This is a genomic window from Pseudoalteromonas sp. SW0106-04, from assembly GCF_001293805.1.
GTDB classification, from domain to species: Bacteria; Pseudomonadota; Gammaproteobacteria; order Enterobacterales; family Alteromonadaceae; genus Pseudoalteromonas; species Pseudoalteromonas ruthenica.
This window is the reverse complement of sequence record NZ_BCAI01000006.1, coordinates 1-57671: the sequence shown is the minus strand read 5'-3', so window position 1 is coordinate 57671 and position 57671 is coordinate 1. Positions and strand designations below refer to the sequence as shown.

Genomic DNA, 57671 nt, shown 5'->3' with positions numbered 1-57671 from the left:
CCTGTTGGTATTGTGCTTGGCATACATCGCGTTCGACACCAAAGTCGGTGCAATCATCTACATCGGTAAATAATAGTGCTGGTTCTTCAGGGTCGGTGCAGCCACTGAGTCCGGCACTGGCACCGAGCATAAGTGTCAGTTTAAGTTTGTTAGTACGTTTCATTGCCGCCTCCTTAGTAGGTGATACAGGCAGCGTTGAGAATACCGGTGGCCAATGAAGCAACCCCTAAAAATGCCCCTGCGCTCATATGGCCCTGGGCAATTTTTTCAGACAGCTTGGGCATGTATAAGCGCACTAAGAAAAAGGTCACTAATTGCATGATGCCAGCGATAGCGCCCCAGATGGCAAAGTCTAGCAGCGAGACCGAATTCACCGCTGCACTGGCAACCGGAAGGGTGAAGCCAATGAACGCGCCACTAAACGCGGTGGCAGCGGCGGCATTGTTTTCCTTCATCAATGTCCATTCGCAATGCGGGGTGATAAGGGTGTAGATGAATAGAAAGGCTAGGATAAGTAGGTAGCCTAAACCAAAGTACATGATAAAAGGGACAAAGCCCTGGATGGATTCCATGATCATTATTGTGCTCTCACTGCAATCGTTATTATTGTTCGGGCGCAGCAAGCTGCGCTAACTCCCTGTGCAGTAGCTTATCATCACCCACGTTAAGTTCAATAAGGCGTTTTAAATGAGTGGCACTGTCAATATCCATTTTTACACAATGTAAGCCAATGTGTTGCGGCTCAATGTGAGCTACTTCAGCAAGCATATCAATATCAACATCACTGCCAGATAGGTGGAAAATAAGCTCTACGCTTTGACCTAACTGTGGGTTGAAGTCATCAGGATGGCTTACCAAAGCGCCATTTAAGGAAAGATCAAGTAAATGACAGCCATGGTGCTGGTTATTAAATACCACTAGGGTGGGGCGTTGAAAAATAACACGAGTGAAGTTTCTGCGGTTTTCCATAACAGTTCCTGTATTGGCGCGTCTCCCTCCAGTGTAGTAGCCAGCCTTGAGGTTGTCCTTGGCTGTGAGTGACTTTTTTCGCTATTTCAATAAGCTAAAATATCACCGTGGTCATCAAGTAGTGGCGTGTTAGCGCAATCACAGTGCCATACATAAGTGGATGCCAAAGGCACAAAAAAGCCCCATCGAGATGGGGCCTTTTTATGTGGTTAATTAACCAATCTTTTTATACTTAATGCGCTTCGGTTGTGCAGCCTCGGCACCTAAGGTTTTCTTCAACCACTGTTCGTATTCGGTGTAGTTACCATCGAAGAAGTTAATTTGGCCTTCGTCGCGATAATCAAGAATATGAGTGGCGATACGGTCTAAGAACCAGCGGTCGTGCGAGATCACCATGACACAGCCGGGGAACTCGAGAATTGCATTCTCTAACGCCCGCAAGGTTTCAACGTCTAAGTCGTTGGTTGGCTCATCGAGAAGCAATACGTTGCCGCCCGCTTTTAGTAGTTTGGCTAAGTGCAAACGGTTGCGCTCACCGCCGGAAAGGTCTTTGACGTATTTTTGCTGATCATTACCTTTAAAGTTAAAGCGCCCCACATAAGCACGGCTTGGGAACTCGAAGTTGCCCACTTTCAACACATCTTGACCGTCTGCGATTTCATCAAATACGGTTTTGCTCTCGTCCATGTTGCCACGGAATTGGTCAACGGTGGCGAGTTCAACGGTTTCACCTAGGGTGATTTCACCACTATCAGGCTTTTCCTCGCCGCTGAGCATTTTGAATAAGGTCGATTTACCAGCACCGTTGGCACCAATAATGCCGACAATCGCTCCCTTGGGAACGCTAAAATCAAGGTTGTCAATAAGCACACGGTCGCCAAAGCTCTTGTTTAAGCCCTGCACATCAATCACCTGATCACCTAAGCGCGGGCCAGGTGGAATAAACAGCTCATTGGTTTCGTTACGCTTTTGATAATCGCCTTGTTGTAGTTCAGCAAATTGCGCCATACGCGCTTTTGATTTTGCTTGGCGACCTTTCGGGTTTGAACGTACCCACTCAAGCTCTTGAGCGATGGATTTTTGTCTTGCTTTCTCTGCTTTTTGCTCCTGTTGCAGACGTGCGTCTTTTTGCTCAAGCCAAGAAGAGTAATTGCCTTCCCACGGAATACCTTCGCCACGGTCCAATTCGAGGATCCAGCCGGCCACGTTATCAAGGAAATAACGGTCGTGGGTTACCGCCACTACAGTGCCTTCATAATCATGTAGGAAGCGCTCTAACCAAGCGACAGATTCAGCATCTAAGTGGTTGGTAGGCTCATCGAGAATAAGCATATCTGGCTTTTCAAGCAATAATCGGCAGATTGCTACACGGCGACGCTCACCCCCTGATAAATGCTCAATCTTGGCATCCCAAGCTGGCAGTCGTAATGCATCTGCGGCGCGCTCTAGGGCGTTATCAAGGTTGTGGCCATCGTGGGCTTGAATAATGGCTTCAAGTTCGCCTTGCTCTTTGGCAAGCGCATCGAAATCGGCATCTTCCATGGCATACTCAGCGTATACTTGGTCAAGGCGATCAAGAGCATTTTTAACTTCACTGACCGCTTCTTCTACAACTTCACGCACCGTTTTGCTTTCATCAAGCTCAGGCTCCTGAGGAAGATAACCAATTTTAATGCCAGGCTGAGGATGTGCCTCACCCTCAAAATCTTTATCCACGCCGGCCATAATGCGTAGCAAGGTCGATTTACCTGCGCCATTTAGGCCAAGTACACCAATTTTAGCGCCAGGGAAAAAGTGCAGAGAGATGTCTTTTAAGATGGTGCGTTTAGGTGGCACCACCTTTGACACGCGACTCATCGAGAAAATAAACTTATCAGGTAAAACCATGAAAGGAGCCTTTACAATGTGACTAATTTAAACTGCCGTTATTGTAGAGTCTCTATGGTGAAAGCGTCAACGAATGGCCCGTTAATTTGCCAATAATATAGCCACTCCAGCCAGCGCCAATAAACCGCCCACTATCATACGCCAAGTCACCGGCTCGCGTTTAAAAAAGCCAATCGTCATGACCATCAGCGGGGCGGTGGCAAAAATAGTTTGTGCGATAGCCGGGTCGGTATGCTGCACCGCCGCCAGTTGCAGCCACAAGCCAACGAAGGTGCCGAAAAAAACAGCTACGAGCAGCCAGCGTTTGTTATCAATACCGTGCAGTCGAATGGCTTGGTATAGGTCGCTGCGTTTTATAATCATTACCAGTAAAGCCACGCTCAATGTGCCGGCAAGGAGGCGAATAAGGGCGGCCCATAGGCTACTCATCGACTCAGTATTCATAGCCCCTTTTGACATCACCATGCCACTGGCTTGGCACAAAGCCGCAAGTAATGCGAAAGCCACGCCTTGAAAGTAAAACTTCTTATCAACTGGGGGCAAGTGGCGTTGAGGTAATACCGCGAGGATAACCCCCACCGAAGTGATGGCGATGCCCAACCAAGCCAGTAGCGGTAAGTACACACCCAACAGCACAATATTAAGTATGCCAGTTAAGGCTGGAGCGAGAGACTCGATTATTAAGGTTCGTGCTGGGCCAATACTGCGCAGGGCGCCAAAGTAGGCGCTATCGCCAATGGCAATACCGATAACCCCACCGGCGATAAGCCAGCCCCATGAGGTGAGCTGCACTGGCATGGCGACATCGCCAAGTAGCGCCATGGCAATTACCATCATTAAAGAAGCGAGTAAGCCTTTACTTACATTTAGTTGCAGCGGTGAAAGGTGATGACTGAAGCCTTTGTACAATAAGGTAGAAAAAGCCCAAACCACGGCTGCACTGATTGCTGCAATTTCACCTATACCCATCATCGACTCTTAGTTAATTAATCGCGGGCATTATTGCAGCTAACTCATTCACTGCAACTTTGTTTTGGACGTCTAAACATCTAGAGGTTGAAATTTCCAGTGTGGCGTTCATAATAGCCTCTTATCTTTCAATTCGGAGTACCGCCATGCCCATTACGGTTCAAGACGCTTTGCCAGCGATTATGGAGCTGCGCCAAGAAAATGTATTCGTGATGCCAAAAAGCCGCGCTCGGACTCAAGAAATCCGGCCCATGCGCTTGGCTATTTTGAACCTGATGCCGAATAAGGTGGAAACCGAAGTGCAATTTATTCGTCTGCTGGCGAATACGCCATTGCAGGTCAATGTTGACTTACTGCGTTTAGATACGCACCGCTCTAGCGCCAACTCAGAGCAGCATCTGGATATGTTTTATCAGTATTTCTCAGATGTTAAAGACAATAATTACGATGCCTTGATTGTTACCGGCGCGCCCTTGGCTCACTTAGAATATGATGAAGTAGGGTATTGGTCGGAGCTACAAGCGTTCTTTGATTGGGCGGAGCACCATGTGACCTCGACGCTATTTAGTTGTTGGGCGGCGCACGCTGGGCTTTTCCATCACCATGGACTTAAGCGTCAATTGCAGAAAAATAAGTTGTGCGGAGTGTTTGAGCATCAGTGTTATTTTGACCACGCGGCGTTAACCCGAGGCTTTGACGATCGCTTCTTAGTCCCGCATTCGCGTTATGGCCATATTGATATTGCTGCGATAAACGCCTGTAAAGAATTAGTCGTGGTAGCAGGCTCGCCCAAGGTAGGTGCTTACTTACTTAAAAACCAGAGTGGTTCGCAGGTGTATATCACCGGACACCCTGAGTATGATGCCGATACCCTGAAAAAAGAGTATTTACGTGACTGCGATAAAGGCGCTGACGCACCGATGCCAGAAAACTACTTCCCTAATGGCGACCCAGCGCAAGAGCCCTCGAAAACCTGGCAAAGCCATGCCTTTTTGCTATTTTCGAATTGGCTTAATTACTACGTTTACCAAACCACTCCCTATGATATTAATCTGGTTAGCCAGGATGTAAGGACTAACAACTATGCCGAATAAACGTGATGCATTAACACTGGCCCTCAACGAGCGCATTTTAATTTTAGATGGCGCCATGGGTACGATGATCCAACAGCATAAGCTCGAAGAGCATGATTATCGTGGTGAGCGGTTTCAAGATTGGCCTGTGTTGGTCAAGGGGAATAACGATTTATTGAGCCTCACTCAACCGCAGTTAATAGCACAAATTCACCGTGAATATTTGGCAGCGGGCGCCGATATTATTGAGACCAATACCTTTAACGCCACGACCATTTCCATGGAAGATTATGACATGGCGAGCCTAAGCCGTGAGATTAACCTCGAATCGGCCCGGCTGGCACGCGCGGTGGCCGATGAGTTTACCGCTCGCGAGCCACACAAACCGCGCTACGTGGCCGGCGTACTGGGGCCAACATCAAAAACCTGCTCGATTTCGCCGGATGTTAATGATCCGGGCTATCGCAACATCACCTTCGATAAGCTGGTGGCCGCGTATATCGAATCGACCCTGGCGCTGATAGAAGGTGGAGCCGAACTGATTTTAATTGAAACCATTTTCGATACCCTCAATGCCAAAGCCGCTTCCTTTGCGGTAGAAGAAGCGTTCGAACAGGCTGGAGTGACTCTGCCGGTGATGATCTCCGGCACCATCACCGATGCTTCGGGTCGAACCTTGTCAGGGCAAACCACCGAGGCGTTTTATAATTCCATTCGTCATATTAAACCGCTCTCCATTGGCTTGAACTGTGCGTTAGGGCCAGACTTGCTGCGTCAGTATGTGGAAGAGTTGGCCAGTATTTGTGAAACCTACACCTCGGTGCATCCCAATGCTGGGCTGCCGAATGAATTTGGCGAATATGATTTAGAAGCCGAGGAAATGGCACAAGAAATCATCGACTGGGGGGAGCAAGGGTTTATCAATATTGTTGGTGGCTGTTGTGGAACCACGCCCGAGCACATTAAAGCCTTTAGTGATGGGCTAAAAAACACCGCTCCACGTGCTTTGCCTGAGCTGCCGGTGCGCATGCGTTTAAGTGGCCTTGAAGCCTGTAATCTCAATTAAGGGGCCAATAACATGAATAATACTGCAACTTTTACCAATGTCGGCGAGCGCACCAATGTGACCGGCTCGGCGCGCTTTAAACGGCTGATCCTCGAGGAAGATTACGAAACCGCGTTAGAGGTGGCACGTGAGCAAGTTGAAAATGGCGCGCAGATTATCGATATCAACATGGATGAAGCCATGTTGGACTCCAAAGCGGCCATGGTCACCTTCTTGAACCTTATCGCCTCAGAGCCCGATATTTCGAAAGTGCCCATTATGGTGGACTCGTCGAAATGGGAAGTGATCGAGGCGGGACTAAAATGCATCCAAGGCAAGGCGATAGTGAACTCTATTTCCCTCAAGGAGGGGGAGCAGCCGTTTCGTCACCAGGCCAAGGTACTAAAGCGCTTCGGCGCCGCCGTGGTGGTGATGGCCTTTGATGAAAGTGGCCAAGCAGAAACCGCCGAGCGGAAGTTTGCTATTTGCGCGCGCTCTTATCGCATCTTGGTCGATGAATTGGGCTTCCCGCCAGAAGATATTATTTTTGACCCCAATATCTTTGCCGTGGCCACCGGCATAGAAGAGCATGACAACTATGCCGTGGAGTTTATCGAAGGAACTCGCCGCATCAAGGAGAACCTTCCGCACTGCAAGGTATCCGGTGGTGTGTCTAATGTCTCTTTTTCGTTTCGAGGCAACAATCCGGTGCGCGAGGCTATTCACTCTGTGTTCTTGTATCACGCCATTCAAGCCGGAATGGATATGGGCATCGTCAATGCCGGTCAATTAGCGGTGTATGACGATATTCCCTCTGAGCTGAGAGACGCCGTTGAGGACGTGATTTTAAATAAAGATGCCGGCGCCGGAGAGCGGTTGGTGGAATTAGCGCCTAAGTATTCGGGCATGGCGCAAGCGGAGAAAGTTGAGGATTTACAGTGGCGCAGTTGGCCGGTGGCAAAGCGCTTGGAACATGCCCTGGTTAAAGGCATTACAGATTACATTGATGAGGACACCGAGCAGTGCCGACAGCAGTTTGCTAAACCCATCGAGGTCATTGAAGGGCCGTTGATGGATGGCATGAATGTGGTGGGTGATCTGTTTGGGGCCGGGAAAATGTTTTTGCCGCAGGTGGTGAAATCCGCGCGGGTGATGAAGCGCGCGGTGGCCTATTTAGACCCTTATATCGAAGCCGAGAAACAAGAGGGTGAAACCAACGGTAAAATTGTCATGGCCACAGTAAAAGGCGATGTTCATGATATTGGTAAGAATATTGTTGGCGTGGTGTTACAGTGTAATAATTACGAGGTGATTGATTTAGGGGTGATGGTGCCCGCTGAAAAAATCTTACAAACCGCGATAGACGAAAACGCCGATATTATAGGCTTGTCGGGGCTTATCACTCCCTCGTTAGATGAAATGGTGCATGTCGCCAAAGAAATGAAACGCCGCGATTTTACCATTCCATTGCTGATCGGTGGTGCGACGACGTCAAAGGCGCATACCGCCGTAAAAATTGAGCCCCAATATGACAACGGTGTGGTTTATGTTAATAACGCCAGCCGTGCGGTGGGCGTGGCGTCTAGTTTGCTAAGTAAAACCGCGAAAAGTGAGTTTTTGAGTAAAACTAAAGCAGAGTACGAGCGTGTGCGAGAGCAACAAGCACGCAAGAAACCCCGCTCTAAGCCCATAGGTTTGCAACAAGCTCGCGCCAATCATGCCCAGCTTGATTGGCAAAACTACACTCCGCCTGTACCTAAACAGCTAGGAGTCCAAGAGTTTCACTCGGTGCCAGTGAGCACCTTACGGCAATATATCGACTGGACGCCATTTTTTATGACCTGGTCTTTGGCCGGCAAATACCCGCGTATCATGAATGACGAGGTGGTGGGTGAGCAAGCGCGCTCATTGTTTGCCGATGCAAATGCAATGTTGGATGAGTTTGCGCGCCAAGGCAGCATTCAACCAAAAGGGGTGATTGGCTTATTCCCAGCAAACCGCGTGGGCGATGACATAGAAATATACCGCGACGAGCAGCGTGACGAAGTGATTTTACGTTCGTGTCAGTTACGCCAGCAAACGCACAAAAAAGGCTTTGCCAACTATTGTTTAGCCGACTATATCGCGCCTAAAGGAGTAGCTGACTACTTTGGCGCCTTTGCCGTGACCGGCGGGTTAGAAGAAGATGACTTAGCCCAGGCCTTTGATGATCAAGGTGATGATTATAATAAAATCATGGTCAAAGCGGTGGCTGACCGCCTTGCAGAGGCCTTCGCTGAATACCTGCATGAGCAAGTGCGTAAAGTGTACTGGGGCTATGCCGCAGACGAAGCGTTAAACAATGATCAGCTCATTCGTGAGAACTATCAGGGTATTCGCCCTGCGCCGGGCTATCCAGCGTGCCCCGAGCACACTGAAAAGGCTAAGATTTGGCAGTTACTGAGCGTTGAAGAGCGCATCGGCATGAAACTGACGAGCTCCTATGCGATGTGGCCAGGTGCCGCCGTCTCGGGTTGGTACTTCTCACACCCTGATTCAAAATACTTTGCCGTGGCTGGGATTCAACAAGACCAAGTTGAGGACTACGCTAACCGCCAAGGAATGACGCTAGAGCAAGCTGAAAAGTGGCTGGGCCCGAATTTGGGGTATGAAAGTGGAACATAAATAGAATGCATTGACTTATTCAGCCTGTATAACTTTGTATTACTATTTAGTTTTGTATGCAGGGTTCTATAAACCGGGTCCTTTTTTAGGTATTTAATGGTTTTATTTTTTTTTTTTGTAAGTTAGGCTTGAGCAAAGGATTTTAAAGTGAGGTCAAGGAATGAGCTATCAACCTTCAAGAGAAGTACTTAGTAAACCTAAATCTGTCAACGCCCAACTAGCAGAGTTTGTGCGAAAATCGCCTACCTGTGAGTATCCAGCAATATCGTATTTGTCAACCGAAAAATATGCGGGTTTGATTTCAGAAAGGGTCAGAAACCCTTGGAAAATAAACCAAAAAGAAACATATTTATGTGGCCCCAACGCTTATCTTTTTTGCTTGGCGACAAGCCACAAAGAATATTATGTGAAATATATGCTGGATTTGTGGACTTTTGGCGAAGCAAGTATTGCGGGCCTATATGTCAAGCCTTCTAATAGCTGCCTGAACTTTAATGTCCAACTAGCTAGTGAATCAGGAGATATCTCTGCTGAAGACTGGGTTGCACTTGCCAGCTTACGAGATTCTAGCAATGCATTTTTTAGTTATGATGCTATCAAAGATGGTATAGCAGGAATTTCTTACCCTAGTGATATGCTTGAGTGGTTTAGAGGATCAGTATATAAGAGCTCTTCCAATCATGCGAGTATAAGTCGTAGAGGGGATGTACAAGATTTGATAAGAGCTCAGCGAGCTCAGCGCAGTAATGCATTCGTGTGCATGTTAATCAGTGCGAAAGTAGTGCAACCTAAAGCCGCGAAAGTGAATGCACTAGCAAACCATTGGGCGATTTTGAGCTCGGACATAACGGTCGCGGGAAAATCTATCGACCTAGTTGACATGGCTTATGATGAATTATTGGAAGAAGAGCTGCAATTCACTCTAGCTACGTGGGGATATAGGGAAGGGAAGCTACCTGTGCATCAGCTCTATCCTCGAGGAATGGGGGCAGGTAATAAACTTACAGTAAAAGACTTTCTGAATTATTTTTATGGTTACATCTCTGCAAAATAATGCGTATTGTATATTTATTAATAGCTTTTTTAATTCAAAGCGAAGTTAATGCCAGCGTAAGCTTGCTTTCTCAATATGAGCTCGATGGAAATCATTATGAGTCTGTTGAGTATCATCCTTCAGGGGAGCAACTGGTATTTACTTTGTCAGCGGATATTACCTTTCTTCTAAACACAAAAACAGGCGATATAGATAGCTTAAGTTTTTCCCATCAGGTTAGTCAACTAGCCGAAGATGGAGAGAACCTGTATGCGATAGTCGACGAAAAAGTTGTAAAAATCGATGCAAAAAATGAAGTGTCTGAAGTTGCATCGGGCTATGAGCTTAGCTTCCTAGGGGATAAGTTATTGGTTAATGATCATTATCTGATGGCTGGCACTTATTATAAAGAGAAACGGAAGCCCTCACTTAAGATGAAAGAGTTGCCTGCGCCTTTTAGTATCAGAAAAGATAATAGCTTAGGCGAAAAAACAGCAGCAACAGTTGCTTATAAGCAAGGGATGTTTTTTGACAGTTCAGAGCTGCAATTATGGGATTTACCTAGTGGCAAATCAATTGCTAAAAAGGAGTTCAGTGGACGTATTTTTGCCCCTCACTTTGTTGATGAGAAAAACGCTTTGTTATTAGTGAATAATATAGACTCGCTCTTTTTATGGGACTTTAAAGAAGATGAAATTTTAGATAAGCAGAGCGATTATAAAGGTCATCGACTTTACCAGATGAAAAATACTTTACTTGAGGTGAGTTCAGATAAAGTTAGTGAAATTCGCGTCAGCGATAAAAAAATAACTCGTGGTTTTGAGTGCCCACTAGCTGATGAAAATATTTATGTGAATTCAGTATACGCAAATGCAGATTTATTGGTGCTAGAGGTTTTTCAATCGAATACTTCATACGCAAGAATATTCAAAATTATTGAAGGCCAGTGTGAGCAGGTTGCGATATTAGATGAGCCTACTGAAATTAGGGTAAACCCTATTCGCAACGAAATTGTTGCATTGTTTACTCATCCCGATAGTTATGAAAAATCGGTATTAAAAGTGTTTGCGGTGCATTAACGCTTGGAGTCTGCTTCAAGTAACTCTGCCAACTTCTGCTTTACTTGTTGCGCGCTGGTATCAGATGGTTGCTGAGATAGCCAATCAACGAGTTCGTTGCGTACGGGGAAACCTTCTTTTATACAATGACTTTCATTTGCCACCCAGATATCGGCTGAGCCAATTGTGCCCCGGCCGTAAGCACTGCATAGGGTGTAACCCTGCTCACTAATATGTTGTTCAATGAGATAGGTATAGGTTGGCGTGGCAATTAACATCAATACCAAGGTCACGCCGCACAGCTTAAACCAACCGCTGAGTAGCCTATCACTTACTTGGGTATGAGTTGCTCGTAACCACAGTAAGTAAGTTAATACGGCAAAAACAGGGGTGGCCAATACCAAAGAAGGAGAAAAACTGCGCTCTCGAAAAGCCAGAACATGCTCCACTAGGGCTGTACTTACTTGGCTCACTTCACTGAACATTGCATAAGGGAGCAACAAAGTAAGTACACAGAATAAAGCAAAAAAGCAGAATAGCTTTACTCTGTCCATCGTTGTACTTTGCACGTCTTCCATTGTGCTATCTATATCCGCCAGAGTAAGGAAGCCCAAATAAACGGTGCATAAACCCGATGGGGTCTTGTTCGTACCAACGCTGCGCCCGGTCTATCTCTCTACGTGCTTGCTGAAAGCTTTGTTTTAAATCGTTTTCAACCGCTCTTAGACTAGCCGCTATTTTTTCTGCTATCGCATCAGTATCAATGAATGTATAGGCCAAACCAGCCAGAGCTGCGCCAACCACAACAACGGCAATCATGGGGCCAACGGCGACGGTTGCAGCCGTTCCCACAACGGCAGTCACCGCTCCCCAGGCAATGCCTGATGATGCTGCTGCGATGGCAACATCAATAGATAAACCACCAATAAAGTCGTGCCATGTTTTGCTATCATCAATCAGTTGCTCCAAGGCATGAAACCCTGCAGAGATAAGAATCGTTAACACAAACCCTTGCTTAATAGAGCTTTGCGCTCCCAGCTTACCGATACCGAAAGACACTAGCTTAGGATTGTTGGCTAAGTATCGGGTTCCCGTCAGGTGTCTTCTCAGGCCTGAGTAGCCTTTGAAAATAATGTAGTTTTTCCCAGAATATGACTTCACTTTGAATTTATCAAAGACTGAACCGCTACGCTGCATCTCTAGTGCAATCGCTGTTAAGGCGGCCACATCCAGCCCTAACGGGACGAGCCCTGAACCATTTTTAACCCAATTGCGATGCGCTTGCCAAAGCTCAGGTACAATATTGGCGCGTTCCATAATTGATTCGAACCAGGCGGCTATTTGCTCATTAGAATGACCTTGGGTGCGTTTTACGTTCACAGCGTAATCAAAAAATTCCCTGTCATTAAGATGGATAAAGTTATGCTGGTTGGACTTTAATAGATGAGCGAGTTGCTGATCTCGCTGCTTATTTCTTAATTCTTCTCTTGCATTGATGAGCATTGAGGCCTCCATGCTATGTTCCTTTTATCGCTATTCTCATACAAGGCTGCAGAACAGTCAATCGCCAAGCTCATGTCTTATATGAAATTTTATTGAATTGTCAGCTTGTTGCAAAACCTTTATTAGCAGAGCACAGTGTAATGCGCTGTAATGACACACCAAGAGGGGATTTGCTAACAATAGTGCATGTTTCCCTTTAAGTCTGACTTATGACCCTGATGCAGTTACAACAGCTAGTCGCAACTATTGTTGCAGCGCCAGTGGACGCTGGTGTTGTTAAGCAACCTATTCATGCTTTGGTTAATGCGTTAGAGCAAGAAAGTGGTGTTTCGTCGCGAGCGGATATGAATACATCGCACGGAACATATACCGAGCATGGCGTTGCGATTTCTCCGGTACAAGCTGCACGCTGTTCCTTGGAGCCCCTGCGCACCCAAGTATTTATGCAAGGGGTTGCGGCGGCTATTAACGATAAAGTCCACGGTGATAAAGTCGTCCACATCCTCTATGCGGGCACCGGCCCTTTTGCCACCTTATTATTGCCCTACCTCGCATGCTACCCCGAATTACCGGTGCGGGTAACATTGTTGGATATTCACCAGGAGAATATTGAGGCGGTCAAAAAATTGGTTGCACGCTGGCATATTGGGCACTTAATCAGCGAATATGTGGTTGCTGATGCGACCTGCTGGCAACCTGACGCGCAACGTCGATTCGATATCATTATTTCTGAAACGATGACAGCACTGCTTCGTCGTGAGCCCCAGGTATGGATATTTAAAAACCTCGTGCGTTATCTGCAAGCACAGGGAGTGTTAATTCCTCAAGTGGTTTCTTTGCGAGCTTGGCTAGAGCGCGCTAAAGAGCGAGTGTTGATTGATGAGTACTTTCGCCTCGATAAAATCACGGCACTGCGCTTAGCACGCGATGATATTACCGATATACGTGGTGAGCTTGTTATCCCAGCGCAGCATCAAAGTGACGACCACTTTACGCTAACCACGGATATCCAAGTTTATAATCACTGCGTTTTAAGCGAAGGGCAATCAAGCTTAACCGTGCCATTTTCAGTACCGCCGCAGGCAACTTGCCTTTTTGCGGGCGCACATGTTCCTTTTCACTATGCTAACCCCAGACAGGCCGATTTCATATTCGAGTTTCCGCATGATAAACGCCTATCAGCACTCACCTTACCCAGCATTAATGACTGTGCCGACCTCGGGCTCATTTATATAAAGCGGGCGTTTGCGCAGTGTTTATGGGCAAAGCAAAACCAGCAACCTAGATCACTTTCACCGCGCGATTGGCAGGGTGAGCTGTTTTTAACGCAGGCATTAGGTATCCCCTTAGAAATATGGTTCGCACATTTATTTAATGCCCCTGATCTGGCTAGCTTTGAATCTCGGCTACTACAGTGCTGCCCCGCATTACTATGCCCACAGCAAGTTATGGAAATGAACCGACAGTTGCTTGCTAAGCTGCACAGGCAAAATGAATAACGTACAATAGCGGCAAAGAGTATGAATACCTTGGGATTATGGCCTTACCAATAGAGCAAAGTTACCCGCAACTTGTTGAGCAATTACATCGTGTGCCTATGTGCCTACTGCAAGCACCACCTGGCGCAGGGAAGTCAACGTGGTTGCCCTTGCAGTTGCTTCGTGAAGGCCATTTTCGCCGTATTATCATGCTTGAGCCCCGGCGCTTAGCTGCGCGCAACATAGCGCGCTTTTTGGCTGCTCAGCAACAAGAAGTGGTAGGACAAAGCGTGGGCTTAAGATTGCGCCAAGAGACTAAGGTAAGCGCTGAGACGCGCCTAGAAATTGTCACCGAAGGGGTATTAACGCGCATGTTGCAGCAAGACCCCGAGCTCAGTGGTGTCGACTTAGTTATTTTTGATGAATTTCATGAACGCTCGATGGCGGCTGATACGGCATTAGCTTTTGCGTTAGAAAGCCAGATGTTGCGTGATGATTTAAAGATCTTATTGATGTCCGCCACCCTCGATGGCGAGCGCTATCAACGCTTTTTTGATTGCCCACTGATTAGTTCAGCAGGTCGCAGCTACCCAATAGAGGAAATCTACCGCCCGTTAGCGCAGCCAACGCAGTGGCTTGAGGCGATTGCGCCCACCGTAATCACTGCACTGCAAGAGCAAAGTGGCAGCGCCTTGGTGTTTTTGCCAGGACAAAAAGAAATAAACTATGTCGCCGCGCAGCTCAGCGGGCTGCCCAGCGATATTGAAGTCCACACCTTATATGGCGAGCAAGACAAAGCCGCCCAGCAACGAGCGATAGCACCCGCAGCGCAAGGTCAGCGCAAGGTGGTATTAACCACCAATGTGGCCGAGACCAGCCTGACTATTGAGGGCATTCGCATTGTTATCGACAGCGGTAAACGCCGCGCCGCGCAGTTCAATCTAAAAACCGGTGTGAGTGAGCTGAAAACCGTGAATATCTCACGCTCCTCGGCGCTGCAACGGGCTGGGCGAGCGGGGCGTGTAGAGCCTGGATTGGTCTATCGTTTAGGCAGTAAAGAGCAATTAGAGCGACGGGCGCACCATGATGCACCGGAAATATTAACCAGTGATATTAGTCCTTTAATGCTAGAGGCGAAGCTGTGGGGGGCCGATATCGAGCAATTACAGCTGCTTGACCCGCCTTCAGCGGCGCAGCAGCACCAAGCCTGCGAACTGTTACAGATGTTAGAGCTGATTGCCGATGGCAAGCTCACCGCAAAGGCAAAAGAAATACATGCTATGGGCAGCGATTTACGTTTTGCCCATTTGCTGTATCAAGCTCAGCAACGTGAATCTCAGCATCCTGGTTTTGTGCACTTGGCGGTGCATTTTGTCGCCTTGATGGAGGCACGGGTGCGCATTGATGCCGAGCTTGCTACCGCTATCAGTGTGCAACAGCATCGTCCTCACCCAGCATTTACGCAACAACTGAAGTACTGGCGCCAGCGTTTATCCTTGCCGGCGAACAAAGACTTACCAATGCACTTGCTGCCTGTGGTTGTGGCGTTGGCCTACCCTGACCGCCTAGCCAAACGGCGTGGCTCGGGTATGTTGCTCAGTAATGGCGCGGGGGTGAGTGCGCATCCGCAGTTGTGGTTGGATGAGCAGTATGTGGCCATTGCCGATGTTGGTGGTAAAGATGGACAACATATTTTTAGCGCCACCGCATTTTCCCCGGCCATGCTGCAAACCCATTTGCCACATTTGTTTAGTGAGCGTCAGGTGTGCGAATTTGATATTAAATCAGGGCGTTTTATTAATGAGCAGCGCCAGCAACTGGGTGCAATTGTTATTGCCACCAAACCCAGTGGCAGAAAGATTGATACCCAAATGAAAGTGCAGGCGTGGTTGGAGTTAATAAAACAGCGGGGCTGGGAGCTGTTTCAGCATCCACAGTCGCAGCAACTACGAGTGCGTATGTTGCTGGCTAGTCAATTGCTTGGTGGCGAGTTCACCCTTGCCGATGAGGCGCAGCTATTGCGCCAAGCAGAGCAATGGTTGGCGCCGTTTTTAGACCATGTGGGGTCATTATCGCAATTACAGCAGTTTGACTACCGTAGCGCTTTGCTCAGCCTATTAGATTATGCGAGCCAACAGCGCCTGGAGCAGCTCTTACCAAAGACAATGACTCTGCCCTCGGGTGCTAGTCATCGCATTCATTATCAACTCGATGGTCCGGCCAAACTCAGCGTCCGTATGCAAGAAGTCTATGGTTGGCAGTCGAGCCCGGAGTTGGCGCAAGGCAAGCTGCCGCTGCAACTCGAATTACTCTCGCCGGCGCGGCGGCCGTTGCAAATAACCCAAGATCTTGCGCATTTCTGGCAAAGTAGTTACCGCGAAGTGCAAAAAGAGATGAAGGGTCGCTATCCAAAACATTTTTGGCCCGATGATCCGAGTACCGCGCAGGCCACCAATAAAGTGAAAAGTAGAATGTAACGCGGTTTGTTGTCTATGTGCGTTTAGTTGCCCTAGTAGGTTGTGCGTACTATCACGCCATGTTGCCATGGCTTCACAGACGTCTGGATAGACAAAATTTACTTTGCGCGATAATGCTTTCATAATAGCTCTTTTCTGACCTAGCTAAGTGAGTACCGTGTTGCACCGCCCGTTATTACAGGTTCAAAATTTATCGCACCAGCTTGGCGAACATCGGGTACTTGAACGCCTTCGTTTCTCGCTTGAGCAAGGTGAGTTTGTGGGCCTGTTGGGACCTAACGGGGCTGGGAAATCCTCACTGCTGCGCTGCATTTATCGTTATTACCGCACTTCGGCTGAGACTATTGCCCTTAATGGCCAGTGTTTACAGACACTGTCACAACGCACACTAGCACAAAATGTAGCTGTGGTGCTGCAACAGCCAGAAAGCGATATGTCACTCACTGTTTATGAGGTAGTGACTCTTGGCTTATTGCCCCAAGGGGGTATGTGGCGAGCATTAACGCAGGAGCAAAAGCAGCGAGTCTATCAGGCTTTGATGGATGTGGGATTGTGTAACTTGCAGAACAAGCCCCTAGCACAGTTATCGGGAGGAGAGCAGCAGCGCGCCCATATTGCTCGGGCCTTAGTGCAACAACCGCAGTTACTGATCATGGATGAGCCCACCAGTCATTTAGATATTAAATATCAAATAGAATTGATGGAGTTGGTGCGGTCGTTAAAGTTGACGGTGTTGGCGTCATTTCATGACCTTAACTTGGCTTGTGCGTTGTGTGACCGATTGTTGATTCTTAAACACGGCCAACTGGTTGCAGATGGTGCCCCGAAAAAGGTAGTAACGGAGCAACTGCTCAGTGATGTTTTTGGCGTTTGTGCAAAAGTCAGTGATCATCCGCAGCAGCCTGATAAATGGCCGCTGGTGCAGTACTTTTACGGCTATCAAAGGCATCAGCATGACAGTTAAATATACTTTATCCCTGATTGCAGTACTTTTGGTTTTTGTGCTTAGTGGATTATTTGCACTTAAGCAAGGCGCCGTGAGCCTAAGTTGGCCGCAACTGTTGGCTGTACTCAGTGGCGAGGACAGTGATTCGCTGTGGCAGCAAATTATTTGGCAATTGCGCAGCCCTCGTGTAGGCATTGCCTTTCTAGCGGGTGGTGGATTGGCGTTAGCGGGGGGGATTTTACAAACGGTCACACGTAACCCGTTAGCGGATCCTTACTTGTTTGGTATTTCCTCGGGGGCAGCTCTGGGCGTGGTCGTGACCATGGTGCTTTTTGGGGTTAGCGCCCCGGTGCTGCTGAGCCTCAGTGCCTTTGCAGGTGCCATGCTGGCCGTGGTGTTGTTGCTGATTGTGGCCTACAGTGTTCGCTATATGCAGAACTCCATTTTGGTGTTGGCAGGGGTGGCCTTATCTTTTGGTTTCAGTGCGATGACTAGCTTGTTACTGTATTTTGGCGAGCCCCAGGCTGTGAGCGCGGTAGTTTTTTGGACTTTGGGCAGCTTTTCTGGTGCTTCCATGGCTATGCTGCTACCAGTGAGTGTGCTTATGGGCGTCAGCCTCGCAATCGTGTGGCTGTTACGGGCGCCATTAAATGCCTTGCTGCTTGGGGATGAGAGTGCCCATACTCTGGGTATTCATGTGCCGCGACTGCGCTTAGCTATGCTGCTATTAAGTGCACTGATCACTGCCGTTCTTGTGAGTGTGTGCGGTGGTATAGGTTTTGTCGGGCTGATGATCCCCCATTTGGTGCGAATAATCGCTCCCCGTGTAGGTAGTTATTTATATCCCGCGAGCTTTTTTAGCGGCGGCCTATTTATGGTGTGGGTAGATTTGGCCGCACGCACAGTGTTAGATAATCAAGAACTGCCAGTTGGGGTGATCACGTCGGCTATCGGAAGCATATTCTTTTTACTGTTATTATTTTCCCGTTATCGCACACAATAAAAAAGCCCCGCTCTGCGAGGCTTTTATTCATTAACTTAATGACGTTGCGGTTATTTCAGTCGCTTGGCTTGTCGGCGAATAGCCACTAACGCAAGTAACATAACTAGCCATGCTAGAGTTCCGCTACTTTGCTTACGCTTTGGCGGCTGTGAGTTGTCTACTTCAGCAGCAACCTCGATATTAAGCTCGCCTTGTGCGGTGGCTCCGAGTTCATCGCTTAAGGTATAGCGTACTAACGCATTACCGCTAAAGCCATCGGCGGCGCTAAAGCGTAATGAGAAGTCACTGTTAATTACTACCTCCCCATGTTCACTGCTCGCTTGGGTCACTGTTAACACTTGTCCCTCTGGGTCGCTATCATTGGCGAGTACATCCACTGTAACCGTACCTTGGTAGGCCACTGATGCGCTATCAGCAACTGCAACCGGCGCTTGGTTAGCGACAATGTTAATACTTACCTCGGCACTGTGGCTATTGCCTGCAGCGTCGCGAATGCTGTAGATCAAACGGTCGTTACCAATGAACTGGCTAGGTGTTTGGTATAGGATTTTATTATCAACAATACTGGCATCACCCAGCTCCGCCTCCACGCCAGTAAGCATGATTTCATCACTCTCGGCATCAGTATCATTACTTAGCACATCGAGCATCGGCATAGCGTTCTCTGCTACCGTGTACACATCATCGTTTGCAACCGGTGGCTGGTTGGCATCAAGAGCTATAGCCACCACACCAGGGTCAACAATGCTGCCATTGATGATGCCATCAGCATCGTTGGCGCCGCCATCTGTCAAAGTTAATTGTACACACCAGTGACCGGCTGTCAGCCCGGGTTGCCAAAGCTCACTGCCTGGTGCTGGGCAGTAACCTTTACTACCTAACGCTGAAGCAACAGCGTCATCGCCTTGGGTATCCAAATCTTGCCATTGGTCATTGATATACTTGCGATAGAGTGCATTTTGCGGCAACGGCTGACGCTGCGGAAGTACAAAATCAACGGCAGCACCAGGCACCGGTAGGGCACTGACTACCACACCGTAAAGTGTGCCAACATGACGTGTGTCTTCATCACTTGCGACCTGCTCTGGCATCAGCTCAGCCCCTGCATTCGCAGCATCAGCAAATATGCTGGTTTGCAGACAGTTGCCATATTCAGTCTCGACGATAAAGTTGTCTTCTTGCGCTGGTGTCGCTGCAAGTAAGTGACATACGCCGATGGCGTCCAAATAATCAGCAACGCCGTCACCGTCACTATCACGGTAACCTTCACTATCATCAGGGATCAGATCGCCGTCACTATCATTATCACTCAAAGGGGGTAGCGTACTGCGTACATCTAACTGCAGTTTGACACTTTGACTGGCCGCTGGAGTGCCGCTATCAGTGACTTCGAGACTGACATTATAGATACCCGGAGTTAGATCATTGGCCTCAATAATAGCGCGTTCACTACTCGATTGGTTCAAAGGTAGTGTCGGGTTTATTTGCCACTGATAAGTATGAGAGTCATTGATATTCGCATCGCTTACTTGGGCTATAAGCTCAATATCCTGGTCGGCAACAAATAACGTCATCGCTTGCGCGTTTTGCTGTGCTGTTACCTTCACTTGTGGGGCAAGGTTACGCTGTGTAATCGTTACCTGGTGCTGCCACGTTGGGCCTCTATTGATACTTTCGTCCAGTGTTATGGTGATGGTTTCATCCTCTTCATCAAGGGCATCAGCGAATACATCAAAGTCGATGGTTGCTTGCTCAGAGGTGAAGCGTAGTTCTGCATTGGTAAGTGAATGGTCATCACTGCTGCTACTGCCACTGACGGTAAAAGGCACTATAAGTGGGTAGCTTGGCGCAGGACCGTTTAAGTAAGCGGTAATGCTATGACTACGCCCCTCAGTGATAATACTTTGTGCACTCAAGCTTACCTGTGGGTTGACCTCCACACGCTGTGATTGCAAGGCACTGCGACCTTGATCATCTGTAGCTTGCCAGTAAATTTTATGCACGCCTGGTTTGAAATACACCGGATTGTCTAGGATTCTAACCGCAATGGCTTTACCCGTTGCATCGACAGCAGTGGCAACACCAAGATTTACTTTAGTGTACAAGCCTGTGGCATCAACACTGACATCCGCAGGCAGTGAGAGTACCGGGGTATCGTCGGCCATAGGGCCATCAAGGGAGAACCTGACCGTTGCTATATCCGCTAAACCTTGCTCGTCGGCGATGCGATAGCGCAATGTCGTGGTTTCATTAAGACCACCCGGAGGCGTATATAGCAGCGCGCCATTGTCGATAGTGACATTACCTAATTCTGCGCTAGCTGTTGTTATGCGTAAGGTATCACCTTGATCTGGATCGCTGTCATTGCTAAGTACCTCAAGAATATATGTGCCGCTATCATTGCGTGTAAGGCTCAAAGTATCATCATTGGCTATTGGTTTGTCATTGGCTCCGGTGACAGTAATTTCAATAGCGACAGGTTCACTTTGTAAGTCACCGTCACTTGCTATCAAAGTTGCACTATCAGTGCCTTGGAAGTCAGTATTGGGCGTGTAAGTAAGGCTCAAGCCATTGACGAGTAGCTCACCCTGCACAGGCGCTGAAACGACAGTAATAGTGACTTGCTCGGCTTGTTCATCGTCTACTTCTAGGGTCACCGTTTTTGACGTATCTTCTTCAACACTCATGGTGCGAGTGATAATACGTGGAGCCTGATTAGCCGCAGTGACTTCGATAGCAAACGCCGGGAGTTGTGCACTCAAGTCACCATCACTGACGGTGATTTGAATATTGCTAACGGTGCCAACATCGCTCTCAGTGGGTGTACCTTGCAGTTGCCCAGTTGCGGTATCGAAGGCTGCCCAGGTGGGCTGGTTAGTGATGCTGAACGTTAACTCATCACCTTCTGGGTCTGATGCTGTGGGAGCAAAGGTATACACTTGCTGCACGGTAGCAGCTGTAGGAGGTGTACCAGAAATAACGGGCGCTTGATTAGCAGCACTGACTTCGATAGCAAACGCAGGAAGTTGTGCACTCAAATCACCATCACTGACGGTGATTTGAATATTGCTAACGGTGCCAACATCGCTCTCACTGGGTGTACCCTGTAGTTGCCCAGTTGCGGTATCGAAGGTTGCCCAGGTAGGTTTATTAGTGATGCTGAATGTTAACGGATCATTGTCGTCATCACTAGCTGTAGGTGTAAATGAGTAACTATCCCCCACCGTCGCCACCGTATTTGGGGATCCAGATATGAGAGGGGCTGTATTGGGCTCGTTTCTTGTAATAGTGGCCACATCAATGTATGCGGAGATATTGCCCGCAGCATCAAGTGCAGCGACCACAAAGTTATTATCGCCCAGTGTCAGCGGTGCCGACAGCGACCACGCATTCCCAGATACTGCAGATGAAGCCAGTACACTGGTTGAATCAGCAGTACCATCATCATTAGCATCAGCGTAAAGCGCGATATTGACACCGTTCTCGCTATGCGTACCAGCTACTGCTAATTGAGTGCTGGTGGTGCTCTCAGGTGCGCTTGGGGTGGTTACAGTTGGGCTTACTGGAGCTGTGGTATCTATCACCAACGCTTTATTAGCGCCCAAGCTGCCCGCTGCGCCTGGAGTTGCTAAGGTTAAGCTCGCATTATTTCCAGCGCTATCACTCACCTGAGCCCCGTTAAGTGCCAACGCTGAAGTCGTTGTGTAATCAAGGTCGGCACTGGTATCGCTAGCTTGCACTGTATAGGTGAACATTAAGGTAGTTGTGCCAGAGCCAGAACTATAAGCAACTGTTCTATCTGTGGCACCGGTTTCCAATGTTAGGCTAGGTACTCCGCCAGTGACATTAATGGCTTCGCTAAAGGTGACTCCGACATTAATTACGTCGCCAGCACCGTAAGCGCCATCACTTGTTGTTGCACTGACTGAGGTAACGCTCGGGGCTATGCTATCTACCAATACCCCAGATAAAGCGCCAACGTTATTCAAGGTCACATCTAAGGCATTACCTGCATTATCATTGATGGTTCCCCCTGCGAGGGTAAGTGCACTTAAACCAATACCATTAGTATCTTCAAGGCCGGCTGCTAGAGCGGCAGTTCTAAAGTTCAACGCAGCTGTTCCTGAGCCGGACAGGTAATTTGCAGTGACAGCAGAACCACCAATATCGATAGTTAAACCTGGCGTTCCGCCAGCTGTATTGACGGTTAAGTTTTCATTACTATTTAGAGTGAAGTCTAAAGTATCACCTGTTTTATATGTGCCATCAGCAGGAACAGATATGCTAGAGATTTGTGGTGCAACTACATCTACATTATGTGTTTCGCCGGAGTTAAACGCAGGCACATAGCCATTGTTATTATTGCCGTTGCCAGAGTCATCAACGATGTCGGTATTAGCATTTAAATCTAGGCGGATGCTGCCGGTACCAGCGATGTTGTTGACGGTGATATTGACGCTTGAGCCACTGGATGCAGACACTGAAGCTATGTCACCACTTGCGGTCCCAGACACCGTAGTGAGTGTGAAATCATCGGTGCTGATATTATTGGCATTTTTACTGAAAGTGATGGTATAGGTGATACTGCTATCATTTGCAGCGGGGGTTCCCGCAAGGGCAATACTTGTCACACTTGGAGGAACATTATCTGCAGCGGTCAACTGAGCACTGTCGGCTGCGGTCAATGCGCCAGATGACGCTCGCAAGTTGAACGATTCAGCAGAGGCACCGGAAAGGGTATAATTTAGGGCTAAATTGGTAAAGGTTGCCATGCCTGAAGAGGGGGTAACTGTCACGGTCGCACCATTGCCATCGTTGTCACCTGTGGCCGTCATGGTGACGCTACCAGCGCCATTAACCTCAGCTAATAGTATATCTGTGCTGTAGCCAGTATCGACAACGCCTGCAGCATCCACTGCTGATACTTGTGGCACGGTCGTGAAGCTAGTGTTTTGTCCTGCTGGAATGGCGGTTGGCGCTGGCTCTGTATCAAAGCGTAAGCGTGTAGCAACCACATCAGAAGTAATGCTATTAGCATCGACACTAGCAAAGTCAGCACCTGTCGCCTCGTCATCAGCGGTTAACGTGAAGCTTTGTTGGTCGGCAGTGGCGGTGTAAATCAGGCTGCTAAAGCTTGCAACACCTTGGGTTGCGCTCACACTGGCATTACTGAGTGAGCCTGCTGATGCCTCAGTTAAGGTCACTACTTCAGTAAAATCTTTATCGGTGTTACCGAAGTCATCTACGGCTCTTACTTCTGGGGGAGTGGTGAGTACATTGCCAGAGATACTGCCTGCAGGCTGAGTCGTAAAGCTAAGCCCTGTAGCGGTAATGCCTAGCACTGAACCAGTGCCATTATTTACCTGAGTAGTAGTGCCCATGGTTGTTCCTGAAGACTCTGTAACCTGGGTTTCACCGTTAACGCTTAATCTAAAGGTACGGTTATCTACCATAAAGGTATTTACATGGTAGTAGGCATTGATTATATAGTCCTCTTGGGTGCCATCGGCAATACTGATGTTTAATCCAGAAAAGGTCAACGTACCTGCAAGGTAATTACCGACGATATTATTGGCATCAGGGCCATTGAGACGCCAAGTGGTACTGTCACGCTCATACTCTGTGGCCGTGCCATTAACCTGCACTTGAATGCTTGAGATATTCATCGGCAGGCCATCGCCACCGCCATCAACAAGCGTAAAATCCAGCACATCCACGGCTGTTGCCGGGCTATTCGAGGTTGTTGGCCTCAACACGGGCTCACTGACACCCGCAGCAGGAATGAGATCGCCGTTATTCAGCGGCGCTTGCACAGTAACGCTGATATCTTGATTCGTTGAGGTGCCACCATCGCCGTCATTGACAGTGACACGCACGTTGCGCGTGCCAGTGGTTGGGTTGGCGGTATCGGTATTTTCAAAGCTGAGCTGTTGTAACAGGGTTTGCACACGCGCCGCAGTGGCGTTGGCGTTGAGGTTGACGACAAAGTCATTCCCCGTGGCAATATTATTCACTAAGGTGCCAATTGCTGTGCCGGATACCGAGATATTACTCCCCGCTGTAATGCCAGCCAAGGATACGGCTCCAGAAGTATTCACAGAAAGTAAATCTTCAGCGACATCTTCTCCTGAGGTGACTGTTACTGTTAGTGCACCGCCATTAAAGTCAGCGCTGTCGCCATCGGTTATGGTCGCTGCTGTGCCTTGGTCAAGGAGTGTTGGCGCACCAGGGAACAGACTGACACTATCGCCATTGAGGTTGCCAATTGACGGGGGCGTGTTGGTGACAGCAACAGAAGTGTCAAAACTGACTACGCCAAAGTAAGTGGCGTTTGGAGAACAATTAGTGCCCGTTACTTTGAAAGAGGAGATATTGGTATTATTGCCTGACAGTGAAAGGGTCTGGGTACCACCGCTCATGCCAGATTGAGAGTAAATTGTGGCTCCTGAGTTATTTGTAACAGTAATATCGCAGGTGCCGTCAACGTCAATGACTAGGCTATCTAAGTCGAAGTTTCCGTATGCACCATTTTTTGCAAAGTTTAAATATGCGTTGTCGGGGAAGGAGTTATTAAACGCATAGAGCGCATTGGTTGTACTATAATGCTGTACGTAGGAACTAGGTGGTGCAGTCGCACTCAGGTTGCCATTGCTAGAGATGACCGAATTAGCACATTCGCCATTATCTGGAGCGCTAAGAGGGCAAAATGACCCCGCATTATAAGTTGCTAAAACGCCAGAGAAGTCCTGAAGGGCGGCTGCCGAAAAAGGCGATGCGCTTTCAACAGAGCCTTGGACTATCTCTAGCTGCCAATCACCTTGCTTGCTAGCTGCACCTGTTAAATCATCTGAGGCGGCAACATCCGCTCCAGTATAAGCGGAAAATAGCTTAATAAATTCTTCACCTTTCTTGCCCTTAGCTAAATTACAGTTGTAAAAGTGAATATCTGCATCGGCGTGTAGTTTGTTGCCCAGGCTTTTAAGCCCTACAAGGGACTGTTGCAACTGTTGAGAATCTATTCGCTGTTGACCAACATGTATTTGGCCACTGGAGCCGTGGCTTACCCAATGAATCGCAGAGATATCGCGGTAGCTTTGTAGTTTTTTATTCAGTTGCGCCATTATCGGGCTGTTATCATCAATTTCAATGATATCGACACCTGGTTTTAGTGCCTTATAAAAGGTTGATTTATCTTTAAGCGTTGCGTCAATGACCATGATTTCATGGATGTTCTGTCCGCTTACAAGGTTAGGCTCTGCCAAGGTTGAATTGTTAGCCTGTGCAGAGGGGGCACCCTGGGTAATCGCTAACTCTGAGCTTTTAAATTGCTTTGCTTTTAGTGGCAAATGGGCTGCTGTTGCGCTACTTGTCTGCAAAGTAACTGTCTGTGATGTGCTGCGCGTCGTCTCATTGCGTATATAACCACTATAGGCACCCGCCAAAGTAGGAAGTGCACTTAAACCCAAGGGCACAAGCATTCCAGCTAGTTTATTGGCTTTAAATTGAATCATGGTTGTCTCCTTGGCTCGGTGTGGCGCAGATCAAGCTGGCTTGTGTGCCAGTTGTGTCTTGCCAAAAGGCCATCTCGCTGTACTTCTTAAATAATTCTGGTGGTAAAATGCTGCGTCTTGGGGTGAACTGCACTTGCTTTTTCACGGTATGGAGGCCTTTCACGCCGATGTTGGCATCGAACTCTCCCTCGTCATATTCCACCTGATTAAAGTCATGGTCGAATGTGGGCAGAGCAAGAAATTGATAAACAAGTTCCATAGAGCGAGCTGGGTGCTGAGTGAGTAAATCGTAATCCAGCAGTAATAAACGCTCTGAAAACTCGCCGTAGTAAGCTTCTTTAAGAGCGGTCCACGCGCTGCCTAATGCACCTTGGTGATGGGCCAAAGATTCACAGCGGGTATAGACTGTTTGTCGGCTCTGAGGTGAGTACATAAGGCTATAGTCGAAGGGGTTTTTACGGTAAATACACTCGAAACTATCCATCACCCAAGCCGGGTTGCGAACACAACAAATTACTTTGAAATCACCAAATAGTTCTACCAGTTGGTGCATACGCGCAGTCCAAATACGGTTAGTATCAAAGATAACATCTTTATCTCTGTGCTCACTGTAATAACTGTTGGCTAAGCTTAGGCAAAGGTCACGGCGCTTAGACTCATTAAAAAACGGGGAAAATTCACTCCCAGCGCCTATTTGCTCTAAGCAGCTGCCCATAAGGGGAGCAATAGGGCTACTCATGGCGGCATGAAATTGCGGGTTTTGCCTGAGTAAACCAGCTAATAAAGTAGAACCTGAGCGGGGCAGCCCTGAGATAAAGTGATACTGCGACATGACCTTCCTTAATTTGCAATGTGGTGCTGAAGCACCACCGAGCTTGTTCCTAATATAGGGTTGGCTTAGTTCCTAGATGGGAAAATACCTACTTCAGCGATAGAGTAATTCACTCCCAAAGTAGGTTGCAGAATACTAAAGCTCTGATTGCCACCTGGACTTGTGATACTTGCTGTTCCGTTTACAGATACGCCTGCTAAGTTAACATGACTGCCGCTGTTAGCTGGAGCGTAGATCTTTTCAGGGTCGTCACCACGAGATTCACCGGGAATTGTTTTCGCGAGGATATACCCATCTTGTGGCGTTTCAGTTGTACCGTCAGCTGCGGTAGCCATCAGCGTTCCGGTGACATTGGTAAGCGCTGCAGTGAAGCTGTGTTGAGGAAGTTCAGTGACATTCAGTGTATGACGTTCGGCTCCATGAGTTTCGCCCATTTTCCAGTTAAACTGGCTTCCAGGGTGATTGCCTTCGCCCACAGCCGTACGCCCACGTAAATCTGGCAAACCATAGGTGGTGCGGCCGTCACCACCGTAGTTAGTGCCGAGTAAAGAAAATAACGCGGTGTTTGAACTGATAGACAGGAGCTGCCCAGCACACAGTGCCCAGCCGCGAGGGGCAAAATTAAAGCCAAAAGGTTGAATTTGTCCTAAAAATGCTTCCATTGTGGTATTCCTTATGCTTGCTGTTGTAAGAATTCTGAGTTGTTTAGGCGCTCGCCGGCATCTAAATGGATAAGGTGCGCGAGACGTTCGCCGCTGAGGACGCCAAGCTCGCAGGCGAGAATATCCAAACGCACACAGCCATTTTGACTGCTTACCACGAGTCCATGCTCTTGAGATATCATCACCACAGTGCCAGGAGCGACACCGTAATTTGGGTAATCGACAGCCGTGGCTTGAATAACTTCAATATGCATTCCTTTAGCTTTGCATAGCACACGACCAAAATGACCATTGCTTGCTCGCGTAAGCGCATCAATTTGACCCGCACCAAACTGGCTAAAATCAAGGTCAATATGAGGCGGGGGCAGCGCTAATGCCGACACTGAGGTGACATGCTGCTGCTGGCTACTTCCGAGCTCATTAAGAAGAGCGTCCAATGAATGTAAAGCTAAATATGCGAATCGTTGGGTTAGGCTGGCATAGGTGTCTTCAGCGGAAATCATCACGGGCTCTTGCAGTACTACTTGACCACTATCAAGCTGTTCACTCATATGGTGCCAAGTCAGTGCGCTGTGTGTTTCTTGATTACGTATTTGCCAATAGATAGGGTCGCGTCCAGCGTACTCTGGAAGTTTGGAGGCGTGGCAGTTGATGATGCCACGGGGATAATGGCTCAACACGGAAGAAGGTAAGCGATAGCGAAAGCCCATGACCAGCGCTAAGTCTGCCGTAAAATGCGAAAGATGGCTGGGGATCAGGTGGAGCTTTTCTTTACACACAGCTTCAAAAGCAATGTTGTTAGTTGCTAGGGTATTTAACAATAACAAAAGTGCTTCTTTGCCTTGCTGATATTGACTCGGATCTGGGGTTATCACGCCCACCAGTTGCCCCGTTTGCTGTAGTTTCTCAATACAAGGCCAAGCGAACAAGGAGCTGGCGTAGATGACAATGCGCGGCTTAGTCATGGTGATGTACCTTAGTCACTAGGAATCCAGGTAAGCCATTGAGGCAATAATAAAATTTGAGCTCATTGCCTGATTGCGCCACGGTATCATCGGGATGACGGTCTTGAGGCTCAAAGTTAATACAAACAGATAAGTCAGGCAGTGGGTGAGTGATCCCAGATTCATACAAATTCAGTGTTTCTCCAGCGAATAGGGAGATATCGGTGTATAAACTAAGGGTTTGTTTATCGGCCTTTTCAGGCAGATGAGGGATGCGCAGCGTTGCTCCTTCAATGAGTTGTTGCTGCTCATTAATCTGTTGGGGGTCCATCGCTTTTAAACTGTCAGCGGTTAGGCTCATGATTTGTCCCAACTCGGTGCGCTCACTGGCAACCTCGGCTTGCAATTGATGCTGTTCCTGTGGCGTCAAACCGTGCAGCTGCCACTGCTCTACATATTCCCGTTGAGCTACATTGAGCATGGCATGAATATCTATTCGTTCAGGGATAAGGTAGCCAGTGTGGCTCAGCTGCTTGGCAAAATGGCGAGCAATCGCTAGATGACCCTCGCGACTAAAGCCATGCTGCATCGCCTCAACCACCACAAGATCAAATAACATAGGCGCGTTGTATTGACAGGCATCGCCGCAATATAGCTGGTGCACGTATTCTTGTAGCCCTAACTGGGCAAGTAGGTGATGCAGAGCCTTGATAGCACCGGGTTGTATATCGATAAAAGTAACGCGCAATCGGCGACCATCAATCCCCTGGCTTTGGTAATAACTCAATAAGGGCACTAATAAAGGAGCAAAAGGACCGCAAGCAGGGTAAGCGATATGCAATTGTCCTTGCTCGTCATCTAAAAGCGCGGTTACCGCTTTATCTATGGCACGCAAATAGCGACTAACACGCAGCGTATCTTTGATAGTATGAATACAATAGTTAGGTGCCATCACCAGTCCATGCTGGTGGATAAACTGCTGCCGGCGTTCATTGGCGGTAAGTTCCGCTTGCTCATATAAAGCACTAAAGTGTGTAAATAACGAGTTTAACTGCTTACTAACAGCATCTCGGTCAAAACTATGTGGAGTGATAATTTGGCGTGCTGTATCGACGACTAAGGCGTTAAGTGCATCACTCTCTAGGTGGATGGGTGACGTTGTAAGTTGTTGCTTGAGTAAACTTTTTTGTTGTTGGTGTGCAAATAGCCCAGCTACACTGCCATCCATAGCGGAGTCATCGCTACAGCTGGGTGTATGTGGTTGATGTGCAAAAGCGTGCATGACCGAAGTCCCTGTTTTATTACCCTACCACTAGCGTATACTGAGCATGAGTGATTACTCGTTTTTGTAATACAGTGATATATTTCACCTGCTTTTGGCTCAAAAGGGTGTAAACAAGAAGCTGTGTTATAGGTCATAAGCGCCGACGAATAGAGTAACAGACTGAGTATATCGCTCTCTTAGAGGCTGTGTTCAGTAACCCGTACTTGACCATAAAGGTTAATGCAATCATGGAGTTGTAAATGGCGGATAAAAACGAACAACATAAAAAACGTCAGCAAAAAGTGAAAAGTGAAGTGGATGCACGTATTGCCGAAGCGCAAACCGAACAGGGAGTGTTACAAGTGATCACTGGCAACGGGAAGGGAAAGTCAACGTCTGGCTTTGGTACCGTTGCCCGTTGTGTTGGTCACGGCCAAAAAGCGGCGGTGGTACAATTTATTAAAGGCTTGTGGGAGTGCGGTGAGCGCAACTTATTAGCTCAGGTAGGCGTGCCCTTTGCGGTGATGGAAACAGGCTTTACGTGGGAGACGCAAAACCGTGAAGCGGATACCCAGGCAGCACAACAAACTTGGCAGCAAGCTAAGGTTTATTTACAAGATAGCAGCATCGATTTGGTGTTGCTCGACGAGCTTACCTATATGATCACCTATGATTATTTAGATCTTGATGAGGTGCTCGCTGCATTACAAAACCGCCCACCCATGCAATCAGTGATTATTACTGGGCGAGGTGCTCATCGACGTTTAACTGAACTGGCCGATACCGTCAGTGAGGTTCGTAATGTAAAACATGCGTTTGAGGCCGGCATTAAAGCCCGTGCGGGGTTTGATTACTAATGCGTATCTTGATGTTGCTATTGATGCTGTGTGCCAGCCTTAATAGCTATGGTCACAGTGAGCAGCGCATTATTGCTCTTGCTCCTCATATTGTGGAAAACCTTTATGCTATTGGCGCCGGCGAACACATCGTCGCGACCGTTGAGCACGCAGACTACCCGCAGGCGGCTCAGGATATCCCCCGTATTGGTGGTTATTATGGCATTCAAATTGAAAAGGTATTGGCACTACAACCAACCTTAGTGGTGGTGTGGCAAAGTGGTAACAAAGCCAAAGACATCGAAGCATTAAAGCGCCTAGGTGTGCCGCTGCTAGTCAGTCAAGTGGAAGGGCCATTAGATATCGCCAAAGAGATCCGTGCGATTGGCGAACTTACCGGCCACGCAATAGAAGCAGAGCAAGTTGCTGCTCAATTTGAGCAGCGCTATCAACGCCTAAAAGAGCAATACCAAAGTGCTTCACAACAGCGTAAAAAGGTGTTTTATCAGTTGTGGCCAAAACCCATGATGACGGTGAATAATAATACGCTGATCGGTAAAGCAATCGAGCTGTGTGGTGGTGACAATGTATTCGCCGATAGCCGCGCTGATTATCCACAAATCAGTGTTGAAAATGTGCTGCTAAGTGCGCCGGATGTCATTGTTATGGCCGACGAAAAAGGGGCTGATAACAGTGCCATTAATTGGCAGCAATGGACCACGATCCCCGCCGTGAAACATAATCATATCAATAGCATTAATGCTGATTTACTGCACCGTTATAGCTTGCGTCTGCTCGATGGTATCGAGCAGCTCTGTACTGTGGTGAATAACAGTGAACAGCAAGCACATAGTCGCCAAGGCGACGCAGTACATTAGGTGCGGGCCTTTAGCGCGAGCTGATAAATGCACATATACTGGGTGTCCTTAGCGACACCCAGTTGATTGGCTATTTTCGTCTTTAATACCGCCCCTGCGCGCTGCGCAATGTTGATGCTGGCGAGATTGTCTTCCAAGCAGTGAAAGTGTACGAAGTGCACATCTTCTCGCGCCCTCAAGTAGGGAATGATGTAAGCCAAGATACTGTCTATGGCTCTGTGTCCCCGCGCTATATTCGCTAACCAGTAACCTAATTCACAGACTTGGGTATGAGGGTCTATATGCTTGATAGCGAATACCCCAGCAAATTCACTATGAAAGTAAATAGCGAACCATTTGGCGCCTGGCAACGGGCTGTTAAGGCGCTGCGTAATGTAGTGCTTGGCACTGGCATTATCAACGATATTGCGCTCCCACGGCATTGAGCGCGATAGATGTTCGCGGCTCTGCTCTACCGCATGGTAGAGCGCTGCTGCATCACTGCCACGCAGTAAGTCTAGGGTGATAGCAGAACTCACTACTATTGCTGTCGAGCTGTTGCCAATCATGGAGAGCATGACCCTTCGTGTAAATAGCTACTATGCCATTTCCCGCTTAGAAACTGAACTAAAAACTCCGTTATTACAAGCTGTTATAAATACTTCTTGAAAACAACTTGGGGAGCAGTTTTTAAATCGTATATACTGTATAAATAAACAGTATTTTGGGTGGTGGTTATGAATTCAACATTAGCCTCAATGCAGCATCAAGGGTTAATTTTCAATGCAAAAGCACAGAGCGAACAGGCAGAGTCGTGCCCGTTAACATACACACCAACAGGGTTTTCTGAGCTTGATGCTTTATTGCAAGGCGGTTGGCCTGATGCTGGGGTGATCAGTGTTTTTAGCCAGCCGGCAATCGGTGAATTTAGGTTACTGCAAGCGCTACTAAGCGCGCAGCAATCGGGTTTAATTATCCTTATTAACCCCCCGGCAGAACCTTGTGCCCATTGGCTTGCCCAGTTGCAGATAGCCAGCGAGCGCGTCGTTATTTTACGACCAAAAAGTGACAGTGAGGCGCTGTGGGCGGCAGAGCAATGTGCTCGTAGCAGCAGTTGTGCCTTAATATGGTTATGGCAGGAAGGCCTATCCTTTACCCAAGTTCGGCGTTTTAACTTAGCCTGTCAGCAATCGCAAGCGGTGCTGGTCTTGCTCAGTTATAGCACCCAGCCTTGCTCACTGCCGGTACAGCTGAGTGTGCATATCTTGCCCTCTGACTGCGGTTTAACCGTGCGCTTATTGCGCCAACAAGGGCGTTTTGCCAGTGGCGAAGTACACCTAAGGCGCACTCAGCTATGGCCTTTTTTACATTACAGCGACCTTCATCAGGTTTTCAAGGGAGGCGATAATGAGCCGTTACAGCATGTTGAGGTAGGCTGATGTTCTTAGCTGTGCACTTTTGTGATTTGCAATTGCAATGTCGGGCACTGATTGAGCCGGCTATTCTCGTGTGCAAAGATAAGGTGGTGCAAAGTAACCCGCCAGCACAACAGACTGGCATTAAGCCGGGGATGGGGCTCGCTAGTGCGGCGGCCCTGTGCAATACATTGGCTGTGTTTGCCTATGACGAACAGCTTGAGCGCCAGCTATTACAACAAATAGCGCAGCATTGTTATCAGCGTACTGGCGATATTATTCTATGTGGGAGTGACTGCTTAATTTTTGCGACCCACAGTATGCGGATGCTCTATCCTGATATTGAGCAGCTATTTGAGGCGCTGCAAGGGGTATTTAGGCAGTGGTTGCAACACTATCGCTATGGTTGTGCACCGAGTATTGAAGCGGCGGAAGTGTTAGCGCGTGCGGGCACTGAGATGATCACTGACAGCCCCGCTACGGCACAGCACCGCTTGGAACAGTTGCCAGTAAGTGCGTTGCGTATAAGTAGCCAATACCACCATCAATTGGCGCGCTTAGGCTTGAATACGATTGGGCAGCTATTAGCGCTGCCTAAGGCCGAGCTACGCCAACGCTTTCCCTATGAATTATTGGACTACATCACCCGTTTGCAGGGGCAGCTAGGGCATGTGCGTTTACCAAAAAAAGGGCGCTACTATCACTTTTACCAACCTAGTCAGTACTTTCAGCGCTTGCAAGAGCTGAACTTTGAAATAGACGAGAGCGCGCGTTTACTTCCGGTGATGACCACCCTATGTGAGCATTTATGTGCTTATTTACGGCAAATGCAATTGCACACCCAGAAGCTGCAGTTTAGCTTTTATTTTCGCGAATTACCCACACAGCTGTTTGCGGTTCATAGTGTGGCACCACAAGGGCAGTTAGTACCTTGGTTAACTTTAGTTCAAGTTAAGCTTGAGACCCTTAGCTTGGATGCTCCCGTTATTGCCGTGCAATTAACATGTGAGCAATTCAGTGATGCCTTAGGTGAAAGCCAAAACTTATTTGATAAGCGCCAGCAAGGGCTGGCAAAACAGCAGTTGCTAGGGGTATTACACGCGCGCTTAGGGGCGCAACATTGTTATCACTTGCATTGCACTAATGCGCATATCCCTGAGTATACGCAAGTGAAGGAAAGCCCTTTACACAGCTATAGCATCTCCAGCTCCAGTAAAAAAACAGCCCCTCTGCGGCCTAATTTTTTACTGGAACCACAAGTGCTTAGCGAGCAGGTTTGTTTATTACGCGGCCCAGAGCGGATACAAAGCCATTGGTGGCAACAGCAATTAATTGAACGTGACTATTACATTGGTGAAAATGCCCAAGGGCAATTATGTTGGTTGTTCAAAGACAAGCATCAGGGTTGGTTTGTACAGGGGTACTTCGCCTAATGAATGCTGTGCAATACAGTGAGCTCTTTTGTCAGAGTAACTTTAGTTTTCTCAGTGGTGCTTCGCACCCCGAAGAGCTGGTGGCGCAAGCATGTGAGCTGGGGTATCAGGCTTTGGCTTTGTGTGATGAATGCTCGGTTGCCGCAGTGGTGCGGGCGCATAGTCATATTAAAGAGCAGCAACTGCCGCTGCGTTTAATCGTGGGCAGCTCTTTTCATTATCAACACTTACATTTTATTGCCCTGTGCCCAACCAAAAAAGCCTACAGTCAACTATGTCGCGTGATCACTAACGCCCGCCGGCGCACAGCCAAAGGTCATTATCAGCTTAGTGAGTGGGATTTGAAAACTCTGCAAGGCTGTATACTTATTTGGCTGCCCCAAGGCCAGGGGCAGGTGTTGAGTGAGCATGACCTGCACTGGGGAAAGTGGCTTAAGCGCCACTATAACAACCACCTTTACATTGGCGTACAGCGTCATCTAAGCAGCTTTGAACCCGAGTATTTGACTTATATCGAGGCCTTAGCGCAACACCATCAGCTAACGACTGTGGCCGTTGGTGGGGCACTGATGCATAGCGCCGAACGTTTGCCGTTGCAGCATGTGCTCAGCGCCATTGCCGCCGGGAAATCGGTCCCCGAGCTAGGCGCTGCCTTACTCACCAACGCGGAGCGCGCATTGCGACCAAAAGCTAAGTTAGCCAAGCTGTTTTCGCCAGCGCAACTCGCAGCAACAGTGCATATTAGCCAAGCCTGTACTTTCAATCTCGATGAGCTCAGCTATCAATACCCACATGAGCTAGTACCTAAGGGGTTAAGTGCCAGTGAGCACTTGCGTGCCTTGGTATCCGAAGGCGCGAACAAACGCTTTGGCGGGCCCCCACCGGCACACCTGCAAGCGCAAATAGATAAAGAACTCAAGCTGATTAGCGAGCAGCAATATGAGCCTTTTTTTTTAACTATCTACGATATTGTTTGCTTTGCCAAAAGTCGCGATATTCTTTATCAAGGGCGAGGCTCGGCGGCCAACTCCGTGGTGTGCTATTGCTTGGAAATCACGGCGGTAGATCCTCGACAAATTGATGTCTTGTTTGAACGCTTTATTTCCAAGGAGCGCAATGAGCCCCCGGATATTGACGTCGACTTCGAACATCAGCGCCGAGAAGAAGTGTTTCAATATATTTACCGCAAATATGGGCGGCAGCGAGCTGCTTTAGCTGCAACGGTGATCACCTATCGTTTGAAAAGTGCCATTCGTGATGTTGGCAAGGCGTTAGGGTTCAGTGAAACACAACTGGATTACTATATTAAGCAGCTTAATCACCGCCATGGCAGCGAGCAATGGCAGGCGCAACTGATAAAGCTTGGCCTTGACCCGGATGTGGCCATTAACCAACATTTTTTCCGCTTAGTGGATGAAATTCGCGGTTTTCCTCGGCATTTATCCCAGCATGTGGGTGGCTTTGTGATCTCGCAAGGTCCGCTGCATGAGCTAGTGCCAGTGGAAAATGCGGCAATGGCCGAGCGCACCGTGATTCAGTGGGATAAAGATGACCTTGAAAGCCTCGCCTTATTAAAAGTCGATGTACTTGCCTTGGGAATGCTCAGTGCTATTCACCGCTGCTTCAAGTTACTGGCGCAACATTACCAACACCGTATCAGCATTGCCGATATTACCCGCCTCGGCGATGATCCTCAGGTGTTTGCGATGTTACAACGCGCCGATACCGTCGGGGTATTCCAAATTGAATCGCGCGCACAAATGAGTATGTTGCCAAGGCTCAAGCCACGGTGTTACTACGACTTAGTGATTCAAATTGCCATTGTGCGCCCTGGGCCCATTCAGGGGGATATGGTACACCCGTTTCTAAAACGCCGTGATGGCACAGAGACCATTACTTACCCCTCTAAAGAAGTTGAGCAAGTCCTTAAGCGCACCTTAGGGGTGCCGATATTTCAAGAGCAGGTGATTAAAATTGCCATGGTCGCCGCAGGCTTCAGTGGCGGTGAAGCCGACCAGCTACGTCGGGCCATGGCTAAATGGAAACGTGATGGCGAGCTGACTCAGTTTAAACGTAAACTCATCACTGGCATGTTAGCGCGCGGGTACGAGCAGCAATTTGCTGAGCGTATCTATCAACAAATTTGTGGTTTTGGCGAATATGGCTTTCCCGAGTCGCATTCGGCGAGCTTTGCGGTGCTGGCCTATGTCTCTGCTTACTTAAAATATTATTACCCGAGTGCGTTTTTCTGCGCCTTAGCAAACAGCTTACCCATGGGCTTTTATTCATTAGACCAGCTCATGCAGGACGCGCGACGTCACCGGGTTACGGTGTTGCCCGTTGATATCAACACCTCAGTGTGGGAGCACCAGCTGGTACGCCAAGGGCAAAGTTTCGCGATACGCTTAGGGCTGCGATGCGTTAAAGGGTTTCGTCAGCAAAGTGCGCAACAGCTCGTTAAACAACGGCCAATAGCCGGATATCGCAGCGTCAGTGAGCTGTATCAAAGCGGCTTGCGCGAGGTGGAGTTAGAAGCATTGGCGAGCAGCAATGCACTCGCGAGCATAGCGCAAGACCGCTTTAATAGCCGCTGGCAGATTATCGACAAACAACAGCGGTTACCGCTCTTTGGTGAACAGAGCGATGCATTGCCATTAGCACCGCCAAGTAAGTTACAGGATACCCTAGAAGATTATGCCAGTATGGGGGTCAATATGGGCGCGCACCCACTGTGTTATTTACGCGCCGAAGGGGGGTTACAGCACGCAAAAACCGCCCAGCAATTGCGTCTTTGTCGCAGTGGCGCCAGTGTCACTATTGCTGGCTTGGTCACTGGACGGCAATCACCAGGCAGTGCCGCCGGGGTAACATTTCTAACCTTGGAAGATGAAACCGGCAACACCAATGTCGTGGTGTGGCAGGCAACGGCGAAGGCCCAGCAACAAGCCTTTCTAACCGCACGTTTATTGGAAGTGAAAGGGGTAATAGAAAACCACCAAGGGGTGATCCATGTGATTGCTGGGCGGCTTATTGATCATAGTGACAAGTTACCGGCACTGATACTGAAAAGCCGATTTTTTCATTAGCAATAAAAATAAAATAGTGATTTTTTATTTATTTTTATTATGTGTTGGATTTAAAAATATCATTCTTTTAGGGCTGTGAAAAAAATTCAATCCTTGTTTAAATAAGCTCACACATCCTTGATAGGCAAATGCGCGGTTTGCGCGTACAATAACACCTTTCAAATCGACAATTACGTTGCACCTAGGAGACAGCATGTTAGAACGTAGCATGAACATTGCAGACTTTGATCCAGAACTTGCCAAAGCGATGGGCGATGAGGTTTCTCGTCAAGAAGAGCATATTGAGCTTATTGCCTCGGAAAACTACTGTAGTCCACGCGTACTTGAAGCGCAGGGCTCACAGCTTACCAATAAATATGCCGAAGGCTATCCGGGCAAACGCTACTACGGTGGTTGTGAGCACGTCGACGTTGTTGAGCAACTGGCGATTGACCGTGCTAACGAGCTGTTTGGCACTGAGTATGCAAACGTGCAACCGCATGCCGGCTCGCAAGCTAACGCCGCAGTGTTTCAAGCGCTACTTCAGCCACACGACACTGTACTAGGCATGAGCTTAGCTCATGGCGGTCACTTAACTCATGGTGCACATGTAAACTTCTCAGGCAAAACCTACAATGCCATTCAATATGGTTTGAATGAGCAAACCGGCGAGATCGATTACGATCAAGTTGAAGCCCTTGCCCTTGAGCACAAGCCAAAGATGATCATTGGTGGTTTCTCAGCTTATTCTGGTATCGTTGATTGGCAGCGTTTCCGCGAGATTGCCGATAAAGTCGGTGCTTACTTATTTGTAGATATGGCACACGTAGCTGGCCTTATCGCTGCCGGTGTGTACCCAAGCCCAGTGCCTTACGCACATGTGATCACCACCACCACGCACAAAACGCTAGCGGGCCCACGCGGCGGTTTAATCATCTCTAATTGTGGTGATGAAGATATTTATAAGAAGCTTAACAGCGCGGTTTTCCCAGGCGGTCAAGGTGGCCCACTGTGTCACGTTATTGCAGCCAAAGCGGTGGCTTTCAAAGAAGCGCTACAGCCAGAGTTTAAAGCATACCAGCAACAGGTTGTGGCTAACGCACAAGCAATGGTATCAGTGTTACAAGAGCGCGGTTATAAAGTGGTATCAGGAAAAACGGACAACCACCTATTCCTGCTTGATTTAATCGATAAAGACATTACCGGTAAAGATGCTGATGCAGCACTCGGTAACGCCAATATCACGGTGAATAAGAACTCAGTACCGAATGACCCACGTTCACCCTTTGTCACTTCTGGTTTACGTCTTGGTTCACCAGCGATTACTCGCCGTGGCTTCAAAGAAGCAGAAGCGAAAGAACTTGCTGGCTGGATCTGCGATGTACTTGATAACATCGAAAGCACTGATGTTCAGGCAAAAGTGAAAGAGCAAGTGAAAGCAATCTGTGCTAAGTTTCCAGTGTATGCCTAAGCTGCACTAAATAGCCATTAGGCAAACATTTGTGTATGATAAAGGCCGCAAAAATAGCGGCCTTTTTGTTTTCTACAGGAACCCCAGTCACTATGCATTGTCCTTTTTGCAGCGCCAAAGATACCAAGGTTATCGACTCCCGATTAGTGGGCGGCGGCCATCAGGTTCGACGCCGTCGCGAATGCATTGATTGCCATGAACGTTTCACTACTTTTGAAGGCGCCGAGTTGGTGATGCCACGCGTGATTAAACGGGATGGCTCACGCGAACCATTCAACGAAGATAAGCTCCTTAACGGCTTACATCGTGCCTTAGAAAGGCGGCCGGTGAAAACCGAGCAGGTTGATGAGGTGGTGCATCAAATCAAGTCGCAAATTCGAGCGACCGGTGAGCGAGAGGTCAGCTCTTTGCTTATTGGCGAGTGTATTATGGAAGCGCTGAAAGGACTGGATAAAGTGGCCTATGTGCGCTTTGCATCGGTGTACCGCTCGTTTGAAGATATCCGCGAATTTGGCGAAGAAATCGCCCGTCTAGGGGATTAATATGAGCTTCAGTGCACAAGATGAGCACTTTATGCGCCGCGCTATTGCCTTAGCCTGGCAGGGGCGTTTTACCACCACCCCCAATCCGAATGTGGGCTGCGTGTTGGTTAAAGATGATAAGGTGATTGGCGAAGGCTTTCACATTCAGGCGGGGACGCCGCACGCAGAAATTCATGCCTTAAATGCCGCTGCAGAAAATGCCGAGGGAGCCACCGCATATGTGACCTTAGAGCCGTGCAGCCATACCGGCCGTACCGGCCCTTGTGCTGGCGCCTTGATAGCCGCCAAAGTTGCTAAAGTAGTGTGTGCTATGCAAGACCCTAATCCGCAAGTCAGTGGCCGGGGCATGGCGATGCTTGAGGCCGCTGGCATCGACGTTGAGTATGGTTTGCTTGGTGCCCAAGCCGAAGCGCTTAATACGGGCTTTTTAAAACGCATGCGTACGCAGCGCCCGTTTGTCACCTGCAAACTAGCAGCTAGCATTGATGGTAAAACAGCGCTCGCCAATGGCCAAAGTAAATGGATTACCTGCAGTGACGCCCGTGCTGATGTGCATAGTCTGCGAGCGCAACATTGCGCCATTGTCTCGGGTGCCGATACGGTAATAAGCGACAATGCGCAATTAAATGTGCGCCTAAGCGAACAGCAACTTGCCGATTACCCGCTGGCGCAAGTGCGCCAACCGGTGCGGGTGATTATCGACAGTCGCTACCGGCTCACACCCGATTTAGCGTTAATGCAGACACCCGGTAAGATTATTATCGTGCGCTCACGCACAGCACCTGCGCTTGATAAAGTGCAGCAATGGCCCAACAATGTAACCGAGTTGTATGTTGTCGGGGATAACGATGGCCATGTAGATTTAGACGCGTTACTCACGCAACTGGCTGCAGATGATATTAACTCGCTGTGGCTTGAAGGAGGCGCGACCCTAGCGGGGGCCTTTGCGAAGCAGCAGCTTATTGATCGTTATGTGGTTTATTTGGCCCCTAAACTTATGGGCCAAGATGCCAAAGGGCTGGTGAACATAGGTCCATTTGCCAATATGAACGACATTGAACAGATGCAATTCAGCGATATGCGCCCCATTGGCGAAGATGTGCGCCTTACCCTAGATAAAAGAGCAGTGGAATAGCCATGTTTACAGGCATTATAGAAGCAACCGGAACCTTAAGTTCACTCACTCTTGTTGATGGCGATTTAAAAGTGCGCATCAGCAGCGATAGTCTCAACATGGACGATGTGGCCTTGGGTGACAGCATTGCCACGAATGGCGTTTGCCTTACGGTGACACAAAAATTCAGTGATGGGTTCAGTGCCGACGTATCGCGCGAAACCTTATCACTCACACGCTTTGCGCATTACCAGCAAGGCCAACGTGTTAATCTTGAAAAGGCGCTGCAGCCATTATCAAGGTTAGGGGGTCATTTGGTTTCTGGGCACGTAGACGGCATTGCCGAAGTGGTTGATGTGCGTAGCAACGCCCGCGCTATTGAGTATTGGCTGCAAACCGACGCCGAACTGATGAAGTATATTCCTTATAAAGGTTCAGTGTGTATTGATGGTGCCAGTTTGACCGTCAACGAGGTTCACGGTAGTCGCTTTAAGCTGACCATTGTGCCACACACTTTAGAGCAAACCACGATTGCAGATTTTCAAGTGGGCACCCAGGTTAACCTTGAGGTTGACCAAATAGCTCGCTATTTAGAGCGCCTAATTAATGGCGCCAAGGCTGAGCAGCCTCAATCCTCAGTTTCCGAGAGCTTGCTGGCGCAAGCTGGATTTATAAAATAAACGATAATGGGCAAGATATGAGTTTAAACACCGCAGCGGAGATCATCGACGACATTAAAAATGGCAAGATGGTTATCCTCATGGATGATGAAGATCGTGAAAACGAAGGCGATCTCATTATCGCCGCCGAACACATCAGCGCCGATGCCATTAATTTCATGGCCACCTATGGCCGAGGCCTTATTTGCTTGACGCTTACCCAGGCGCGTTGTGAACAATTAGCACTGCCTTTAATGGTCAGTAATAATGGCGCGCAATTCTCAACCAACTTTACCTTGTCCATTGAAGCGGCCAAAGGGGTGACCACCGGTATTTCGGCCGCAGATCGTGCCCGCACGGTACAAGCCGCTGTTGCCAAAGGAGCAGTGCCAGAAGACATCGTCCAGCCGGGGCATATTTTCCCCATTATGGCGCAGCCAGGCGGCGTACTGACACGTGCAGGGCATACTGAGGCTGGCTGCGATTTAGCACGCCTTGCGGGCCTTGAGCCGTCCTCGGTTATCGTCGAAATCCTGAACCCCGATGGCACCATGGCGCGTCGCCCGCAACTCGAAGTCTTTGCTAAAGAGCATGACATAAAAATGGGCACTATTGCCGATTTAATCGAGTACCGTAATCTTAACGAAACCACCATCGAGCAAGTGGCGAAGTGTAAACTACCAACACAGTACGGTGAGTTTGATTTAGTTACCTACAAAGACACCATCGATGGTCAGCTGCACTATGCGATGATCAAAGGTGATATCAGCGACCCAACCTTAGTGCGGGTGCATTTACAAAGCACCTTTAACGATATTTTACTTTCCGATCGAGGCGCGGACCGCAGTTGGACATTGTCTAACGCCATGGCCTATATCGCCGAACATGATGGTGTGTTGGTTATCCTTGGTAAGCAAGAGCGCAGTGACGATATCGAAGCTATGGTTAAGGCCTTTGCTTTGGAAGATGCTGGCGAAAGTGCCAACCACCGTAAAATCCAGGGGACATCGCGCACCGTGGGCATCGGCTCGCAAATCTTAGCGGATTTAGGCATCACCAAAATGCGCTTAATGAGCATGCCGAAGAAGTATCATGCGCTGTCAGGTTTCCACCTTGAGGTGGTTGACTACGTACAGCCAGAATAAGCAGCTATTTTTTTTCAATTATGCTATGATGCGCGGCAATTTTGCGATACCCGCATTTCGCCGGCATCACGCCTTGGCAGAATCAATTAAGGTTTACAGATGAAAATTATTGAAGGTAACAAGTTTGCACCGGGCAAAAAATTTGCCATCGTGATTTCGCGTTTTAACGACTACATTGGTCGCAGTTTATTGGACGGTGCAGTCGATGAGCTAAAGCGTACAGGTAACGTCAGCGATGATGATATTACCGTGGTGTATGTGCCGGGTGCGGTTGAGTTACCTCTTGCTGCCAAGCGCATTGCCGCCAAAGGTGAGTTCGATGCTATCATCGCCTTGGGCGTGATTATTCGTGGCGGCACTCCGCACTTTGATTTAGTTGCCGGTGAGTCGAATAAAGGCTTGGCGCAGGTATCGCTTGAGTATGATGTACCGGTTGCTTTTGGCGTATTAACGACTGAAAGCATAGAGCAGGCCATTGAGCGTGCCGGTACAAAAATGGGCAACAAAGGCGGCGAAGCTGCATTAGGTGCCCTAGAAATGGTTAATGTTTTAGACAAAATTTAAGGGTTCACAGTGAAACCAGCAGCGAGACGCAAAGCGCGCATATTGGCCTTACAGGCCGTTTACTCTTGGCAAATGAGCGGTAACGCTATTGCTGATATCGAACAAAACATGTTAATCGAGAATGACGTGACTAAGGTCGATGTAGAGTATTTTAAAGACCTAGCGCGCGGTGTTGCCGTTAACTCAAAACAACTAGACGAAGTCTTAGCTCCGCATTTGACGCGTCCGTACGAAGAAATTGATATGGTAGAAAAAGCCATTTTACGACTTTGTGCGTATGAGCTTAAATTCCGAGATGACGTGCCATACAAAGTGGCCATCAATGAAGGCATTGAGCTGGCGAAAATGTTTGGTGCCGATGACAGTCATAAATTCGTTAATGGTGTGCTTGATAAAGCCATTAAGCAGCTACGTAATAGCTAAGCACCTTTAACAAGGAGAGCCGGCTGAGGCCGGCTTTTTTGTGTATGCAAGAATTTGAATTAATAAACCGATACTTTAAAGGCCGAGGGATCACGCGCCGGGATGTGAATCTTGGCATAGGTGATGACTGCGCCTTGGTGAGTATTCCGGAAAACAGCCAATTAGCCATTACCACTGACACCATGGTGGCTGGTGTGCACTTTTTTGAAGATATGTCACCGCGCGCTTTGGGGCACCGAGCTATCGCCGTTAACCTCAGTGACCTTGCTGCAATGGGCGCCGAGCCTGCGTGGGTTTCTGTGGCGCTTACCTTACCGAAAGCCGAAGTAGAATGGTTAGAAGAGTTCACCGCAGGCATGCATGAAATAGCAGAATATTTCAATGTGCAAATCATTGGTGGTGATACTACGCAAGGCCCACTTACTGTTACCGTATGTGCCAAAGGCACGGTGCCTACCGGCAAAGCGTTAACACGCGGCGGTGCTAAACCCGGCGATTGGATTTATGTTACCGGACCGTTGGGTGATGCGGGCCTGGCTATCGAAGCGCGCAAACAACACCTAGATATTGCCCCTGAATGGCTGAAGAAGCTGACCACTAAATTGGAGTATCCGACGCCCCGGGTGGCAGCGGGACAGGTCTTACGTGGCTACGCCAGCTCTGCCATTGATATCTCCGATGGGCTTTTGGCCGATTTACAACATATTTTAGATATGTCTTTGGTCAGTGCCACCATTCATGCCGATAAAATTCCAACGTCAGAAGCCTTTCGTCAGAGCATTGAAGGCGAGGCGAAATGGCCTTATGTGCTTGGCTATGGCGATGACTACGAGTTGCTTTACACGGTACCCGAGAACCACAAAGCGATGCTGGACAATCGTTTGAGTCAGTATGGTATCGAGGCTGTGTGCATTGGCCAAATTCGGGGTGGCGAGGGGAAGGTCGAGGTACTCAACGGTGAAGATAAACTCGATGTCGCCCAAGTGGGCTTTGAACATTTTATACAGGGTGACGCGTGATCACTACAAGCTTATTTAATCTACGTCGCGGTCATCAGTTTTTAGGCCTAGGCTTTGGCTTAGGTTTAAGTCCCAAAGCCCCAGGTACAGTGGGCACCTTTGCGGCAATTCCTTTTATTTTTATGACCTGGGGTATGCCACTGTGGGTGCAGGCAGCAATGGCACTCATGCTATGCACTGTGGGTGTGTGGGCCTGTGGTAAAACCGCAGATGACTTGGGTGTGCATGACCATCCGGCTATTGTTTGGGACGAAGTGGCAGGGTTTTATATTACCATGATAGGAGCGGCGATTAACTGGCAGACCTTAGTGGTGGGCTTTGCCCTGTTTCGGTTTTTCGATATTGCCAAGCCTGGACCAATCCGTATGCTTGATAAGCGTCTGCATGGTGGGCTTGGGATTATGGCAGATGATATTCTCGCCGGTATATGCTCGCTAATTTGCCTCCAAGCGTTAATTAAAGTAGGTTATTTGCCAGGAATATAAGATTTGAGTCTGGGTGTGACATTGCAGCGGTTTTTTCAGTCACTAGTATTGGTGTGGGCAGTTTTTGCTTCGCACTTGGCGTCGGCATCAATCACGGATTATGTGGTTAAGCAATGGAATACCCGAAATGGTCTGCCTTCACAATCCCTCAAAAGTGTCACCCAAGATAACAAAGGCTATATTTGGGTAGGCACTCAATTTGGTTTAAGTCGTTTTGATGGCGACCACTTCACTAACTTTACCCAGCAAAATAGCAACTTCCTCAATAGTAATGCAATCAATAAGTTATTGATTGATAAAGAAGGTTTGTTGTGGATAGGCACCAAGCGCGGCATTTCCGTACTTGACCCTGACTCAATGAACTACTTTGAGTTTGGTATTGGCGGCCCGGTGCGCGATATATTGCAAGATGATAAAGGCAATATTTGGGTGGCAGCCAACGAACTGTTTTATATCGAGCGCAATCAGGTCGCTTTTCATTTGCCCGAGAGCGAGCGTCGACGCAGCGGCCGTATTCAGGGACGCCTGACTGCCATCAACCAAATTTCGGTCAGTAAAATGGCACTGGCACCGCAAGGCGTGTGGTTAGTCAGTGAAAACTACTTACTGCGCTTAACCAATATGTCGTCGTCGTCATCGCGTTTGCGTTTAAAAATAACTGCGCGGGTGACCCTGCCTGATCGTTTAGCACAAACCATTATCCACGACTTAGCCTGGCTAGAAGGCACTCTGTACCTGGCCTCTGAGTTAGGCGCTTACTTCTTAGACATCGATGATGAGCTACGGCCATTTACTTTACCCAACGCCAGTAATGCGGCGGTGTATAAGTTTATGAGTGACTCCGATGGCGCATTGTGGATCTCAACCTATGGGCGATTACTGTATCGCGACAATTCTAAAGAGTGGCAATGGGTTGAGCCGGCAGCACTGGATCAAAGCATCTGGTTTTCCGATATTTACCGCGATGAACAAAACAATATTTGGCTGGCGAGCTTCAGCGAGGGTCTTTGGCTTGCCCACGCGGGTCGGGTTGAGCGCCATAATGCACTCTCGAGTATGACCGAAGCGGTGATGGCCATTACCTTATCACCGAGTGGTCAGCTATGGGTGGCTAATCGCAGTGGCGTTGGTTATTTCGATCAAGATAATAATTTTATTAATCGCGTGCCTCGGGCTAAATTACGCCGCAGTGCGGTGCACGATTTGCATTTTGTTGGTGAGCGGTTGTATATCGCCACGGATCGCGGTGTGTTGTACTTCGAAGACGAGCAGCTATATAACATCGATGCGCGAGAATTACGGCAAAACCCGGTGTTTGCTATCAGTGAGTCAAGTGCTGGCGGACTGTGGTTTGGTACTGGCCGGGGTATGTATCGCATGGGATATCGAGGGTTAACGCCCTTTACCTACAATGCTGTACTCGATAGTAAGTTTATTACTTACGTGCTGGATAAAGGCAAATACGGCTTAATTGGTACCAGCCAAGGCGGTTACTTATTCTCAGATAAAGGCATTGAGCGCATCGGCGACTCTACAGCGCTGGAAAGCGCTTATGTCACCAGTATTTTAGAAATTGATGATGTTGGGACGTTAGTTGGTTCGTTAAATGACGGCTTATTCTATCGCAGTACCCAAGGGCGCTGGCACCAGCTTGATGTATCCAATGGCTTACCCTATGGCTCCATTTTTAGTCTGCATCATGATGAAGCCCTGCAGCGGGTGTGGGTCAGCACCATGAAAGGCGTCTACCGCATGCCGGTGGAGCAATTCTCGGATGAAATTGGAAACTTACAAGTAGAGCAGGTGATTTCCTCGTATGATCGCCAGCTCGATGGTAAAGCCAGTCAATGTTGTGCTGGTTTAGGCCATGACGCGGTGGCTGACAGTGGTGACTCTATTTGGTATCCGAGTTTACAAGGGGTGGTGGAAATCCCTAAAAATGTACAGCTCTTTGGCCAAGACCAATTAGCGCCCCAAGTGGAGAGTATTGCCACCCCCAGACGTACTTTGTATACCGGTGGCTTGGGTGTTAACCCTGAGCTTGATACCGATGAGCGCGATTTAACGATTAATTATACAGCGATTGATTTTTACGCCCCGGCTGAGGTGGAGTTTCGTTACCAATTAAGTGGCTTGGATACCGACTGGCGCTATGCTAAAAATCGTCGTGAAGCCATTTATACTAACTTACCTCCTGGCCCATTTACTTTTAAGCTTGAAGCCAAGCGCACCAGTGACAGTTGGGAAGAAGCCACAAGCACGCATTATGCGTTTCAGGTACCGAAACGATTCGATGAAACGGTGTATTTCCGGTTGCTGATTGTTTCCGGGTTATTTTTTATTATCTATTTATTGCTGTGGGTGTTTAGAGCCCAGGAACGCCGCAAACAAGCAGCCTTGGAGAGTTTGGTGGAAGAGCGCACTATGGAGCTGCGTGATGCCAATGATAAGCTTAACCAGGTGAACTCTCAGCTGAAGTTAGTGAGTCACTCTGACGAGCTGACAGGACTGCGTAGCCGGCGTTTCTTATTCGATCAGCTGCCTAAAGATATTGAACATTACCAGCGTAATTCGTCTTCATTACAAGAGCAGGGCAGGGCCCTGGTGCTGTTGATAGTGAATATCGACAAATTCTCGCGTATTAATGATGCCTACGGACCGCTGAGCGGCGATAGTTGCTTACAACAAATGGCGACCCTATTGAATTCCTGCACCCAGGGCTCTGACTATGTGGCCCGCTGGAGCGGCGATGAGTTTTTGTTGCTGCTGCGCGATTTCGAGCTTGATCAGGTCAATCAGTTTGCGCGCCAGTTATGCAAATCCATCGCAGAGAAAAGTTTTCAACTCCCCAATGGTAAAAAGATTAATCTTAGCGCGTCGCTGGGCTGGTCTTGTTATCCGATGCCCTTGCTCGGCGGCCAAGTGATCGGCTGGGAAACATCGGTGAATTTAGCGGATATCGCCCTTCATCAGGTTAAAAAGCGCGGCGGCGATGGCTGTGCGCATATTGAGTTTGATGATCAGTTGGATGCCTTTGAGTTTGAGCAAAGTGAAAACTTAGATGCGCAAATAGCCACCTTACAAAGCACCGGCTTAGCCGACATTAAAATTTGGATGCGTTAAGAAAGTGAATAAATAAAAAAGGAGCCTTTGGCTCCTTTTTTATTACCGAATATCAAACTCGCGAGCGTGTTAATCTAACCACGTACTTATCTGGCGTGTGATACCATCGCCGTCAAGGCCAAGCTCAGCATGCATTTCTTGCTGCGTGCCATGCTTAATAAATACATCGGGTAGGCCAAGGTGCAAAACTGGCTTAAGCTGCTTGCTTTGCGCTAAGTGCTCGCTTACTGCTGAGCCTGCACCACCGGCGATAACATTATCCTCCAAGGTGACAAGCGCATTATGCTCACTTGCCAACTTATCAATCAGCTGGTGATCGAGAGGTTTAACAAAACGCATATCAACTAGGGTGGCATTGAGCTGCTCTGCCGCTTGTTGGGCATTCTCCAGCAAGGTACCAAACGACAGTATTGCGACTTTTTCGCCGTTGCGAATAACACGTCCCTTGCCTATGGGTAATTGTTGCATTTCGCTATCAAGCTCACCGTCGCCAGCACTGCCACGAGGATAACGCACAGCGGCGGGTTTATTAAGCTGATGTCCGGTATAGAGCATATTACGGCATTCATTGGCGTTAGCCGGCGCCATAATGACCATATTAGGAATACAGCGTAAATAACTTAAGTCATACGTGCCCTGATGAGTTTCCCCGTCGGCGCCAACCACGCCAGCGCGATCAATGGCAAAGAGCACAGGCAATTCCTGTAGCGCTACATCATGAATAAGTTGATCGTAGGCTCGTTGTAAGAAGGTTGAATAAATTGCTACTACGGGATTTAGGCCTTCACACGCAAAACCTGCACCGAGTGTGACCGCATGCTGCTCTGCAATGGCAACATCAAAATACTGTTGTGGATACTCTTTAGAGAAGCGCACCATGCCCGAGCCTTCGCGCATTGCCGGAGTGATGGCCATCAGTTTGTCATCAACGCTGGCCATATCACACAACCAATCGCCGAACACTTTTGAAAAGGTCGGTGCGCCCGGCTTAGATTTGGGTAATTTAGTCACGGTCGGGTCAAACTTGGGCACAGCATGGTAACCAATAGGATCGGCTTCAGCAGGCTTATAACCTTTGCCCTTTTGGGTTTTTATATGCAGCAGCTGAGGACCCTTGAGGTTGCGCATATTGCGCAGGGTGTCGACCAGCATGTTGACATCATGGCCATCGATTGGGCCGATATAATTAAAGCCAAGCTCTTCGAAGAAGGTGCCCGGTATAACCATGCCTTTAAGGTGCTCTTCCATACGGCTAGCCAGTTCTTTCACTGGCGGTAACCCTGATAAGAGCTTTTTGCTGCCCTCACGAATATTGGCGTAAAAGCTACCGGAGAGAATACGCGCAAAATGATTATTTAACGCGCCGACATTTTCTGAAATAGACATCTCGTTGTCATTTAAAATGACTAACATGTCGGAATTAATATCGCCAGCGTGGTTCATCGCCTCAAAGGCCATGCCCGCAGTGATAGCACCATCGCCGATGACGGCAACGGTTTTACGGCCTTGGCCTTCTTTTTGCGCAGCAATAGCCATACCTAGTGCGGCGGAGATGGAGGTACTCGAATGACCGACACTAAAGGTGTCGTACTCACTCTCTCCGCGATAAGGGAACGGATGTAATCCATCTTTTTGGCGAATAGTGTGCATTTGCTCACGGCGGCCGGTGATCAGTTTGTGCGGATAGGCTTGGTGGCCTACATCCCAAATCAGGCGATCAAACGGGGTGTTATACACATAGTGCAGCGCAACAGTCAGTTCAACCGTGCCGAGCCCGGAGGCAAAGTGACCGCTACTTTGCGATACGGAGTTTAGTAAGTAGTCCCGCAGTTCGTGGCTAAACGCGCCTAACCGTTCTTGCGGTAGCTCGCGAAGTTGTTCAGGCTTGCTGACCTGTTGTAATAAGGGATACTTGCTACTATCCAAATTCATGCGTCGTTTTATCCTTTACTGCGATGGCTGAAGTATATCAAACCAGCCCTTCGCATCAGTAGTCATTTTTAATGATCTCTAGCGATGATATAGCCCGCGAGTTGCTCGAGAACACGGGTGTCATATGGGAGCGGGCACACCGCATCAATAGCTTGTTGATACAAATGCTGCATCTTATCTTTGGCACCATCAAGGCCCATAAGCGCAGGATAAGTAGATTTATTTGCAGCCACATCAGAGCCTTGCGGCTTTCCTAGCGTGGCGGTATCTCCTTCAACATCCAAAATATCATCTTGCACTTGAAAAGCCAGGCCGATGGCACGGCCGTAATCGTCTAATGCAGCACGTGTGCTGTTTTCTACGTTCGGGGAGCACAAATAGCCCAGCTCAATGGCGCAGCTTAGCAATGCCCCGGTTTTTAGACGATGAATATGCTCAAGTTCATTTAAGGAAATCGCTTTATCGGTGGCCGCGATATCTAGCGCTTGGCCGCCTACCATACCCAACAGCCCTGAAGCTTGGCTTAAACTTCGTATCAGTGCTAACTGTTGGTTAGCGCCGATATCAAAGTCAGTGCTACTGAGCAGCTCAAAGGCAATGGTTTGCAAGGTGTCGCCAGCTAAAATAGCGTGGGCCTCGTCAAATGCGATATGGCAGGTGGGTCGACCGCGCCGTAATTCATCATCGTCCATGGCCGGTAAATCATCATGCACCAGAGAGTAACTATGAATACACTCAATGGCTGCAGCGGCTTTGTGAAGATCGTCTTGATGTGCTGCAAGCATATTACCTACAGCATAGACTAAAAATGGTCGCAAGCGCTTGCCACCATTTTCAATACAGTACTGCGTTGCCGCCAATAATTGAGGCTGTGTTTGTTGCTGTGTTTGAAAATAACGCTGTAGGGTGTGTAGCACATCCTGTTGTGCCTGTGCTAAGGCATGTTTTAAATTCACAGGGGCGACTACTCTTGATCATCCATTGGGGTGAGCTCAGCGTTTAGGTCGTTGCTCATTAACATGCTTACTCTCTGCTGGGCGTTATCAAGCTTTTGAGCCGATGCATTTGCCAGACCAATACCGCGTTCGAATTGCTTTAAAGATTGCTCTAAAGACAATTCTCCTTGCTCCATATCAGTTACAATTTGCCCTAATTCATTAATGGCTTCTTCAAAGCTTAGGTTTTCTGGTTTTTTTTGGGCCATGGCCTTGTCACTCACTACACCTAATAAGAGCGCCAATTTTAGGGGGAATCGTGGACTAGGTCAAAGATGGATGCGATTTTCACGGCAAAGCTGTGTAGGCATGCTAGTTTTAATATTGTCGCTTCGCGATTTTAAAAAAATGATTCAAGTAATTCAGCAAGTTGCCGATATCTCAAGAGTAATTATAATAACGTCTGATATTCCCTGGCCATATATAGGGCTTTAGTGGGAAGGCGCTGAATAGAAAGTGGGTGGAGGACATGTGGATTTAGCAACCATAATAGGTATTCTCGGCGCGATTGGTTTCGTTGTCATGTCTATGGTGCTTGGTGGTGATGTGGGCATGTTCTATAACACTCCCTCGGTGCTAATTGTATTTGGTGGTTCTCTTTTTATCGTGCTTGCTAACTACACCATGGGGCAATTTTTCACCATAGGGAAAGTAGCCGGCAAGGCCTTCATGTTTAAGATTGAATCACCTGATGAGCTTATTGAGAAGGCTGTAGAGCTGGCAGACTCTGCTCGTAAAGGGGGCTTTTTAGCGCTAGAAGAGGCAGAGATTAAAAACAAGTTTATGCGCAAAGGCATTGATATGTTGGTTGATGGCCATGACGCCGATGTAGTTCGTGCTACTTTGCAAAAAGATATTTTGTTAACCACCGCTCGCCATGAGCAAGGCGCTGGCCTATTTAAGGCCTTGGGTGATATAGCCCCGGCAATGGGTATGATCGGGACCTTGATCGGGTTGGTGGCGATGCTCTCTAACATGGATGACCCTAAAGCGATTGGCCCCGCGATGGCGGTGGCGCTACTAACCACATTGTACGGTGCGTTTCTCGCCAATGTGATAGCTATTCCTATCCAATCCAAGTTAGAACTACGCAAAGACGAAGAAGAGCTCAATCAACGGCTGATCTTAGACGCTATCTTAGGTATTCAAGACGGACAAAACCCCAAAGTTATCGAAGGCATTCTGAAAAATTATCTGGCAGAGTCCAAGCGCCAAGTTGATACCGAGGAGTAAGTATGTCGGATGAAAAACCCTGCAAATGCCCCCCTCCCGGATTACCGGCTTGGATGGGCACGTTCGCAGACTTGATGTCGCTACTGATGTGTTTCTTCGTATTGCTATTGGCGTTCTCCGAGATGGATGTGCTCAAGTTTAAGCAAATTGCTGGTTCCATGAAGTTTGCTTTTGGTGTGCAAAATAAACTGGAAGTAAAAGATATACCTAAAGGAACCAGTGTCATTGCCATGGAATTTAAACCGGGGCGCCCAGACCCCACGCCCATCGAAACAATTCAACAGCAGACTGTTGAAATGACACAGCAAATGCTGGAGTTCCAAGCTGGGGAAGAAGACTCCGCAGGCGGTCGTAAAGAGCAGCGTGGGGATCAACGCGGCGGGGAGTCTGCCAGTACCGCCGATGAGCAGTCGCAACAGCAAGCCATCGCCGCAGCAGACCAAGAGCGCACTAATGAGTTGGTGAAGAAAATTGCACAACAGCTAGAACAGCAAATTATTGACGGCGCCATAGAACTGGAATCTCTAGGGCAGCAAATAATTATTCGCATCCGTGAAAACGGCTCTTTTCCCTCCGGCAGTGCTTTCTTACAGCCAAAATTTAAGCCTATTATTCAAGATATTGCTGAATTACTAAAAGATGTACCCGGAGAAATCACTGTCTCGGGGCACACCGATGACTTCCAAGTCTCTAATGAGCTCTATACCAACAACTGGGACCTGAGCGCGATGCGCGCAGTCGCGGTTGCCAGTGAAATGCAAAAGGTTGATGACTTTGATAAAAGTAGAATGGTCGTGGTGGGGCGCGCAGATACACGGCCATTAGTGCCCAATGAAACTGATGAAGATCGTAAGCGTAATCGCCGCGTCGAGATTTCAATCATGCAGGGTAAAGCCAAAGAATCTGACCCCATTGAAGTTGTGCAGTAACTATTGGCTTTGTGCCAAAAATACGGTAATTTAGCAACTGAATTAAAGCTGAATAGACAGGGAACGAATATGTTACATCTTTATAAATTCAATGATATGCCAGGCAATGGCAATGGCGATGACGACAAGACCGAGAAGCTCCAACAGATCAAGAAATAGGAAAAAATTTTGCCTTCTTGGTTGGGAGAGTTTTTAATTTTAATGAACAATGGTTCGGCAGCTTTTTTGGTGCCAGCCATTGTGTTTTTTTGGCTTAGTAAAGAAGGTAAGGCTCTACGGTTCGCGTTATTAACAGCAGGCTTTTTCCTTTTCGGCACTCTTATCCACGACATGCTGCTCGACCATGATACCGATAAAGTTTGGCGTTATGTCGTATGGGCAAGCAACGATATTATTTGGATGGCAATAATTGCTTATTGGGGCATTCGTGGCAAAGTGCACATGTGGCAAAGTATTGCTGGCCAGCTTATTGTTGTGGCCGCGCCTTTTTTACAGCTTTGGCGTGTCGCCGATCGCCATTTATGGGATTTAACATTTAATAGCGCATACCTTTACAAAACCCTATTACCGATCATAAACAGCGCTACTTTAATACTGTGCTATTTACCGATACTGTTTTGGTTGCAGGCAAGAAGAAACAAAACCGCTGCGCGCACTCTTTCCTAGCTCGTAATTATACTCTACACTGTAATAACTGTATAAATAGCCAGTTGTTGTCATGAAGCTTTATATTGCCGAAAAACCCTCTCTGGGCCGTGCCATAGCCGCAGCCTTGCCCAAACCTCAGCAAAAAAAAGAAGGCTATATAGAGGTTGGCAATGGCGATTGTGTCACCTGGTGTATCGGTCACTTGCTTGAGCAAGCTGAGCCTGATGACTACGACCCCGCTTTTAAAAAGTGGCAATTAGCACACTTGCCTATTATTCCGAAGCAGTGGCAGCTAAAAGCGAAAAGCAAAACTCGTAAACAACTCACTTTAGTTAAGAAGCTGATAAAGCAAGCTCACACCTTAGTGCATGCCGGCGACCCCGATAGAGAAGGGCAGTTGCTGGTTGATGAAGTGATTAATCAAGTGCCTTTGCCGCAACATAAAAAGCAAGCGGTTGAGCGGTTACTGATCAGTGATTTGAACTTGCCTGCAGTGAAAAAAGCCCTGAACCAGCTGCAGCCCAATACCCGGTTTGTGCCTTTGAGTGTTTCAGCACTCGCCCGCTCGCGCGCCGACTGGTTGTTTGGCATGAACCTAACACGAGCTTATACCTTGGCGGGACAAAAAAGCGGTTATCGAGGGGTACTCTCAGTGGGAAGGGTACAAACCCCGGTGCTGGGTCTGGTGGTCGCCAGAGATAAAGAAATAGCCGAGTTCGTTAGTAAGCCGTTTTATGAGGTGCACGCGCAAGTGACTACAGTACAAGGCGAGTCATTTTGGCTGAAGTGGCAACCAAGCGAAGCGTGTCGGGCCTATCAAGATGAACAGGGCCGAGTATTGCTGCGTAAGCTTGCAGAAAATGTAGTCGGCCGGATTGTCGGCCAACCGGCAAGTGTGACCGACTTAAGCAAAGAGCAAAAGCAAGAACAAGCTCCTCTGCCTTATAACCTATCGGCACTGCAAATAGATGCAGCGAAGCGCTTTTCTCTCTCCGCGAAGGCGGTATTAGATTGTTGTCAAAGCTTATATGAGAAGCATAAATTAATTACTTACCCGCGCTCAGATAACCGCTATTTGCCTAAGGAGCATTTTGCTGACGCCAGCAATATTATTAATACAGTGCTTAATAATGGCGTTTTCACCGCACAGCAGCTCGCAGCTGTAGATAGCAATAAAAAGAGCCGTTGCTTTAACGATAGCAAAGTGGCAGCGCACCATGCCATCGTACCTACAGCCAAGCACACCGCAGCGCAGTTGAATGATAACGAGCGCAAAGTGTATGAACTGATCTGTCGCCAATACCTCATTCAATTTATGCCTGCATATCGCTATTACCAAAGTGATGTCGAGGTGACCATAGCCGGAGGCAAGTTTACAACAAAAGCCCGAGAAGACATTGAGCTGGGTTTTAAAGAGCTCATGGGCAAAAAGGCGAAGCAAGATGAGCAATGTTTACCACCATTGACCTTAGGGCAATTGCTACAGTGTGATGATGCACGTATTGACGATAAGCAGACCACACCCCCGGCACACTTTAGTGATGCCACTCTATTAAGCGCAATGACATCCATTGGCCGTTACGTCAAGGACACACAATTACGTAAAGTGCTGCGCGATACCGATGGCTTAGGCACTGAGGCAACCAGAGCAAGCATCATCGAATTGCTTTTCTCACGTGGTTTTCTTACTCGTAAAGGAAAATCCATTTGTGCTAGCGAAGCGGGAAACGCTCTGATCAGTGCGTTGCCCGAGCAATTAGCAACGCCGGATATGACGGCGCACTGGGAAATGGCATTAGCAAAAATTGCCGAGCAAGAGCTCAAATATCAAGACTTCATGCAGCCATTAACCACACAGTTGAGCGACTTGGTCAATCAAGCAAAGAACTGTGATGCTGGTGTATTTAGCAATATTAAAGGGCCCGCCAAGCGAGCCTTGAGAGGTGGTAAACGAAAGCGCGCCCGCAGTTACAAAGCTAAGGGCGCGTCTAAAGCGCAAGCTTAAGGTGTATTGAATAGCTTAAGCGCCGCATGAGTCATCGCTTTGACACCCGTTGGAATGGCCTTTTTATAATCAGGCGCAAACTTACTAGAGTGCAGCGATGGCAGTTGCGCCCCAGATTGTTGAGCGGCGTTATATGTTTCTGGGTTTACTCCGCCGAGCCAAAACAGGGTAATAGGCAAGTTGTCGTCGGTGCGTCCGTACAAGCCAAAATCTTCCCCGGCCATGACTGGCTTGGTTAATTCTACATTATTCTCACCGATAGCGTTTTTAATGGCGTCTGTGACTAAGGTGGTTTGCGTGGGATCGTTATAAGTAGAAGGAATCGATTCTTTTTCGTGGACAATGACTTCAGGGTAAAGGGCTTGCTCTAAGCCCGCACTAGCAGCAATACCTGCGCTTATGCGTTTAATGGCGGCAATTTGTTGATTACGTACCTGCGGGTTATAGCTGCGTAGCGTGAGTTGCAGAGTCACTTCGTTAGAGATGACATTATGTTTGCTGCCGCCATGAATAGACCCGACAGTCACAACGGAAGGTTCTAAAGGTGAGAGCTCACGGCTGGTGATCGTTTGTAGCGCCAACACCAAACGTGAGGCAATGACCACAGGGTCGATGGTGGTGTGCGGGTAGGCACCATGTCCTCCTTTACCTTTCACAATGATGTCCACCGAGTCTACACTGGCCATGGTATATTCCGGCTTTAAGGCAACCTTGCCCGCAGGCACACTGGCACTGACATGCAAGGCTAAAACATGATCTGGTTTAGCGAAGCGACTAAACAAGCCCTCATTGAGCATTGCTTTGGCACCCGCGCCGATTTCCTCAGCAGGTTGAGCTACCATCATCAGCGTACCTTGCCATTGATCTTTATGGGCCATGAGGTGTTCAGCAGTGCCAATAAAACTGCTCATATGAATATCGTGACCACAGCCATGCATCACCCCAACTTTGGAGCCATCATCTTTTGTCACCGTCACTTTAGATGCGTAGTTCACATCGGTTTGTTCGACGATTGGCAAACCGTCGGTGTCGGTGCGGATCATAACGGTCGGCCCAGAGCCATTTTTATACAGGCCAACGACGCCGTAGCCACCCACTTCTTCGGTCACATCAAACCCTAAAGTTTGCAGTTTACTGGCCAGCTTTTCACCGGTTTGCTGTTCGTGTAAAGACAGCTCTGGTGATTGGTGTAAATCAAGATAGAAGGCTTCAAGCTCAGGGAGTCTATCTTTAACATCTATACTGTGTGCTGCTGTTGATGTGCATGCAAGTAGTAAAGCAGCACTGAGAGCGGTGAAAGAAGTAGGCAATCGCATGGGTGATCCTTGCTCTTGTAATTGTTATGTTAGTCACCATATCAAAGCGTAATTATAGTGAGATGGCAACATAAGCATGACGAATCAAATTCAATTGACGGCAGAGAATATCCAGCAAGTATTAGGCGACACTTCGCAAGAAAAGTTGGTGGTGTTGAGCTTTTACTCCGCCCAAAGCCCGGAATGTCAGGAACAGGCCAGTATTTTACAAGGCATAGCGCAGCAATATCAGCAGCATCTTGTCGTGGCAACTTTAGATTGTGACACACAGCAAGCATTGGCGGGTCAATTAGCGCAGCAAATTGGCTTACAAGCGCTGCCTACTTTGGTGTTATTAAAAGAGGGAGCACCCGTCGATATGCTTCCAGGGCCACAAAGCGAGGTGCAAATTAAAGAAGCACTGCAAAAGCACTTACCACAACCACAAGATATGTTGCTGCAACAAGCCAAAGATGCCTTGATGGTCCAAAATCATAACGAGGCCTTTAAACTGGCAAAACAGGCGTATGATATAGACAGCAATAATAGTCGTATCAAACTGGTGTTGGCTGATATTTGCATCCAAATACATAAGCTTGATGACGCCAAAGCGTTATTGGAAACCATAGGCCTAGTCGAGCAGGATGCATATTATAACAATATTAAAGCTAAGCTAGAGCTTGCTGAACAAGCGCAAGACTCACCAGAGATCCAAGCTTTGCAACAGACCGTTGATGACGAACCTGAAAACCTTGAGGCAAAAGTAAATTTGGCTGTGGCACTCAATGAAGCGGGTAAAAAAGAAGACGCGTTAGCGACACTGTTTAAAGTGCTTAACAAAGATCTTAATTTTGGCGATGCGAAGAAGTCCTACCTTGATATCATTGCTAGCCTACCTGAGGGCGACGCCCTAGCAGCTCAATACCGCCGTAAACTATATAGTATCTTGTATTAAGAAATGCATACGTTGCAATCGAAATAAAGGAGTGCACGCTAGGTGCACTTTTTTATAAGCCTTACCTTGATCTTTAGTGTGGTTGTTCGATACTTATAGGCCGCCTTAAGGAAAGAGCACAAAAAACAGCCTGATCGATGTTCGTTTACCTTTGTTTTGTTGGTATTTTGAACGCTTGAGCTTGGGTTAACGTTTTTTTACGGTTTTTAG

46 protein-coding genes (1 of these 46 running past the window's edge) are annotated in these 57671 nt (G+C 48.2%); 29 read left to right on the top strand and 17 right to left on the bottom strand.

Translation table 11 applies throughout. From position 1 onward, the window contains the following. From W04_RS08630 to W04_RS08610, 5 genes are all read right to left on the bottom strand, one after another. Positions 1-163: the beginning of a DUF1190 domain-containing protein gene (locus tag W04_RS08630; protein ID WP_022945795.1), read on the bottom strand. 425 nt of this gene lie to the left of the window's left edge; only the first 163 of its 588 coding nucleotides appear in the window; it begins with the start codon at positions 161-163; its stop codon lies off the left edge, out of view. A 10-nt stretch (positions 164-173) separates the two neighbouring features. Then, positions 174-578 (bottom strand): DUF350 domain-containing protein, encoded by a 405-nt coding sequence (locus W04_RS08625; RefSeq protein WP_082342194.1) that lies wholly within the window; start codon positions 576-578, stop codon positions 174-176. A gap of 25 nt (positions 579-603) precedes the next feature. Beyond that, entirely contained in the window at positions 604-969 is a 366-nt protein-coding gene (locus tag W04_RS08620) for a PilZ domain-containing protein (protein ID WP_053910548.1), read from the bottom strand. Between the two features lie 213 nt (positions 970-1182). Continuing rightward, positions 1183-2856 carry an energy-dependent translational throttle protein EttA gene (gene ettA, locus W04_RS08615; protein WP_022945792.1) on the bottom strand — a complete coding sequence of 558 codons (1674 nt, stop codon included), beginning with the start codon at positions 2854-2856 and terminating at the stop codon, positions 1183-1185. An 81-nt stretch (positions 2857-2937) separates the two neighbouring features. Next, positions 2938-3825, bottom strand: coding sequence for a DMT family transporter (locus tag W04_RS08610; protein WP_231658085.1), 888 nt, complete (start codon positions 3823-3825; stop codon positions 2938-2940). A 146-nt stretch (positions 3826-3971) separates the two neighbouring features. On the opposite strand from W04_RS08610, the gene metA reads away from it, so the two are divergent. From metA to W04_RS08585, 5 genes are all read left to right on the top strand, one after another. Next, positions 3972-4919: a homoserine O-succinyltransferase gene (gene metA / locus W04_RS08605; protein ID WP_053910546.1), complete on the top strand. Its 948-nt coding sequence runs from the start codon at positions 3972-3974 to the stop codon at positions 4917-4919. Then, entirely contained in the window at positions 4909-5964 is a 1056-nt protein-coding gene (locus W04_RS08600) for a homocysteine S-methyltransferase family protein (protein ID WP_053910545.1), read from the top strand. The genes metA and W04_RS08600 overlap by 11 nt, the downstream gene beginning before the upstream one ends. Positions 5965-5976: 12 nt before the next feature. Continuing rightward, on the top strand, positions 5977-8607 hold the full coding sequence (gene metH / locus W04_RS08595; RefSeq protein ID WP_053910544.1) for a methionine synthase: 2631 nt from the start codon (positions 5977-5979) through the stop codon (positions 8605-8607). 160 nt (positions 8608-8767) lie between these two features. Then, entirely contained in the window at positions 8768-9661 is an 894-nt protein-coding gene (locus W04_RS08590; protein WP_053910543.1) for a hypothetical protein, read from the top strand. Beyond that, entirely contained in the window at positions 9661-10719 is a 1059-nt protein-coding gene (locus W04_RS08585) for a hypothetical protein (RefSeq protein ID WP_053910542.1), read from the top strand. Before W04_RS08590 ends, W04_RS08585 begins: the two co-directional genes overlap by 1 nt. On the opposite strand, the gene W04_RS08580 is transcribed toward W04_RS08585, so the two are convergent. Further along, positions 10716-11276 (bottom strand): hypothetical protein, encoded by a 561-nt coding sequence (locus tag W04_RS08580; protein ID WP_157576365.1) that lies wholly within the window; start codon positions 11274-11276, stop codon positions 10716-10718. The genes W04_RS08585 and W04_RS08580 overlap by 4 nt on opposite strands. Before the next feature lie 4 nt (positions 11277-11280). Beyond that, positions 11281-12201 carry a hypothetical protein gene (locus W04_RS08575; RefSeq protein ID WP_157576362.1) on the bottom strand — a complete coding sequence of 307 codons (921 nt, stop codon included), beginning with the start codon at positions 12199-12201 and terminating at the stop codon, positions 11281-11283. Positions 12202-12410: 209 nt separating this feature from the next. On the opposite strand from W04_RS08575, the gene W04_RS08570 reads away from it, so the two are divergent. The 4 genes from W04_RS08570 (at position 12411) to W04_RS08555 (ending at position 18105) form a co-directional block, all read left to right on the top strand. Continuing rightward, positions 12411-13700, top strand: a complete 1290-nt coding sequence (locus tag W04_RS08570) for a class I SAM-dependent methyltransferase (protein ID WP_053910539.1) — start codon at positions 12411-12413, stop codon at positions 13698-13700. A gap of 38 nt (positions 13701-13738) precedes the next feature. After that, the gene (hrpB, locus tag W04_RS08565) at positions 13739-16156 is read left to right on the top strand and encodes an ATP-dependent helicase HrpB (RefSeq protein WP_053910538.1); all 2418 of its coding nucleotides are present in this window, start codon (positions 13739-13741) and stop codon (positions 16154-16156) included. A gap of 148 nt (positions 16157-16304) precedes the next feature. After that, positions 16305-17120, top strand: a complete 816-nt coding sequence (locus W04_RS08560) for an ABC transporter ATP-binding protein (RefSeq protein ID WP_082342193.1) — start codon at positions 16305-16307, stop codon at positions 17118-17120. Beyond that, positions 17110-18105, top strand: a complete 996-nt coding sequence (locus W04_RS08555; protein ID WP_053910536.1) for an iron ABC transporter permease — start codon at positions 17110-17112, stop codon at positions 18103-18105. The genes W04_RS08560 and W04_RS08555 overlap by 11 nt, the downstream gene beginning before the upstream one ends. Positions 18106-18155: 50 nt before the next feature. On the opposite strand, the gene W04_RS08550 is transcribed toward W04_RS08555, so the two are convergent. From W04_RS08550 to W04_RS08530, 5 genes are all read right to left on the bottom strand, one after another. Further along, positions 18156-25616, bottom strand: coding sequence for an Ig-like domain-containing protein (locus W04_RS08550; RefSeq protein ID WP_053910535.1), 7461 nt, complete (start codon positions 25614-25616; stop codon positions 18156-18158). Beyond that, entirely contained in the window at positions 25603-26448 is an 846-nt protein-coding gene (locus W04_RS08545) for a sulfotransferase (RefSeq protein ID WP_082342192.1), read from the bottom strand. Before W04_RS08545 ends, W04_RS08550 begins: the two co-directional genes overlap by 14 nt. Positions 26449-26513: 65 nt before the next feature. After that, positions 26514-27110, bottom strand: coding sequence for a phage tail protein (locus W04_RS08540; protein ID WP_053910534.1), 597 nt, complete (start codon positions 27108-27110; stop codon positions 26514-26516). An 11-nt stretch (positions 27111-27121) separates the two neighbouring features. Continuing rightward, on the bottom strand, positions 27122-28075 hold the full coding sequence (locus W04_RS08535) for a methionyl-tRNA formyltransferase (protein ID WP_053910533.1): 954 nt from the start codon (positions 28073-28075) through the stop codon (positions 27122-27124). After that, complete coding sequence (locus W04_RS08530) at positions 28068-29336, bottom strand: hypothetical protein (RefSeq protein ID WP_053910532.1); 1269 nt, start codon at positions 29334-29336, stop codon at positions 28068-28070. The genes W04_RS08535 and W04_RS08530 overlap by 8 nt, the downstream gene beginning before the upstream one ends. Before the next feature lie 242 nt (positions 29337-29578). On the opposite strand from W04_RS08530, the gene cobO reads away from it, so the two are divergent. Continuing rightward, the gene (gene cobO / locus W04_RS08525) at positions 29579-30175 is read left to right on the top strand and encodes a cob(I)yrinic acid a,c-diamide adenosyltransferase (protein ID WP_053910531.1); all 597 of its coding nucleotides are present in this window, start codon (positions 29579-29581) and stop codon (positions 30173-30175) included. Next, complete coding sequence (locus tag W04_RS08520) at positions 30175-31032, top strand: cobalamin-binding protein (protein WP_022945777.1); 858 nt, start codon at positions 30175-30177, stop codon at positions 31030-31032. Before cobO ends, W04_RS08520 begins: the two co-directional genes overlap by 1 nt. Here W04_RS08520 and W04_RS08515 read toward each other — a convergent pair. Further along, entirely contained in the window at positions 31029-31550 is a 522-nt protein-coding gene (locus tag W04_RS08515; protein ID WP_197275952.1) for a GNAT family N-acetyltransferase, read from the bottom strand. The two genes, W04_RS08520 and W04_RS08515, sit on opposite strands and share 4 nt — an antisense overlap. Before the next feature lie 198 nt (positions 31551-31748). Here W04_RS08515 and W04_RS08510 point away from each other — a divergent pair, with 198 nt between their 5' ends. The 13 genes from W04_RS08510 (at position 31749) to W04_RS08450 (ending at position 47469) form a co-directional block, all read left to right on the top strand. Beyond that, complete coding sequence (locus tag W04_RS08510; protein WP_157576359.1) at positions 31749-32450, top strand: hypothetical protein; 702 nt, start codon at positions 31749-31751, stop codon at positions 32448-32450. Continuing rightward, positions 32450-33859 carry a DNA polymerase Y family protein gene (locus W04_RS08505; protein ID WP_053910528.1) on the top strand — a complete coding sequence of 470 codons (1410 nt, stop codon included), beginning with the start codon at positions 32450-32452 and terminating at the stop codon, positions 33857-33859. The genes W04_RS08510 and W04_RS08505 overlap by 1 nt, the downstream gene beginning before the upstream one ends. Beyond that, entirely contained in the window at positions 33859-36945 is a 3087-nt protein-coding gene (locus tag W04_RS08500) for an error-prone DNA polymerase (protein WP_197275951.1), read from the top strand. The genes W04_RS08505 and W04_RS08500 overlap by 1 nt, the downstream gene beginning before the upstream one ends. Positions 36946-37138: 193 nt before the next feature. Continuing rightward, a complete protein-coding gene (glyA, locus tag W04_RS08495) occupies positions 37139-38395 on the top strand; it encodes a serine hydroxymethyltransferase (RefSeq protein ID WP_022945772.1) in 1257 nt (418 codons plus the stop codon). Positions 38396-38487: 92 nt separating this feature from the next. Beyond that, the gene (nrdR, locus tag W04_RS08490) at positions 38488-38937 is read left to right on the top strand and encodes a transcriptional regulator NrdR (RefSeq protein ID WP_026111229.1); all 450 of its coding nucleotides are present in this window, start codon (positions 38488-38490) and stop codon (positions 38935-38937) included. A 1-nt stretch (position 38938) separates the two neighbouring features. Further along, positions 38939-40072 carry a bifunctional diaminohydroxyphosphoribosylaminopyrimidine deaminase/5-amino-6-(5-phosphoribosylamino)uracil reductase RibD gene (gene ribD / locus W04_RS08485; RefSeq protein WP_053910527.1) on the top strand — a complete coding sequence of 378 codons (1134 nt, stop codon included), beginning with the start codon at positions 38939-38941 and terminating at the stop codon, positions 40070-40072. A 2-nt stretch (positions 40073-40074) separates the two neighbouring features. After that, positions 40075-40731 carry a riboflavin synthase gene (locus tag W04_RS08480; protein ID WP_053910526.1) on the top strand — a complete coding sequence of 219 codons (657 nt, stop codon included), beginning with the start codon at positions 40075-40077 and terminating at the stop codon, positions 40729-40731. A gap of 17 nt (positions 40732-40748) precedes the next feature. Beyond that, positions 40749-41855 (top strand): bifunctional 3,4-dihydroxy-2-butanone-4-phosphate synthase/GTP cyclohydrolase II, encoded by a 1107-nt coding sequence (ribBA, locus tag W04_RS08475; RefSeq protein ID WP_022943554.1) that lies wholly within the window; start codon positions 40749-40751, stop codon positions 41853-41855. Between the two features lie 99 nt (positions 41856-41954). Continuing rightward, entirely contained in the window at positions 41955-42419 is a 465-nt protein-coding gene (ribE, locus tag W04_RS08470; protein WP_022943553.1) for a 6,7-dimethyl-8-ribityllumazine synthase, read from the top strand. Positions 42420-42428: 9 nt separating this feature from the next. Next, positions 42429-42842, top strand: coding sequence for a transcription antitermination factor NusB (nusB, locus tag W04_RS08465; RefSeq protein ID WP_022943552.1), 414 nt, complete (start codon positions 42429-42431; stop codon positions 42840-42842). 44 nt (positions 42843-42886) lie between these two features. Then, entirely contained in the window at positions 42887-43861 is a 975-nt protein-coding gene (gene thiL / locus W04_RS08460; RefSeq protein ID WP_022943551.1) for a thiamine-phosphate kinase, read from the top strand. Beyond that, entirely contained in the window at positions 43858-44346 is a 489-nt protein-coding gene (locus tag W04_RS08455; RefSeq protein WP_022943550.1) for a phosphatidylglycerophosphatase A, read from the top strand. Before thiL ends, W04_RS08455 begins: the two co-directional genes overlap by 4 nt. 21 nt (positions 44347-44367) lie before the next feature. Then, complete coding sequence (locus W04_RS08450) at positions 44368-47469, top strand: diguanylate cyclase domain-containing protein (RefSeq protein WP_081604355.1); 3102 nt, start codon at positions 44368-44370, stop codon at positions 47467-47469. A 69-nt stretch (positions 47470-47538) separates the two neighbouring features. On the opposite strand, the gene dxs is transcribed toward W04_RS08450, so the two are convergent. The 3 genes from dxs to W04_RS08435 all read right to left on the bottom strand — a co-directional run bounded on the left by dxs (position 47539) and on the right by W04_RS08435 (position 50605). Beyond that, positions 47539-49401, bottom strand: coding sequence for a 1-deoxy-D-xylulose-5-phosphate synthase (gene dxs, locus W04_RS08445; RefSeq protein WP_053910525.1), 1863 nt, complete (start codon positions 49399-49401; stop codon positions 47539-47541). 68 nt (positions 49402-49469) lie between these two features. Next, complete coding sequence (gene ispA / locus W04_RS08440; RefSeq protein WP_053910524.1) at positions 49470-50357, bottom strand: (2E,6E)-farnesyl diphosphate synthase; 888 nt, start codon at positions 50355-50357, stop codon at positions 49470-49472. Positions 50358-50365: 8 nt separating this feature from the next. After that, a complete protein-coding gene (locus tag W04_RS08435) occupies positions 50366-50605 on the bottom strand; it encodes an exodeoxyribonuclease VII small subunit (RefSeq protein WP_053910523.1) in 240 nt (79 codons plus the stop codon). 262 nt (positions 50606-50867) lie between these two features. Between W04_RS08435 and pomA the strand changes: the two genes are divergently transcribed. The 4 genes from pomA (at position 50868) to W04_RS08415 (ending at position 55211) form a co-directional block, all read left to right on the top strand. Further along, positions 50868-51629, top strand: coding sequence for a flagellar motor protein PomA (pomA, locus tag W04_RS08430; RefSeq protein ID WP_053910522.1), 762 nt, complete (start codon positions 50868-50870; stop codon positions 51627-51629). Positions 51630-51631: 2 nt separating this feature from the next. Next, positions 51632-52558, top strand: coding sequence for a flagellar motor protein MotB (locus tag W04_RS08425; RefSeq protein WP_026110915.1), 927 nt, complete (start codon positions 51632-51634; stop codon positions 52556-52558). Between the two features lie 168 nt (positions 52559-52726). Beyond that, complete coding sequence (locus W04_RS08420) at positions 52727-53224, top strand: hypothetical protein (RefSeq protein ID WP_231658083.1); 498 nt, start codon at positions 52727-52729, stop codon at positions 53222-53224. A gap of 52 nt (positions 53225-53276) precedes the next feature. Continuing rightward, entirely contained in the window at positions 53277-55211 is a 1935-nt protein-coding gene (locus W04_RS08415) for a DNA topoisomerase III (RefSeq protein WP_053910521.1), read from the top strand. Here W04_RS08415 and W04_RS08410 read toward each other — a convergent pair. Next, entirely contained in the window at positions 55208-56527 is a 1320-nt protein-coding gene (locus W04_RS08410) for a M20 family metallopeptidase (protein WP_053910520.1), read from the bottom strand. The two genes, W04_RS08415 and W04_RS08410, sit on opposite strands and share 4 nt — an antisense overlap. A 76-nt stretch (positions 56528-56603) precedes the next feature. Here W04_RS08410 and W04_RS08405 point away from each other — a divergent pair, with 76 nt between their 5' ends. Further along, complete coding sequence (locus W04_RS08405) at positions 56604-57461, top strand: tetratricopeptide repeat protein (RefSeq protein WP_053910519.1); 858 nt, start codon at positions 56604-56606, stop codon at positions 57459-57461. Positions 57462-57671 lie beyond the last annotated feature (210 nt).

Bases quoted from the DNA above. Each gene is read 5' to 3' on its own strand.
- W04_RS08625 (WP_082342194.1), bottom strand. From the start codon at position 578: ATGATCATGGAATCCATCCAGGGCTTTGTCCCTTTTATCATGTACTTT.
- W04_RS08620 (WP_053910548.1), bottom strand. From the start codon at position 969: ATGGAAAACCGCAGAAACTTCACTCGTGTTATTTTTCAACGCCCCACC.
- ettA (WP_022945792.1), bottom strand. From the start codon at position 2,856: ATGGTTTTACCTGATAAGTTTATTTTCTCGATGAGTCGCGTGTCAAAG.
- W04_RS08610 (WP_231658085.1), bottom strand. From the start codon at position 3,825: ATGGGTATAGGTGAAATTGCAGCAATCAGTGCAGCCGTGGTTTGGGCT.
- metA (WP_053910546.1), top strand. From the start codon at position 3,972: ATGCCCATTACGGTTCAAGACGCTTTGCCAGCGATTATGGAGCTGCGC.
- W04_RS08600 (WP_053910545.1), top strand. From the start codon at position 4,909: ATGCCGAATAAACGTGATGCATTAACACTGGCCCTCAACGAGCGCATT.
- metH (WP_053910544.1), top strand. From the start codon at position 5,977: ATGAATAATACTGCAACTTTTACCAATGTCGGCGAGCGCACCAATGTG.
- W04_RS08590 (WP_053910543.1), top strand. From the start codon at position 8,768: ATGAGCTATCAACCTTCAAGAGAAGTACTTAGTAAACCTAAATCTGTC.
- W04_RS08585 (WP_053910542.1), top strand. From the start codon at position 9,661: ATGCGTATTGTATATTTATTAATAGCTTTTTTAATTCAAAGCGAAGTT.
- W04_RS08580 (WP_157576365.1), bottom strand. From the start codon at position 11,276: ATGGAAGACGTGCAAAGTACAACGATGGACAGAGTAAAGCTATTCTGC.
- W04_RS08575 (WP_157576362.1), bottom strand. From the start codon at position 12,201: ATGCTCATCAATGCAAGAGAAGAATTAAGAAATAAGCAGCGAGATCAG.
- W04_RS08570 (WP_053910539.1), top strand. From the start codon at position 12,411: ATGACCCTGATGCAGTTACAACAGCTAGTCGCAACTATTGTTGCAGCG.
- hrpB (WP_053910538.1), top strand. From the start codon at position 13,739: ATGGCCTTACCAATAGAGCAAAGTTACCCGCAACTTGTTGAGCAATTA.
- W04_RS08555 (WP_053910536.1), top strand. From the start codon at position 17,110: ATGACAGTTAAATATACTTTATCCCTGATTGCAGTACTTTTGGTTTTT.
- W04_RS08550 (WP_053910535.1), bottom strand. From the start codon at position 25,616: ATGATTCAATTTAAAGCCAATAAACTAGCTGGAATGCTTGTGCCCTTG.
- W04_RS08545 (WP_082342192.1), bottom strand. From the start codon at position 26,448: ATGTCGCAGTATCACTTTATCTCAGGGCTGCCCCGCTCAGGTTCTACT.
- W04_RS08540 (WP_053910534.1), bottom strand. From the start codon at position 27,110: ATGGAAGCATTTTTAGGACAAATTCAACCTTTTGGCTTTAATTTTGCC.
- W04_RS08535 (WP_053910533.1), bottom strand. From the start codon at position 28,075: ATGACTAAGCCGCGCATTGTCATCTACGCCAGCTCCTTGTTCGCTTGG.
- W04_RS08530 (WP_053910532.1), bottom strand. From the start codon at position 29,336: ATGCACGCTTTTGCACATCAACCACATACACCCAGCTGTAGCGATGAC.
- cobO (WP_053910531.1), top strand. From the start codon at position 29,579: ATGGCGGATAAAAACGAACAACATAAAAAACGTCAGCAAAAAGTGAAA.
- W04_RS08520 (WP_022945777.1), top strand. From the start codon at position 30,175: ATGCGTATCTTGATGTTGCTATTGATGCTGTGTGCCAGCCTTAATAGC.
- W04_RS08510 (WP_157576359.1), top strand. From the start codon at position 31,749: ATGAATTCAACATTAGCCTCAATGCAGCATCAAGGGTTAATTTTCAAT.
- W04_RS08505 (WP_053910528.1), top strand. From the start codon at position 32,450: ATGTTCTTAGCTGTGCACTTTTGTGATTTGCAATTGCAATGTCGGGCA.
- W04_RS08500 (WP_197275951.1), top strand. From the start codon at position 33,859: ATGAATGCTGTGCAATACAGTGAGCTCTTTTGTCAGAGTAACTTTAGT.
- glyA (WP_022945772.1), top strand. From the start codon at position 37,139: ATGTTAGAACGTAGCATGAACATTGCAGACTTTGATCCAGAACTTGCC.
- nrdR (WP_026111229.1), top strand. From the start codon at position 38,488: ATGCATTGTCCTTTTTGCAGCGCCAAAGATACCAAGGTTATCGACTCC.
- ribD (WP_053910527.1), top strand. From the start codon at position 38,939: ATGAGCTTCAGTGCACAAGATGAGCACTTTATGCGCCGCGCTATTGCC.
- W04_RS08480 (WP_053910526.1), top strand. From the start codon at position 40,075: ATGTTTACAGGCATTATAGAAGCAACCGGAACCTTAAGTTCACTCACT.
- ribBA (WP_022943554.1), top strand. From the start codon at position 40,749: ATGAGTTTAAACACCGCAGCGGAGATCATCGACGACATTAAAAATGGC.
- ribE (WP_022943553.1), top strand. From the start codon at position 41,955: ATGAAAATTATTGAAGGTAACAAGTTTGCACCGGGCAAAAAATTTGCC.
- thiL (WP_022943551.1), top strand. From the start codon at position 42,887: ATGCAAGAATTTGAATTAATAAACCGATACTTTAAAGGCCGAGGGATC.
- dxs (WP_053910525.1), bottom strand. From the start codon at position 49,401: ATGAATTTGGATAGTAGCAAGTATCCCTTATTACAACAGGTCAGCAAG.
- W04_RS08435 (WP_053910523.1), bottom strand. From the start codon at position 50,605: ATGGCCCAAAAAAAACCAGAAAACCTAAGCTTTGAAGAAGCCATTAAT.
- W04_RS08425 (WP_026110915.1), top strand. From the start codon at position 51,632: ATGTCGGATGAAAAACCCTGCAAATGCCCCCCTCCCGGATTACCGGCT.
- W04_RS08415 (WP_053910521.1), top strand. From the start codon at position 53,277: ATGAAGCTTTATATTGCCGAAAAACCCTCTCTGGGCCGTGCCATAGCC.
- W04_RS08410 (WP_053910520.1), bottom strand. From the start codon at position 56,527: ATGCGATTGCCTACTTCTTTCACCGCTCTCAGTGCTGCTTTACTACTT.
- W04_RS08405 (WP_053910519.1), top strand. From the start codon at position 56,604: ATGACGAATCAAATTCAATTGACGGCAGAGAATATCCAGCAAGTATTA.